The sequence below is a fragment of the Rhodococcus sp. IEGM 1372 genome, assembly GCF_030056835.1.
GTDB lineage: Bacteria > Actinomycetota > Actinomycetes > Mycobacteriales > Mycobacteriaceae > Rhodococcoides.
The window spans coordinates 57,672-114,830 of sequence record NZ_JASHKS010000002.1; the positions used below are offsets into that span (position 1 = coordinate 57,672).

The following is a 57,159-nucleotide window of genomic DNA, read 5'->3' on the forward strand; positions in this document are numbered from 1 at the left end:
GGACGAGCCCGAATCGGCCCTGTCGTTCACCGCGAGCCTGCAGCTCGTTGCATTGATGTCCGAGCTGGGCAATGACGGCGCGCAAATCGTCTGCGCCACCCACTCACCGATTCTGGCGTCGACGCCCGGTGCGGACATCGTGGAAGTCGGCGAACACGGTCTACGCCGAAGCACTTGGGACGAACTCGAATTGGTACAGCACTGGCGTCGCTACCTCGACGACCCGAACAGCTATCTCCGTCACCTGCTCGACTGACCGTCGGCCATCGACACCTCACGACGGCGACGCACACTTCCCGGCGAGACGCCCGTGGCGCGCTTGAACGCCTTCCCGAACGCAGCCTCCGACAGATACCCACTGCGCCGGGCCACTTCGGCCATCACCACGTCCTCGGATCGCAACGTGCCGTACGCGACCTGCATCCGCCACGTCGCGAGATAGCTCATCACGGAATCACCGACCAGCTCGGTGAAACGTGCCGAGAACGCCGAGCGAGACATGTTCACCCTCGATGCCAGACCCGCAACGGTCCACCGCTCGTGCGGGTGTCGATGGATCAGCGCCAACGCCGTTCCGATCCGATCGTCCTGCAATGCACCGAGCCAACCCGACTGCGCACCTGGCGTATTCGCGATCCACGACCGCAGCGCATGGATCACCAGAATGTCGGACAGCCGGGTGATCACCGCTTCTCCCCCGGGCTCGAGCACACGCGCCTCGTCCGCGACCATGGCCAGCACGTTCTGCATCCTCGATTGCCTCGGGCCCGGATCAGCGTCGACCACCACCAGCGCGGGCAACAGGCGAACGAGCTTCTGCGCGGCAGGATGATCCAGCCGCACCGCCCCGCACACGAGAGTCGCAGCACGGCCGGCACCGCCCGCGTCGTGAGTGAGCACCGCGTAGCGATCGCTGATGTACTCGTGCGGGAGATCGTGAACGCTCGTCGCCCGAACCGAAGCGTCGCCGGCTGCAATGAGCACGTGCCCTCGCCCGTGCGGTACCAACGCGAAATCGCCGGGGACCAACTCACGCGTCGGCTCGCCGGGAACCGACAACGCGCAACTGCCGTCGACGACCGTGTGAAACCACAGCGCATCCTCCATGGCGGGCAGTGCGAGACCCCAGGATCCGCTCATCTCGGAGCGCACGTAGAACGATCCGGTCATCCGTAGAAAGTGCAGCGCTTCACCCAGAGGGTCGGACGACTTCCAGGGATCTGCGCCGCGCATGCACCGATCGTCCCACGAAATGGACGATCGGACATCGAATGCGGCTGTGTGCGCATTGCTCATCCCGCCCCTCGGGACGAGGGTGGACAACTGAACGCTCACCTGCCGGAGGGAACCACCGTGTTGGATCGAATGCTCGCAGCCGCCACCGCCGTTGCTGCCGTCGGATGTGGGCTCGTTGCCGGAGTGCTGCTCGCCTTCTCCATCAGCGTGCTCCCCGGCCTGGCAACACTGCCGGTACCCGACGCCATCGCCGCCATGCAGAGATTCAATGCGGCGATTCTCAACCCGATGTTCCTCGGCCTGTTCTTCGGAACGGCCATATCGTGCACTCTCGCAGCGATTATCGCCGTATCGACCGGTCGGGGTTCACCGGTGCTGGTCGTGAGCGGAGCTGTTCTCTACCTTCTCGGATGCCTCGCGATCACGGCTGTTGCGAACGTCCCCCTCAACGACGCGTTGGCCGGGGTGGATCCCGGCAGTGCTGCCGACACCCAGGTGTGGCAGAACTTCACCGAGAAGTGGACGCGATGGAACACCGTCAGAACAGTGGCCGCGACTGCGGCCTGCGCCGTTCTGATCCTCGGTCAGGGTAGATCGGCGCTGGGCTGATCGGACACCGAGTCCTGGTGTCGCTTACGGATTTCTTCCTCGAACCGCGCGATGAGGTGGTCGGTGTCTGCCGTGGACACATCGCGCGCGCCCTCGTCCATCGAGGCGTCACGACCCCGGCGCAATGCAGCAAGTTCGGCTTCGAGTTCGTTGTTGTCGAGTACACGTGGATCCAGCATGACCTCCATTGTGGTCCCCTGTCCGGTGCCCCCGCGGGGAATTGCTTTAATCACGCAATGAACGTCGTGCACAGCTTCGCACCGATTCTCGGCCGCGGCGCGACCACCTTGATTCTGGGCTCGATGCCCGGCGTCGCGTCGCTGGCCGCGCAGCAGTACTACGCGCATCCACGAAATGCGTTCTGGCCGATCATGGGAACGCTGTTCGGTGCAGGCCCCGAACTTCCCTACGATGCGCGCACCGAGCGTCTGCGCAGCCAGGGCGTCGCGATATGGGACGTGCTGAAGCTGTGCACGCGCGAAGGAAGCCTGGACTCGGTGATCGTCGAATCGTCCATCGAGACAAACGATTTCGAGCAATTGTTCGCCGAGAATCCCGGCATCGACAGGGTGTTCTTCAACGGAGCCAAGGCCGCCGAGACCTACCGGCGGTACGTGAAATCGGCAACGCCCCAGGTGGAATTCGAACGACTACCGTCGACCAGTCCGGCGCACGCAGCACTCGATCTGCAGGCGAAAACGCGAATATGGACCGACGCACTCAGTCGCGGACCCGTTTCGGGAAGTGCCGGATGAGACCTTCCTGAACGACGGTGGCGAGTAGCTGCCCGTCCATCGAGAAGAAGCGGCCGGTGGCCAGTCCGCGCGAGCCGGCCGCGACCGGCGATTCGGTGGCGTAGAGAGCCCATTCGTCGAACCGGAACGGCCGGTGAAACCAGATGGAGTGATTCACCGTCGCCGCGACGATGCGGTCGAGTCCCCACGACAGTCCGTGGGTGGTGATGATCGAATCGAGCACGGTGGTGTCCGACGCGTAGCCCATGGTCGCGGCGTGGAAGATCGAGGCGTCGGGCAGATCCCCGTCGGCCTTCATCCACACGCGATTGTGATTGAGCTTCTCCCCGGTGCCGTGCATGATCCACGCGGGATCGTTCGCGTAGCGCATGTCGATCGGCTTGAGGGCGTCGACGAACATCTGCAGACGGTCCTCGTACCCGACGAAATGATCGCCGAGCGGAGGCACTGCGTCGGGATACGGAACCTCGGGAACCTCGACGCTGTGCTCGAGGCCCTTACCGAAATCCTGGAAGGCCGCGAGCATGACGAACAGCTCGTTGCCGTCCTGTACGGCGGTGACCTGCCGGTTGGCGAAGGCTCGGCCGTCGCGCTGACGCGAGACCCGGTACTCGATGGGCTTCTTGACGTCACCCCCGCGAATGAAGTGCGCATTGATCGCGTGCACGTCCCGCGACGTACCGGATACGGTCCGGCCCGCCGCGATCAGGCCCTGAGCAACGAGCTGCCCCCCGAACGTTCGACTGCCCACCTGCTCGGGGTGAACGCCGACGAACACGTCCTCCTCGATCTCCTCGAGTGCGAGGAGATCGAGGAGCGTCTCTAGATCTGTCCTGCGTACAGCTGTACTGCTCGGCGCGCTTTCGCTGACGCCGGTTCCCCCCGCTTCGACCACTTACCGGTCCTCTTCTCCGATTCGGTGCACATGGATCAAGTTGGTCGAGCCTACTGTGCCGGGAGGGGCACCGGCCACGATCACGACCTGATCGCCCTTGTTGTACCGACCGAGTTCGAGCAGCGCCTTGTCGACCTCTTTGACCATCGCGTCCGTCGAGCCCACATCGGGGACCAGGAACGTCTCGGTTCCCCAGCTCAGCGACAGCTGGCTGCGCACCTCGGAGATGGAGGTGAAGGCGAGCAACGGAAGCTTGGTGTGCAGACGAGCCAACCGTCGAACGGTGTCACCCGACTGGGTGAACGCGACGAGTGCCTTCGCGTCCAGGCGCTCACCGATGTCGCGGGCAGCGTAGGAGATGACGCCACGCTTGGTGCGCGGGACGTGCGTCAGCGGGGGAACACTGTCGCCCTCGGTCTCGACCGTCTCGACGATGCGAGCCATGGTCCGCACGGTTTCCATCACGTACTTACCGACCGAGGTCTCACCGGAGAGCATGACCGCGTCGGTACCGTCGAGCACTGCGTTGGCGACGTCGGACGCCTCGGCGCGCGTCGGGCGGGAATTCTCGATCATCGATTCGAGCATCTGGGTCGCGACGATGACGGGCTTGGCGTTGGCGCGGGCGATCTGGATGGCACGCTTCTGCACCAGCGGAACCTGCTCGAGGGGCAACTCGACGCCGAGGTCGCCGCGGGCGACCATGATCGCGTCGAATGCGAGCACGATGGCTTCGAGATTGTCGACGGCCTCGGGCTTCTCGAGCTTGGCGATGACGGGAACTCGACGGCCCACGCGGTCCATCACGGCGTGGACGAGTTCGACGTCCGCGGGAGAACGGACGAACGAGAGCGCGATGAAGTCGACACCGAGGGCAAGGGCGAACTCGAGGTCGGCGATGTCCTTCTCGCTCATGGCGGGAACGGACACGTCCATGCCCGGCAGGGACACGCCCTTGTTGTTGCTGACCGGTCCACCTTCGGTGACACGGCACAGTACGTCGTTGCCTTCGACGCCGGTGACCACGAGGCCCACCTTGCCGTCGTCGACGAGGAGGCGGTCGCCTTCCTTGGCGTCCTGGGCAAGCTCCTTGTACGTGGTCGACACCCGGTCGTGAGTGCCCTCGCACTCCTCGACGGTGATGCGGATCAGCTCACCGGCCGCCCAGGTGGTCGAGCCCTCGGCGAATCGGCCGAGACGAATTTTCGGTCCCTGCAGGTCGGCCAAGATACCCACGGCTTTGCCGGTGGCGTCCGATGCTGCGCGGACCCTCTCGTAGTTGGCCTGATGATCGGGGTGATCACCATGGCTGAAGTTCAGTCGTGCGACATCCATTCCACTCTCGACGAGTTCGCGGATGCGCTCTGTGGTTGCGGTTGCGGGTCCAAGGGTGCAGACAATCTTCGTACGTCGGCTCACGAAGGCGAGCCTAGCCGCTGGACGCCGCGTTCTCTATCGCAGACGCATCCACTAGAATACTACCGACGGGTAGCCGCGCTACCCCGCTGCTGGGACGGTCTGTACCGGTTCAGAGACGGGGGTCACCCGACCGCCAGAGGCAGTGCGGTCGGGTGTACCGGCGACGGCAATTCCGAGTGTCCGGTGAGGAAAGCATCGACTCCGTGAGCCGCGGATCGACCCTCCGCGATGGCCCACACGACCAACGACGCACCGCGATGCGCATCCCCGCACACGAACACGCCCGGTGCCGTGGTCTGCCAGTCGGGACCACACGAGAGCGCACCCCGCTTGGTCAGCGCCAGGCCGTACTCGTCGAGTAGCGGACCGTGCTCGACACCTTCGAAACCGATCGCGAACAACGCCAGATCACAGGGCAATTCGATCTCCTCCCCGATGGGCGTGACGATGCGTCGACCGTCCGCGTCGCGCTGCACCTCCACCTCGGCGAGCACCATCGCACGAACGTGCCCGCGCTCGTCACCGAGGAATCGCTGCACCGCGACCTGATGACGCACGACGCCACCCTCGGCGTGCGCGGGTGAGGTGCGCAGCACCAGCGGCCACGACGGCCACGGCGAGAGACTGTCGTCGCGAGCCCCGGGCAGAGCCGGGTTGTAGTCGAGCTGAGTGACCGATGCTGCACCCTGCCGGTGGGCCGTTCCCAAACAGTCGGCTCCGGTGTCACCGCCGCCGATGATGACCACGTGCTTGTCCGCAGCGGAGATCGACGTGGGACCGTCGCCCTCGCATTCCTTGTTCGACGGCACCAGATGCTCCATGGCCAGGTGGATGCCGTCGAGTTCGCGACCGATGACCTCGGCGTTGTCACGGGCCCGCAGAGCTCCGACTGCGAGAACGACTGCGTCGAAGGATTCACGCAGTTGCTCGACGGTGAAGTCGATCCCGACCTCGCAGTCGGTGACGAAGTGCGTTCCCTCGGCCCGCATCTGCATGAGCCGCTGATCAAGCACGGACTTCTCGAGCTTGAACTCGGGGATGCCGTATCGCAGCAGACCGCCCAGACGATCGTCCCGCTCGTACACGGTGACGTCGTGCCCGGCGCGGGTGAGCTGTTGCGCCGCAGCCAATCCCGCAGGGCCGGATCCGACGACGGCGACCCTCTTGCCGGTGGTGATCGTCGGCGGCTGCGGAACGATGCTGCCGTCTTCCCAGGCCAGATCCGCGATGGTCTGCTCGACCCGCTTGATCGTCACGCTTCCGCCGGTGGCCGCCTCGGAGATCGACAGCACACATGCCGATTCACACGGGGCCGGGCAGACCCGCCCGGTGAACTCCGGAAAATTGTTGGTCGCATGCAGTCGATCGCTGGCCGCATCCCAGCGGCCGCGGCGCACCAGGTCGTTCCATTCGGGGATCAGATTTCCCAGCGGGCAACCCGCAGTCCCCGAGTGGCAGAACGGAATACCGCAGTCCATGCAGCGACGCGCCTGATCGGAGACCTCGGCAGCACGCTCGCTCGTCGGCTGGTGCGAATACACCTCGTTCCAGTCCTTGACGCGCTCGCCGATCGGACGCTTGGCAGCCTCACGCTTGACGACTTTCAGAAATCCCTGTGGATCAGCCACGTGCAGCCTCCATGATCGCAGCATCGACGTCGCGCCCTTCGGCACGCGCCATTCTTGTCGCCTCCAGCACTCGCTGGTAGTCGACGGGCATGACTTTGGTGAACAACGCAGACCGGCGGGGCCAGTCGGCCAGCAGCGAGGTCGCGACGGTGGAACCGGTCCACCGTCGGTGATTCTCGACGGTCTCGCGCAGCCACACCAGATCGTCCGGGTTGGGCACCTGCAGTTCGACCATCGCCATGTTCACGTCCGCCGGATCGAGACCGAGGACGAACGCGATACCGCCGGACATACCCGCAGCCATGTTGCGACCGGTCGGCCCGAGCACCACGACGCGACCGCCGGTCATGTACTCGAACGCGTGGTCGCCCACGCCCTCGTTCACCGCGATCGCTCCCGAGTTACGGACCGCGAACCGCTCCCCCGCCTTACCGCGCAGGTACACCTCACCCGAGGTGGCACCGTAGAGAATCGTGTTTCCTACGATCACGTTGTCCTCTGCGACGAACGGTGCGTCGTCGGCAGGGCGCACGACTATTCGACCGCCCGACAATCCCTTACCGACATAGTCGTTCGCGTCACCGACCAGATCGATGGTGATACCCGGCGGCAGGAAAGCCCCGAGAGACTGGCCGGCCGATCCGGTGAACGCGATGCGAATGGTGTCGTCCGGCAACCCGACTGCGCCGTAGCGCCGGGTGACCTCGGACCCCAGCAGCGTTCCGACGGTGCGATTGACGTTGCGTACCGGCAGCTCGAGCTTGACCGGATGCGCATCCTCCAACGCTCCTTCGGCCAACTGGATCAGAGTCCGATCAAGCGCCAGATCGAGACCGTGGTCCTGCGCGCGGAGGCGTCGACGCTGTGTCATCGGGGCACCGTGGCGGTCGACGGGCATCGCGAAGATCGGGGTCAGATCGAGTCCCTTGCTCTTCCAGTGCGCCACTCCGGCTGCCGTCTCGAGCACGTCGGCGTGACCGACCGCCTCGTCGATACTACGGAAACCGAGCTGCGCCAGGTACTTTCGCACGTCCTCGGCGATGAACTTGAAGAAGTCCTCGAGGAACTCGGGCTTACCGGTGAACCTCTTGCGCAGCTCCGGGTTCTGGGTGGCGACACCGACCGGGCAGGTGTCCAGGTGGCAGACGCGCATCATGATGCAGCCCGCCACGATCAGCGGGGCCGTCGAGAACCCGAACTCCTCCGCGCCGAGCAATGCCGCAACGATGACGTCGCGTCCGGTGCGCATACCGCCGTCGCACTGCACGGTGATGCGATCACGCAGGCCGTTGAGCACCAGCGTCTGCTGGGCGTCGGCGAGGCCGATCTCCCACGGAGCGCCTGCATGCTTGAGCGAGGTCAACGGCGCAGCACCGGTTCCGCCGTCGTATCCGGAGATGAGAACGACGTCCGCGTGTGCCTTGCTGACGCCCGTCGCCACCGTGCCGACGCCGACGGAACTGACGAGCTTGACGTGCACGCGCGCCTTCTCGTTGGCGTTCTTCAGATCGTGGATCAGCTGCGCGAGATCCTCGATCGAGTAGATGTCGTGGTGCGGGGGCGGCGAGATGAGGCCGACACCCGGCGTCGAGTGTCGGGTCTTGGCCACCCACGGATACACCTTGTACCCGGGCAGCTGACCACCCTCGCCCGGCTTGGCACCCTGCGCCATCTTGATCTGAATGTCCGTGGCGTTGACCAGATAGTCGCTGGTGACACCGAACCGACCGCTGGCGACCTGCTTGACGGCACTGCGTCGCGTCGGATCGTAGAGCCGGTCGACGTCCTCGCCGCCCTCCCCCGAGTTGGACCGTCCGCCGAGATTGTTCATCGCGACGGCCATCGTCTCGTGCGCCTCGGCGGAGATGGATCCGTAGCTCATCGCGCCGGTGTTGAACCGCGTGACGATCGACTCGACCGATTCCACCTCGTCGAGCGGAACCGGCGGCCGGACACCGTCCTTGAACTCGAACAGACCGCGCAAGGCACCGCCCTCGCGAGCGAGCCGGTCCACCTCGTCGGTGTACTTCTGGAACACGTCGTATCGGCCGGTACGCGTGGCATGCTGCAGCAGGAACACCGTCTCGGGGGTGAAGAGGTGCAGCTCGCCCTCGCGTCGGAACTGATACTCGCCGCCGATCTCCAGCCGCCGATGGACGCGGTCGGTCGGATTCTCGGGGTAGGCCCTGCGGTGGCGCAGCTTGACCTCCTCGGCGAGCACGTCGAGACCGACGCCACCGAGCTTGCTGACCGTGCCCTTGAAGTACTCGCGCACCACCTCGCGATCGAGACCGACGGCCTCGAAAACCTGTGCGCCGGTGTAGGACCCGACGGTCGAGATGCCCATCTTCGACATCACCTTGAGTACGCCCTTGCCGAGCCCGTACAGATAGTTCCGTACCGCGATCGTCGGTTCGACTCCGGTCAGTTCACCCTCGCCGACCAGATCCTCGATCGACTCCATCGCCAGATACGGATTGACCGCTGCGGCACCGAAGCCGATGAGCAGCGCCAGATGGTGCACCTCGCGCGCGTCACCGGATTCGACGACGAGCGCGATCTTTGTGCGCTCCTTGGTGCGAACCAGGTGATGGTGCACCGCCGAGGTGGCCAGCAGCGACGGGATCGGGGCCCGCGTGTGGTCCGAATCGCGATCGGAGATGATCAGCGTGGTGTAGCCCGCAGCGATCGCTTCCGATGCCCGGGCCCGCAACTCCTCGATGGCCTCCGCGAGACCTTCACCGCCGCGCTCCACCTCGTACAGCCCACGCAACACCGTGGCCGACAGTCCCGGATGGTCTCCGTCGTCGTTGATGTGGATGATCTTGTTCAGCTCGTCGTTGTCGAGCACCGGCCACGGCAACACGATCTGCCTGCACGACGCCGCAGTGGGCTCGAGCAGGTTCTGCTCCGGACCCATCACCCGCGCGAGCGAGGTCACGATCTCCTCGCGGATCGAGTCCAGCGGCGGGTTGGTGACCTGTGCGAACAGTTCGATGAAGTAGTCGTAGAGCTGACGCGACCGCTGAGACATCACCGCGGCCGGGGTATCGGTACCCATCGATCCGAGCGGCTCGCCCCCGGATGCGGCCATCGGCGTCAACACGACGCGCAGGTCTTCCTCGGTGTAGCCGAAGGCGACCTGCCGACGCACCACCGAGTCGTGGTTGTACTGGATGTGAGCGCGCTCGGGCAGGCTCTTGATCTCGAGCAGGCCCGCGTGCAGCCACTCCTGGTACGGATGTTCGGTTGCCAGTTGAAGTTTGATCTCCTCGTCCGGCACGAGACGTCCGGCGACGGTGTCGATCAGGAACATCTTTCCTGGCTCGAGGCGACCTTTGGCGACGACCTCGGATTGGGGAACGTCCAGCACGCCTGCCTCACTGGCGAGGATCACACGGCCGTCCGCCGTCTGCCACCAGCGGCCGGGGCGAAGGCCGTTACGGTCCAGCACAGCTCCGACATAACTGCCGTCGGTGAACGTCACGCAGGCCGGACCGTCCCAGGCCTCCATCATCGACGAGTGGAACTGGTAGAACGCTCGCACCCGCGGATCCATCGTGCGGTGGTTCTCCCACGGCTCGGGCACCATCATCATCACCACGTGCGGCACGCTGCGTCCGCCGAGGTGCAGTAGTTCGAGCACCTCGTCCAAGGACACCGAGTCCGAGGCATCGGGGTTGCAGATCGGGAACAAGCGCTCCAAGTCGCCGGGGATCAGGTCGCTCGACAGCAGCGCTTCGCGAGCCCGCATCCGATTTCGGTTGCCCTTGACGGTGTTGATCTCGCCGTTGTGCGCGACGTAGCGATGCGGGTGCGCCAGCGGCCACGACGGGAACGTGTTGGTCGAGAAGCGACTGTGCACGATGGCAATGGCGCTCTTGCACAACGGGTTACGCAGTTCCGGAAAGTACAGCGGCAGCTGCATCGTGGTGAGCATGCCCTTGTAGACGATGGTGCGCGAGGACAACGACGGAAAGAACAGTCCCGACCCCTCGGCCTCGATCTCGGGGGTGACTCGCTCGGAACGCTTACGCAATCCGTAGACGAGACGGTCGAGAGCCAGACCGGCCGGACGCGTGCCGTCGACCTCGGGAGCGGTGACGTAGAGGTAGCTCATGTACGGCATGCAACCGAGGGCGGTGAGGCCAACATCGGCTCGATCGGGATCGACCTCGACCGGAACCCAGCCCAGGATGTCCAGACCTTCTTCGGCGGCAACGGATTCGACGCGCTCGACGGCGATGGCCCGCTCACGGATGCCCTGCGGCAGAAAACACACTCCGGCCGCGAACGTGTTGTCACCGTCGGCTCCGGGCGCGGGCAGGTCGAACGGCGCGAGGGAGTCGAGGAGTTCGACAGGGAGCTGAATCAGAATGCCCGCGCCGTCACCGCTGTTGGGCTCGGCACCGGCAGCTCCGCGATGTTCCAGGTTCTCCAGTGCCAGAACCCCGTCGGCGACGATCGCGTGGGAACGGCGACCCGCGATGTCGGCGATCATCGCCACGCCACAGGAATCCTTCTCCGAGCTCGGGTCGTACAGACCTTGCTCCGCAGGCATCCGAGAAAACAGCACCACGATCACCTCCACGTAGGCCGGTGGGGTGCGTGCAAGCGGTGCAGTGTCTACGACCCTGCATCGGAAGTCTCGGCAACCCCGTCGGCTGGTCGGCTCGGATCGACCGAAACGGTCGGATGAGCCGAATTGAACTGCCTATCGGGAATTCACCGGGACAGCTCTGGCCCGCGAAAGAATCCGGGATCTCTCCCGGCTGGCGAAATCGTAGCAGCTGGCATTCGCATCGATGCAATCACGAATGTCGGCTGTGACGAATGCGATCGTCAGTCGCGCAACGGTCGACCGTGCTGATCACGCACGCTGCCGGTGAGCATCAAGATGCCGTCGATCAACGGCCAGATTCCGCCGATACCGCAGGTGAGCCACGTGACGGCTATCTGCGCCACCGCGATGCCCGGCTGGTTGAGATAGAAGCGACCCGCTCCGAACGCGCCCAACAAGATGCCGAGCAGACCTGCCGTCAGCTTCTGCTTGTCCGAGAACGGCTCACCGGTGACCGGGTGCCGACCGTACGGAGCCATCGGGTCCATGTATCCGGGCCCGCCCGCGTACGGGGGACCACCGTATTGGGGAGCGCCGTACTGAGGACCGCCGTACTGGGGAGCGCCGTACTGACCGTCCGCATAGTGCGGCGGCGCACCGTACTGGCCGGAACCCTCGGATGGCGGTGGGTAACCGGTGCCGGGCGGAGGTCCGAACTGCTGACCCTGATCACCGGCACCGGCACCAGGGGTGTTCGGGGTGCCGTGGTTCGGGGTCGTGTACTTGGGGTCGGGTGCGCCGTAGACGGGACCCGATCCTGTAGGGGTGTTCTTCTCGAACGAGATCGTCGGCTCCGTCGAACCGGATCCGTCTTCCGGCGAACCGTTGGACGGCCATTTACCTGAGTCACTCACTTCGGGCTCCCTTGTGCGGATGCGGTGCGAACACGGGTTCAGTCTCTCAGTTTTCGCCCCTGAGGGTCCGTCACATTGCCCACCAGTATCAGCACGCCGTCGACGAGGTGCCAGACGAACAGCCCGAACAACACGATCAGTCCGAGGCCGAACACTGCGGTGAGCAGCACCCCGAAGAAGAACAGGAACAGCTGGGCGACACCGATCCCGATACTGCCGAGATAGAAGCGACCCACACCCAACCAGCCGAGAAATATCTGCAGCAGGCCACCGACGATCTTGGACTTGTCCGACAGCGGCTCGCCGGTCATCGGATCACGCCCGTACGGTGCATCGGGGCCTACACCGAACCCGGGTCCGCCCTGGTAGCCAGGGGGTACGCCATAGCCCTGCTGGCCGTAGCTCTGTTGCGGGAAACCCTGCTGGCCGTACCCCTGCTGTGGGTAGCCCTGCTGTTGATAACCCGGCTGTGGGTAACCCTGCTGACCGAAATTCTGTGGCTGGCCGTACCCCTGTTGCGGATAGCCCTGCTGCGGATACCCCTGTTGCGGATAACTCTGCTGGCCGTAACCCTGCTGCTGGTAGCCGGGGGGTGGCGGAAATCCACCCAGCGGATTATCGGTACTGCCGTCCGGACTCGGTGCCGGGTAGCTCGGCGTGCTGGACCAACCCGGCCCGTTTCCGATACCCGAGTACGTGTCCCACCCCGGACCCGTGGGGCCGGTCGGACCGTGCGAGGGCGCGGACTCCGAGGTTCCAGGAGGCTCCGAGAGCGACGCTTCGGCAGTGGCGTCGTAGTCGAACGGCGTGCCGAACGACGCGGTCGGCTCGGTTGCGTTGTCGCTGGAATCGGCAGTGCCGGAACCCGGCTCGGGCTCGGGTCCAGGGGTCTTGTCGAAATCAACCACGCGTACTGCCTTCTTCCTCGGCTTTCTTGTCGGACTTCCCAGCGGGCTGCACGTCGGCGGTGCCCGCGTCCGTGGTGTCGTCGACCGGCGTCGGGCGCGAGCCTGTCGGATCCGACGAGGTGACCTCGGAGACCTCATGATCCTCGTCGTCGTTCGACCTCAGCGTCGCCGGTTCTTCTCGGCCCTTGGTGGCAATCACGAAGTACGCGACCGCCAGAACGAAGATGATGGCGGAGGTGAAGGTGTTGATGCGGATACCGGCGATCGTCGTGGCGAAGTCGTCGCGCATGAGCTCCACCCAGAACCGCCCCGCGCAGTATCCGGCAACGTACAGCGCGAACAGTCGACCGTGGCCGATCGCGTACTTGCGGTCCACGAGAACCAGAAGGACTACGACCGCGACGCTCCACAACAGCTCGTACAGGAACGTCGGATGCACCACTTTTTCCACGAAACCGGTCGAGACTCCGTTGAGTGGATCGAGTCGTCCGTTGGCGTCGACCCGTTCGTAGATCTCCAGACCCCACGGCTGAGTGGTGGCACGGCCGTACAGTTCCTGGTTGAAGTAGTTACCGATGCGGCCGATCGCCTGGGCGAGAAGAATCGGTGGGCCGACAGCGTCACCGAATGCCGGCAACGGAATTCCGCGTCGACGGCAGGCGATCCAGGCACCGACGCCGCCGAGGAACACCGCTCCCCAGATTCCCAATCCGCCGTTCCAGACGTACAACGCTTCGATCGGGTTTCCGCCGGGACCGAAGTAGGTCTTCCAGTCGGTTGCGACGTGGTACAGACGCCCGCCCAGTAACCCGAACGGGACGGCCCAGACTGCGACGTCGAGGACTGTGCCCTTGGTTCCGCCTCGGGCCACCCAGCGCCGATCACCCCACACCACGGAAACGACGATGCCGATGATGATGAACAGGGCGTAGGCCCGCAGAGCCAACGGTCCGACGTGCCACACCCCCTGCGGCGGACTGGGAATGTAGGCCAGGATCGCGGTCGAAGTCACGACGCTACGTTAGCGGAACGGACACCCTCGGCGAGTTCCGTCGTCAGGTCACGCACGGCGTCGAGTCCCTTGTCCACGGCACTGACCAATGCCGAACCGACGATCACGGCGTCGGCATAACGGGCGATCTCGGCAGCCTGCGCACCGGAACGGACACCGAGGCCGACACCGATCGGGATGTCGGAGTGCTCACGAATGCGCGCCGAGAGCGCGGGGGCCATCGAGGACACCGCGTCGCGGGCTCCGGTGACGCCCATCGTCGAGGCCGCGTAGACGAAGCCGCTACTGGCTTCGACGGTGCTGACGAGCCGCTCCTCGGTCGACGACGGCGCGACGAGGAAGATTCGGTCGAGTTCGTAGCGGTTCGAGACCTCGATCCATTCCTGCGCCTCGTCGGGAATGAGATCCGGAGTGATGATTCCGAGCCCACCCGCGCCTGCGAGGTCCCGCGCGAAGTTCTCGATGCCGTACTTGAGCACCAGGTTCCAGTAGGTCATGACGACCGCTTTTCCGCCCGCGGCAGAGACCTGCTCGGTCACTGCGAACACGTCCTTGACCCGAGCACCGGCTCGCAGCGCAACGTCGGCTGCGGCCTGAATCGTGGGGCCGTCCATCACGGGATCGGAATACGGAATACCGACCTCGACGAGGTCGCATCCGGCGTCGACCATGGTCTTGAACACCTCGACCGAGCGCGGCACGGTCGGAAAACCCGCGGGTAGGTATCCGACGAGTGCTGCGCGCCCTTCGGCGCGGCACTGCGCGAAGGTCCCGGAGAGGCGAGAGTCGTTGTTGCTCATGGCTTGATACCCACTTCGTCGTCCACGTTCGCTTCGCCGTCTCCGTCGATCAGCCCGAACCATTCGGCCGCGGTGTCGACGTCCTTGTCGCCACGCCCGGACAGGTTGACCAGGATGATCGCACCTTCGCCCAGCTCCTTGCCGAGTGTCAATGCACCGGCGATGGCATGCGAGGACTCGATCGCCGGAATGATGCCCTCGGTGCGGCACAGCAGCTTGAAGGCGTTCATGGCTTCGGTATCGGTGATGCCGCGGTACTCGGCGCGCCCGATGTCGTGCAGGTACGAATGCTCCGGACCGACGCCCGGGTAGTCCAACCCCGCCGAGATGGAGTGGGAATCGACGGTCTGACCGTCCTCGTCCTGCAGCAGATACGAGTACGCACCGTGCAGCGCTCCGGGGGTTCCACCGCTGATGGTCGCGGCGTGGCGACCCGTCTCGACGCCGTCACCTGCCGCCTCGAAACCGATCAGTCGAACGTCGGCGTCGTCGATGAAGGCATGGAAGATGCCGATCGCGTTGGAGCCACCTCCGACGCAGGCAGCGATGGCGTCGGGCAGCCTGCCCGTGGACGCGAGCACCTGCTGCCGCGCTTCGAGGCCGATGATGCGTTGGAAGTCGCGCACCATGACCGGGAACGGGTGCGGCCCGGCGACAGTGCCGAAGCAGTAATACGTGTTGTCCGCGTGGGTGACCCAGTCGCGCAGCGCCTCGTTGATCGCGTCCTTGAGAGTGCGTGAACCGGACTTCACTGCGACGACTTCCGACCCGAGCAAACGCATTCGTGCGACGTTGAGGGCCTGGCGCTCGGTGTCGACCTCGCCCATGTAGACGACGCAGTCGAGACCCATCAGCGCACAGGCCGTGGCGGTCGCGACGCCGTGTTGACCGGCACCTGTCTCCGCGATGACACGAGTCTTGCTCATCCGCTTGGCGAGCAAAACCTGGCCGAGAACGTTGTTGATCTTGTGAGAACCGGTGTGGTTGAGGTCTTCTCGCTTGAGCAGAATACGAGCGCCGCCTGCGTGCTCGGACAGCCGTGTCGCCTCGAAGACCGGTGACGGGCGACCGGTGTAGTCGCGCTGCAGTCGGTCGAGTTCAGCGAGGAACTCGTTGTCGCTGCGCACCTTCTCGTACTCGGCGGTGACTTCCTCGATCACACCCATCAGAGCCTCGGGCACGAATCTGCCGCCGTAGACGCCGAAGTGGCCACCCACATCGGGCTCGTGCGCGCTGCGATCGGTGAGGCCGATGCTGCTCTGCGGCAGATCAGCGCCCTTGAAACGGACTGCCTGCGGGGCGTCCGTGGTGGAAGAAGAATTGCTGGTGCTCACCGGTCCAGTGTGCCCCAACGGCGGACCGCAGCCGCGCTCGGGTCAGCGTGCGGGCTTGGGGCACGACGGATGCGTTCCCGCCGTCACCAGGTCCGAGACGGCCGTGCGTGGATCCCCTGCCGTGACCAAGCCCTCGCCGACGAGTACCGCGTCGGCACCGGCACCGGCGTAGGCGAGCAGATCTGCAGTGCCCCGCACCCCGGACTCCGCGATACGGATGATCTCGCTGGGCAACCCGGGCGCGATACGGCCGAAGCTGTCACGGTCGATCTCGAGCGTCTTCAGATTGCGGGCGTTGATACCGATGACGCTGGCACCGGCTTCGAGGGCGCGATCCGCTTCGGCCTCGGTGTGCACCTCGACGAGCGCAGTCATACCCAACGACTCGGTGCGGTCGAGCAACGAGGTCAACGCATCCTGTTCCAGTGCCGCGACGATCAGCAGGATGACATCGGCACCGTGGGCCCGAGCCTCGTGGATCTGGTACGGACCGACGATGAAATCCTTGCGCAGCACGGGAATCGAGACGGCGGCACGGACCGCGTCGAGGTCCGCGAGTGAACCGTGGAACCGACGCTCCTCGGTGAGAACGCTGATGATGCGAGCGCCGCCCTGCTCGTATGCGCGAGCGAGAACAGCCGGATCACCGATGTCTGCCAACGCGCCCTTGGACGGGCTCGCCCGCTTCACTTCGGCGATGACGCCGATGCCGTCCTCACGGAGGGCAGCTGCCGCGTCGAGGGGGGCCGGGGCTGCTTTCGCTGCTGCTTTCACGGCGGCGAAATCGACCACCGATTCACGCGCGGCCACGTCGGCTCGCACACCGTCGAGAATCGAGTCGAGAACAGTCATGGTGCCCCCAGTCCTTTCTGAGCGTCGACGTCCGATGTGAGGAATCTCATCGGGGTCGGACCTAGCGTAGAGGTCCGTTTCAATCCGACGAACGCCGGGTACCGGACTCGTCGGTAGGGTCTTCGCCTGCGTCGAGCGCGTCCCACATCATGCGTTCGGTGAGGTCCTCTCCCTCGTCCTCCGCGCCGGCACCGGATGCCGTGGTGCGCGCGCGCCGAGCGACCTCGTCGCGACGCACCGCCGGGGCGTCGTACTTGGACGAGAGTACCTGCGGCGCAAACGTTTTCCGAATCGACACCACAGCAGCAGCGAAGGCGCAGACTGCACCGACGAGGGTGACGATCGCCGGCAGAATCGAGACGTCCGTCATCGAGACCTGGGCGCGTGCAGGAAGCTCAGCCAGCGCCGCGGATTCGGAATTCGAAGCCCCGGCAGTGAGCAGTCGAACTGCCGGAATCGCGGCCGCCACGGCTACAACGGCGATCAACAGGGCCAGCACCCGAGAGGCCCACCCTCGCACGGCGAACGACGCTGCGATCGCTGCCACCAGCACGAGCGCGAGCGGCGTCGTGGCAGCAGCCCAGGTGCTGCCGAGCAGCTCGTCGGTCCGGCTCTCACCGAGGCCGTCGAACGACGTCACCCGAACCCAGGTCATTCTCGACGCGCCCCACAGGCACGCCGCTGCAACGACCAGAAGCGCGACGGGAAGAGCGGCCGACCCGCGGCGACCGGATCGCTCGGTCATCGGCCGCCGACCTCACGGAGCGATTCCGCTGCCGCGACGGCTCCCAGCACCGCCATCGCCTTGTTCCGTGCCTCGTCGTCCTCGTACTCCGCAACCGAGTCGGCCACGACGCCTGCCCCGGCCTGAACGTAGGCGGTGCCGTCCTTGATCAGAGCGGTCCGAATCGAAATGGCCGTGTCGGCGTCCCCCGCGAAATCGAGGTAGCCCACGATGCCGCCGTAGATGCCGCGTCGCGTCGGTTCCAGCTCGTCGATCAGTTCCATCGCGCGCACTTTCGGGGCCCCGGAGAGGGTGCCTGCCGGGAAGCAGGCCTTGACCGCGTCGAGGGCGCGCTTGCCCTCGGACAACCGTCCGGTGACCGTCGACACCAGATGCATGACGTGGCTGTATCGCTCGATGTGGCGGTAGTCGCTCACGCGAACGGTGCCGGGAGCGCAGACGCGTCCGAGATCGTTGCGGCCCAGATCGACGAGCATCAGGTGCTCGGCGTTCTCCTTCTCGTCGGCGAGCAGGTCCTTCTCGAGCAGCACGTCCTCTTCCTCGGACGTGCCGCGCCAACGCGTACCCGCGATCGGATGCGTGGTGGCCAGACCGTCGACCACCGTCACCAACGCCTCGGGGCTCGATCCGACGATGGAGAACGCCGTCTCGTCGTTCTCGCCCGGGACGTGCATCAGATACATGTACGGGCTGGGATTGGAGGCGCGCAGCATTCGGTAGACGTCGAGGGGTGACGCATCGGTGTCCATCTCGAAACGCTGAGAGAGCACAACTTGGAACGCCTCCCCTGCTTCGATCTCCTCGACCAGGCGAGCGACGTCGGCACCGAAGCCCTCGGACGTGCGCTGCCGCCGGAACTGCGGCGTAGGCCTGGACACGGTGGAGACGGTGGAGGCTGCGGGCTTCGACAGGTCCGCACACATGCGATCGAGACGACGCACGGCGTCGTCGTACGCCTCGTCGACGTGCTCGTCGGTGCCGTTCCAGTTCACCGCGTTCGCGATCAGGGTGATCGCACCCTCGTGGTGGTCGACGGCCGCGAGATCGGTGGCGAGCAGCATGACCATCTCCGGGACACCGAGATCGTCCTGCGCGTGCTCGGGCAGTTTTTCGATGCGCCGCACCGAGTCGTATCCGAGGTAACCCACCATGCCGCCGGTCAACGGGGGTAGACCGGGCAGCCGCTCCGAGTGCAACAGCTCCAATGTCCGCGCCAGCACTTCGAGAGGATCACCGCCGCTCGGCACGCCCGCGGGGACGTTGCCGCGCCACGCGGCTTCACCGTCGATGACCGTGAGCGACGCCGGAGCGCCTGCACCGATGAACGACCACCTGGACCACGAGCTGCCGTTCTGCGCGGATTCCAGCAAGAAGGTTCCGGGTCGGTCGGCACCGAGCTTGCGGTATGCAGACAGTGGAGTCTCGGAGTCGGCGAGCACCTTTCGCGTCACGGGCACCACGCGGTGCTCTGCGGCGAGATGCCGGAACACCTCACGTGAGGTGGTCGAGTCCGAGTTCTCGGTATCGGGAGTGGGGCTGGGGTCGGTGGTCGTCTCGCCGTGCATTTCTCCATCCTCCCAGGTGCGGCAGGAAGGTCGGTGCCCGCGGTAACCTGCCGAGCATGAAACCAGGCGAGCTCGTTCCCGATTTTTCCCTGCCGGACCAGACCGGAGAGACCCGAACACTGACCGGATTGCTGGCGAACGGTCCGATCGTGCTGTTCTTCTACCCCGCGGCCTTCACTCCCGGTTGCACCGCCGAGGCGTGCCACTTCCGGGACTTGGCATCGGAGTTCGCCGAAGTCGGAGCAACCCGCGTCGGCATCAGCGCCGATGCCGTCGCCAAGCAGGCCGAGTTCGCCGCCGCCAAGTCCTTCGACTACCCGCTGCTCTCCGACGAGGACGGCAGTGTCGCCACCGCATTCGGCGTCAAGCGCGGTCTGCTGGCAAAGCTCTCCCCGGTCAAACGCGCGACGTTCGTGATCGGCACCGACCGGAAGGTACTCGAGACCTTCTCGAGCGAAGTACGGTTCGAAGCCCATGCGGACAAGGCTCTGGAGTACCTGCGGGCACATCGCAGCTAGAGCACTGTCCGACGCGATGCCTCGGGTGGGGGGAACCTCGAGGCATCATGTGCAGGCGACAACCAACTCGATCGAGAGGTTCCCCGCGATGAACACGTCGGCGACACCGCAACACACGGTGGATCCCCGTTGGCTCACCGAGAGTCAACAGGAGGCCTGGCGATCACTCGTCGCGCTGGTCACTCGGTTGCCGGCAGCGTTGGACGCTCAGCTGCAGCGCGATTCGCAGCTGACCCACTTCGACTACTTCGTCCTCGCGACGGTCAGCGAGAATCCCCAGCGGCGGATCCAACTCCGCGATCTGGCCGAGTACGCGAATGCGTCGCTCTCGCGCCTGTCACACGTGGTGACGAAGCTCGAGAAGGCCGGGTGGGTCGAGCGCGAGAGCATCCCGGGCAGCCGGGGATCCTATGCGGTGCTGACCGACGCAGGTATGGCCAAGGTCGTGGAATCGGCACCCGGGCACGTCGGCACGGTGCAGTCGCTCGTGTTCGAGGGTCTGTCCGACGCGGAGGTCGAGCAGCTCGGGACCCTGAGTTCGACTCTGCTGGCGCAGTTGGACAAGGGAATAGCAGCGGGGACCGGTCACGCCTGAGTGTCGGGTCCCAACAGGACGTCGGCGTCGAAGCAGGTATGTGTGCCGGTGTGGCATGCCGCGCCGACCTGATCGACGACCAGCAGCACGGTGTCACCGTCGCAGTCGAGTCGAACCTCGTGCACGTACTGCGTGTGACCCGACGTCTCACCCTTGACCCAGTACTGCTGCCTGGACCGTGAGTAGTAGGTGCCCTTACGGGTGTCGAGGGTTCGAGCGAGTGCCTCGTCGTCCATCCAGGCAACCATGAGTACCTGACCGGTGGATCTTTCCTGCACGACAGCGCTGAACAGCCCGGCCTCGTTGCGCTTGAGCCGCGCGGACAGCGTCGGGTCGAGTGTCATCGAAAATCCTCTTCGCTATCGAACGACGATGTGCTCGGCGCGCATCGCATCTTTGACCTGGCCGATGGTGAGATCGCCGAAGTGGAAGACACTCGCGGCAAGAACGGCGTCCGCTCCGGCGTGCACTGCCGGCGAGAAGTGCTCGACGCTACCGGCTCCACCGCTGGCGATCACCGGCACGTGCACCGCAGACCGAACGGCGGCGATCATCGGCAGATCGAATCCGGCCTTCGTTCCGTCGGCGTCCATCGAATTGAGCAGGATCTCCCCGACGCCCAGTTCTGCACCGCGTACTGCCCATTCGACGGCGTCGATGCCGGTGCCGCGTTTGCCGCCGTGCGTGGTGACTTCCCAGCCCGACGGGGTGTCCTGCTGCCCCTGAGGGACGGTTCGGGCGTCGACCGAGAGCACGATGCACTGTGAGCCGAACCGTTCGCTGAGCTCGCGCAACAACTCCGGTCGGGCGATCGCAGCGGTATTGACGCTGACCTTGTCCGCCCCGGCTCGCAACAGCCGATCCACATCGGCGACGGTGCGCACTCCCCCGCCGACGGTGAGCGGGATGAAGACCTGCTCGGCGGTGCGGCTGACGACGTCGAGCATCGTGCCCCTGTCCGAGGTCGACGCGGTGACGTCGAGGAAGGTCAGTTCGTCGGCACCCTGCGCGTCGTAGGCGGCCGCGAGCTCCACGGGATCGCCTGCGTCACGGAGGTTTTCGAAGTTGACTCCCTTGACGACCCGTCCGGCGTCGACGTCGAGGCACGGAATCACTCTGACCGCGACGCTCATCGCACCGGTCCTTCCAGATAGTCGACGGGATCACCGAGTTCGGTGATCACCTTCAGCAATTCTTCGTGCACGCCCGGTCCGGCTGCCAGGACCGATGCAGAGTCGACCGTCCACGGTTCACCCGCGAGGTCGGTCACGATTCCACCTGCTGCGCGTACCAGCAGCGCACCGGCCGCGTTGTCCCAGGCACGGTGACCGAAGACGACTGCGCCGCCGAGTACTCCGCTGGCCGTGTAGGCCAGATCGACCCCGGTGGCACCGTGCATCCGCAGTCGCGAGGAATGCATCGACAACTCTTCGAGAATGCGGAATCGGAACCGACCCGGCAGCGAACCGCGGCTGGCGACATTGAACGCACCGAACCCGATCATGGACTCGCGCAACGCTTTCGGCTTCAGCATCGGGAGGGCGACACCGTTGAGCAACAGGGGCCCGCCTGCCACAGCGCCGAAACGCTGATCCACCAACGGCAGCCAGGTGAGCCCGAGCACTGGCTCGCCGTCGTCGAGCAACGCCAACAACGTTCCGGCCGAGGGCAATCCCGACGAGTAGTTGAAGGTGCCGTCGATCGGGTCCAGCACCCAGACGAGTCCCTGGTTCAGGTCCGGTCCCCCGAACTCCTCACCGTGAACGGCGATTCCGGTGGCCTCGTACAATTCCGCACCGAGCCGCCGCTCGAGTTCCAGGTCCACCGCCGTGGCGAAGTCGTCGGGGCCCTTCTGCACCGCGCTCGGTGCGCCGACGCCGGCGACGAACCGATCGTGGATGCCGTCGAGCAGACCGCCGGCGATCTCGAGCAGACGAGTCGGGTCCTCGGGAAGGGTCATTCCTGCGTTACCGAGACACCGCGGCGAGGGCGTCCGGGAGCGTGAAACGTCCGGCGTACAGCGCCTTTCCGACGATGGAACCCTCCACCCCGCGATCGACGAGTCCGGCGATCGCTTCCAGGTCCGCAATCGTGGACACGCCACCCGACGCGATGACCGGCTTGTCGGTCTTGGCACACACATCGGCGAGCAGTTCCAGGTTGGGTCCGGTCAACGTGCCGTCCTTGGTGACGTCGGTGACGACGTAACGCGAGCACCCGTCACGCTCGAGCCGCTCGAGAACCTCCCACAGGTCGCCGCCGTCGCTCACCCAACCGCGACCGCGCAACCGCGGCGCTCCGTCGACGATGAGCACGTCCAGACCGACGGCGACACGATCGCCGAACTCGCCGATCGCGCGGGAGCACCACTGCGGATCTTCTAAGGCTGCGGTGCCGAGATTGACTCGCGCGCAACCGGTCGCCAGCGCCGCGCGCAGCGACTCGTCGTCACGAATTCCGCCGGACAGCTCCACCTTGACGTCGAGCTCGCCGACGACCGACGCCAGCAGCTCGCGGTTGGATCCGCGGCCGAACGCAGCGTCGAGATCGACGAGGTGGACCCACTCGGCACCGTCGTTCTGCCACGCGAGTGCGGCGTCGCGAGGCGACCCGTACTTCGTTTCGCTTCCTGCTTCTCCTTGAACGAGACGGACAGCTTCGCCGCCTGCGACATCGACAGCAGGCAATAAGACCAGGCTCACGTGCGGTTATGCTACGGGCCGAGCGTGTGTGAACTCAAAACGGGTCGACTGTGGTGCTACCGGAGTTCCTTGCGCGTCATGCGGGTGGACACCACGCCCATGGCCGCGATCGCGCCGACCACACCGGCCAACGCGATGACCAGACCCACCCCGGCGCTCGGCTGCAGCACCGCGATCAGTGCCGTCGCGAGGGCGAGCACGATCACGGCCGCACCGAGTGCTCGAAAGGCCAAGCGCCCGAGTGAGAACTCGCGCTCGCTCACACCGATCGGACCCAGTTCTCCAGCAGCGCAGCCCCGGCGTCACCGGACTTCTCCGGGTGGAACTGAGTGGCCGAGAGCGCACCGTTCTCCACTGCAGCGAGAAACCGGCCGCCGTGATCGGCCCAGGTGAGCAACGGGGCAGCGATGGTGTCGCTGGGTTCGAGCTCCCACTGCTGCGCGGCGTAGGAGTGGACGAAGTAGAACCGAGTCTCGGGATCGATGCCGTCGAACAGCACGCTCTTCTCGGGTGCCTCGACGGTGTTCCATCCCATGTGGGGCAGCACCTCGGCCTGCAAACGCTCCACCGTTCCCGGCCACTCCCCGCAACCGTTCGCCTCGACACCGAACTCGACGCCGCGGTCGAACAGGATCTGCATTCCGACGCAGATGCCGAGCACGGGACGTCCGCCGGCCAGGCGACGGCCGATGATGCGGTCGCCCTTCACCGCCAACAGACCTTCCATGCAGGCAGCGAACGCACCGACACCGGGAACGACCAACGCTTCTGCGTTCAGAGCCTCGTCGAAGTCCGAGGTCACGGTCACATCGGCACCGACCCGGGCGAGAGCCCTCTTCGCCGAGTGCAGATTGCCCGAGCCGTAATCGAGCAACACCACAGAAGTCATGTGGGAAGTCTATCGGGGCGTGGTCTCGCGATGAGCGCCACCGCCGCGACGACGACCACCGTGGCAGCGGCGGCGGCGAATCCAGCGGTGTACCCCACACTTGTCGCCAGGACGCCGAGGGCGAGGGCGCCCGCCCCGGTACCCGCGTCGAAGCTGATGTTCCAGACGGCGCTCGCGCTGCTGTACCGGGCGGGGCCGGCTGCGTCGAACGCCATCACGAGACTGTCGTTCTGGCATGCGCCGTACCCGATTCCGAACAGGACGGCTGCGACGAAGAACAGCGCCGCGGGCATGTTGCCGAGCGCGGCGATTGCGAAGAGTGCGATGCCGATCGCCGCGGACACCAGAGCCGGAAACACGGAGCGTCCGATTCCGATTCGGTCCGCCACCGACCCTGCGACGTATCGTCCGACGAGCATCGCGGCGCTGACAACGGCCAGTGCTAGTCCGATCATCGCGGCTCGGTTCGATTCGGCGATCGGCAGCAGACTGGTGATTCCCCCGTATGCCGCGGACACCGAGGCCACGACGAGACACGGCACCAGGAATTGACGTACGTCGAGGCGAACCCGCTCGATCCTCGGCGGCTGCGGTGCGGGCCGGGTCGGCGGCAACAGCGCCACTCCGATCAGGCCGGCTGCGGGCACCAGAGCACCGAGGACGAACACGGCCGTCGGACTCGCCGCGAAAATCACCAGACCCAGTGGCAGCGTGACCATCTGAGACAAGGCGACGGCGATGCCCTGCGCGCCGGTTGCCCGGCCGAGCAACGCGGTCGGAGCGAGCTCGGCGACGATGGCGGCACCGGCGACCGTCAACATTCCGAAACCGGTGCCCCGCAGGGCGGACACCGCCAGCGCCGGTGCGGCCTCGACGGAGACGATGAACAGCAGCGCGGGTAACCCGAGGAGCAGGCATCCGGCCGCGAGAACCGCGCGGTGGCCGACCTTCATCAGCATGCTCGGCACGAACAGTTGAGTGATCACCGTCGTGGCCATGAAGATCGCGGTGCTGGCAGCCGCCACCGCATCCGATGCCCCCGACTGGGACACCGCGAGGGGGACCACCGGGAGCAGCAGTCCCCAGCCACCGAACGACGCCGCACCCATGGCCATCGCGGCCGGAAGACCGCGGATGGAACTCAGGCCGCTCAATGCACGAGCGCCGATCGAACGATCACAGACTTCCCTTGGTGGACAGCACACCGGTGACGCGGGGGTCGTACTCCGTTGCCTGACGCAGCGCCCGAGCCACGGCCTTGAACTCGGCCTCGGTGATGTGATGTTGATCGCGGCCGTAGATCACCCGAACGTGCAGTGCGATCCGGGCATTCGAGGCCAGCGTCTCGAACACGTGCTTGTTGATCACCGTGGAGTACGGAACACCGGGGTAGCCGCCGATCACCGAGTGCACCATGTAGTCCGGCTCGCCGGTGTGTACGCAGTACGGACGACCGGACACGTCGACGGCCGCGTGCACGAGCGTTTCGTCCATCGGAATGAACGAGTCACCGAACCGAGTGATGCCCGCCTTGTCGCCGAGGGCCTGACCGAGGGCCTGGCCGAGCACGATCGCAGTGTCCTCGACGGTGTGGTGCGCCTCGATCTCGATGTCGCCCTTCGCACGCACCGTCAGGTCGAAACGAGCATGGGTGCCGAGCGCGGTGAGCATGTGGTCGTAGAACGGAACGCCGGTGGAGATGTCGACGATGCCGGTGCCGTCGAGGTTCAGCTCGACCGAGATGTCGGATTCCTTGGTGGTGCGCTCGATCTTGGCGATGCGGGGAGCGGGTGTGGTCACTTCGGTGCCTCTGCTGTTTCGGTCGATGCGAGTGCTGCGCTGACGGTGAGGAATCGGTCGTTCTCGTGCGCCAGTCCGATGGTGACGCGAAGATATCCGGGAATTCCGACGTCCCGGATGAGCACGCCTTCGTCCAGGTACCGCTGCCAGGTCGCGGCCGCATCGGAGAACCGGCCGAAGAGCAGGAAGTTGGCGTCGGACGGCACCACGTCGTACCCCTGGCGGCCGAGAGCCGCTGCCACCCGATCTCGTTCGGCGGAGAGTTCGGCCACGCTCCCGAGGGTGTCCGAGGCATGCCGCAGCGCCGCTCGCGCAGCTGCCTGCGTGACGACCGACAGGTGATACGGCAAGCGCACCAACAACATTGCGTCGACCACGGCCGGGGCGGCCACCAGATATCCCAGCCGACCGCCGGCGAACGCGAACGCCTTGCTCATCGTTCGGCTGACCACGATCTTACTGGGGTAGCTCTCGATCAACCCGATCGCGCTCGGCGCAGAGGAGAATTCCGCGTAGGCCTCGTCGACCACCACGATTCCCGGTGCCGCGTCGAGGATTCGGCGCAGATCGGCCTCGTCGATGCTGTGGCCCGTCGGATTGTTGGGGCTGGTGACGAACACGACGTCGGGTCGACGTTCTTCGATCGCCTGCACTGCGTAGTCGACGTCGAGAGAGAAATCTGCCCGACGCTTCGCCGGAATCCATTCGGTCTGCGTCCCGGAGGAGATGATCGGGTGCATCGAGTACGACGGCACGAAGCCCAGCGCGGTGCGATCCGGTCCCCCGAACGCCTGCAGCAACTGCTGCAGAATCTCGTTGGAGCCGTTGGCCGCCCACACGTTGGCGGTGTCGACAGCGAAGCCGGTCTGCTCGGTGAGGTACCGGGCGAGGTCGGCCCGTAATTCGTCGGCATCGCGATCCGGGTAGCGGTGCAACTGCCCGGCGGCGATCCGAACGGAGTCCGCCACATCGTCGATCAAGGCCTGCGTCGGCGGGTGCGGATTTTCGTTGGTGTTCAACTGAACCGGCACGGTGAGCTGCGGCGCACCGTACGGTGACTTGCCGATCAGTGCCTCACGCAGTGGGAGGTCGTCCAGCGAGACCGCTTGTCCCAGAGCATCGGTCATGACGGATCACCGGTACGCAACCCTTCGAACCGCAGCCGCACCGCTTCTCCGTGAGCCGGCAGATCCTCGGCGTTCGCCAGCGCAATGACGTGTGCTGCAACATCTTTCAGCGCGGATTCGCTGTAGTCCACCACGTGGATTCCGCGCAGGAACGTCTGCACACTGAGGCCGGACGAGTGACGCGCGCATCCCGCCGTCGGCAGGACGTGATTGGAGCCGGCGCAGTAGTCACCGAGGCTCACCGGAGACCACGCACCGACGAACACGGCACCGGCGCTGCGCACCCGGGCGGCGACATCGGACGCGTCCTTCGTCTGGATCTCGAGGTGCTCGGCGGCGTAGGCGTTGACCACGGCCAATCCCTGCGTGACGTCGTCGACCAGCACGATGCCGGACTGGCTTCCGTTCAGTGCGGTGGCCACGCGTTCTGCATGCCGGGTGGACGCCATCTGTGCGTTGACGGCCTCGTCCACGGCATCGGCCAGTTCGATACTGTCGGTGACCAACACGCTGGCCGCCATGACGTCGTGTTCGGCCTGGCTGATGAGGTCCGCTGCCACGTGAATCGGGTCCGCGGTGGCGTCGGCGAGAATCGCGATTTCGGTCGGCCCTGCCTCGGAGTCGATTCCGACGAGCGAGCGACACAGTCGCTTGGCGGCCGTGACGTAGATGTTGCCCGGACCGGTGATCAGATCGACCGGTGCCAACTCGCCGCCGTCGGTGTCGACGCCGCCGTAGGTGAGCAGCGCGACACCCTGTCCACCGCCGACGGCCCAGACCTCGTCGACGCCGAGCAGCTGCGCCGCAGCCAGGATCGTCGGGTGCGGCAGGCCGCCGAAGTTCTTCTGCGGCGGCGATGCCACCACCAGAGAGCCGACGCCTGCGATCTGCGCGGGCACCACGTTCATCACGACCGACGACGGATACACGGCGTTGCCGCCGGGCACGTACAGGCCGACGCGATCGACGGGGATCCAGCGTTCGGTCACCGTGCCGCCGGGTACCACCTGGGTGGTGTGGTCGGTTCGACGCTGATCCGAGTGCACCAGTCGGGTTCGTTCGATCGCGACCTCGAGGGCAGCGCGAACATCGGAATCGAGCTCGGCGAGGGCCTTGACCAGTTCTTCCTGCGGGACGCGAATGCGATCCGGCCGGACGCCGTCGAACTTCTCACTGAACTCGAGCGCAGCCTCGGTGCCGCGTTCGCGGACGGCATCGACGACGGGGCGAACCTGATGCAGCACCGAATCGACATCCACTCCGCCTCGGGGAAGTGCGCCGCGTAGTTCGGCGGTGGATGGAGTTCGTCCGCGTAGATCGACGCGGGCGAGCTCGATGCGGGCAGGCATAGTGGGCCCCTTCGTGAAGTCGGTTCGGTGCCGGGGTTCGGTCGAAACAGTGTGGTTCGAACACCCAGGATAGTTCCACCGAATTCCGCTCAGCCCCGCACGTCCCACAGATGATGGATGGGGTCGTGAGTGTAGTAGGCGGCCAGTGATTCGACCGAGAAGTCCGATCCGTCGCTGCGCCGACCGGTCCGATGCCGATTCTCGGGCGGAACAGCGGCGAAATCGTCGGCGAGGGCGCGCGCGGCGTCACCGAGTTCCGACGCCACCTCCGCAGGATCCTGGGAGTTGTAGTCGTCCGCCAGCGCAGTGGCGTCCTGGTCCCAGTTCGCGAACTCGGGATCGTCCTCGGTCAGCACCAGCGCCAGCCGGGTACGGAAGATCCGGTGCGCGTCACGTACGTGCGCGGCGTACTCGAGGGCGGACCACGTCGAGTCGTCGGGTCGCAGAGCAACGTCTTTGCGCCGCAGAACCGCTTCCCAACGCTCGACGTCGGCGCGAATGAATAAGGTCCGGGATGTCGTCGTATACGACGGCACTGGAGTCGAACCCGCAATCCGGGCAGGCTCGTTCGAGTACCCAGGTCCAGTTCTTGGTGTCGGGATCGATCGGCATGCCGGTCAGAATAGATGCAGGTCAGGCGTAGCGGGCGGCCAGGTTGTGCAGCGTGCTCTCGATGCCCTGCGCGTTCTTCTGCGGCATCTTGAACAGTTCCAGCATCTTCGGGGACTTCGCTGTTCCGTACTTGAAGCTCTCGGTGACCGTCGTCAGTCCCGGCTGCTTCTCCTCGAACTCCCAGCGCCAGCTGTGCCCCAGCGGATGCTGCCACTCGACGACCTTCTGCTTGTCTGCGTCGACGAACTCGGTGACGGTGCTGGTGATCTTGTACGGCACGCCGTACTGCTTCATGCCGACCGAGAATTTGGCACCGCTACTGAGACGATCGGGACCTTTGACGGTGTCCTTGACGGTTCCGGAGCCGTCGAGTTCGCCATGGCGGCGCGGATCGGCCACGATCGCGAACAATTCGGCCGCAGGCGCTCGAACCTCGGTCTGCTTGGAAACTTGCTGCGGTCCTGTGTCGATGGATCTGATGTCTGCCATTCGGGAGGTCTACCCCGTCGCGCTGCGTTCGACACCCGCGGCCGGGCGGAATCGGAGTTGACGGGCGTAGTTCAATGAACGCATGTCCTGGTCAGTGTGGCTCGCATTCCTCGGCGCGAGCATCGTCATCAGTCTCTCCCCCGGTGCCGGTGCCATCGCGTCGATGTCCACCGGGCTTCGCTACGGCCTACGCCGCGGATACTGGAACATCTTCGGGTTGCAGATCGGGTTGCTCCTGCAGATCGGCATCGTCGCCGTCGGGCTCGGAGCTGTTCTGGCGAACTCCGCGCTGGCCTTCACCGCCATCAAATGGTTCGGCGTCGCCTACCTGGTCTATCTGGGCGTTCGGCAATGGCGTGCGGCCCCCACCGATGTCGCCGACGCTCCAGCGGTGGCCGACCGCGGAACGACGATGCTCGCCCGCGGGTTCCTCGTCAACGCAAGCAACCCGAAGGCGGTCGTCTTCATGGTCGCAGTGCTCCCCCAGTTCCTCGACCCGACTCGGCCCCTGCTCGCCCAGTACCTCGCGATCGCGGCCACGATGGTGGCAGTCGACATGCTGGTGATGACCGGATACACCTCCCTGGCATCTCGGGTTCTGCGGCTGATGAAATCGCAGCGCCAGCAGAAGACGATGAATCGCACGTTCGCCGGGATGTTCTTCGCCGCTGCGACGTTTCTCGCGACCGTCCGGCGCGTGACTCCGTGAGGAAATATCGCGTGATCATGAAGAACGCACTCGGCGGCGACCCGATCCGGATGGGGCTGTTCGACACGCTTCTCGAGGCCAACACCTGGATCCAGGACGTCGGCAAGCGAGACGAGCACGAACTGGGCACTTACACGGTCGAGGTAGTCGACGAGTGAGTCGGCGGTGTCCGTGTTCGAGCGGTGACACGTTCGACGCATGCTGCGAGCCGTACCTGCTCGGAACGGCGAACGCACCCACGGCTGAGACGCTGATGCGATCGCGATTCACCGCGTTCGCCGTCGCAGACGTGGACTACCTCCGCAGATCGTGGCATCCCGACACCGCACCGGCCGAGCTGGAATTGGACCCCGATCAGCGGTGGTATCGACTCGACATTCTGGCAACCGACGCCGGTGGATTGTTCGACGACGCAGGAACCGTCGAATTCCGAGCTCGGTACAAACATCCCGATGGGGCGGGCTCGATGACCGAGGTGAGCCGCTTCGTCCGAGTGGACGGCCGCTGGCGTTACCTCGACGGGGTGGTCTCCCGCTAGAGGTTGCGGAGCTTGGTCGGCCGATTACCGGCGGTACGACGTGCTTCCTGCTTCTCCTTGATGCGTTCGGCATCCTTGCGCACCTGGATCTGGGTGCGACGCTCCCGGACGAGCCACTGCGGCGGGCTGGCGACGAGCTCGTCGATGGCATCACTGGTCAATGCTTCGGTGACACCGCCGCGGGCCAGCCCTGCGATGGACACGCCGAGCTTCTTCGCGATGACGTCGCGCGGGAAGGGTCCGTTGGTCTGCAAGTCGGTCAACCACTGCGGCGGATCGCTGCGCAACGCGTCCAGTTCGGACCTGCTGATCATCGAGTTCTGGAATTCTTCGGGTGCTGCGGGAAGATAGATGCCGAGCTTGTTCGCCGCGGTCAATGGCTTCATGGTCTGCTGCTTGTTCTCCGGGCTCACCGGAACAGCTTATCCGGCCATGAGCGCTCTCGACGCCACGGTCGCTCGCGGCCCGCGTCGTCCCATAGGGTCGACACCGTGAACATCGATGTGCAGACACTGCGCTGGTACGCGGCCGTGGCGCAGCAACTGCATTTCGCGCGCGCTGCTCAGTCGCTGGGAATCTCGCGAATCCGCTTGAGCAAGACGGTCGTGGAACTCGAGGATCAGCTCGGCGTCGACCTGTTCGTACCGGGTGCCTCGCCCACCGAGCTCACCGCGGACGGCCGCGATCTACTGGAACGGGCGCTGGCGGCGATCGCCGAGGACGACCGGCTGTCGGAACTCGCGCAGGTTGCTGCAGCCGAACCGACGACCTTCACCATCGGGTACGCCGAGGGAGTCACGCTCACCAAGTGGACACGCATCTGGGCCGATCGGTTCCCCGATGTCACTCTCTCCGTGGTGGCGACCACACCGGAGACACAGGTGGCGGCCTTGCACGACGGCACGGTCGATGTGAGCTTCGTTCGTCCGCCGATCGATCGTGAAGGTCTCAACGCGATCGGTCTCTACCAAGAGGTGCAGGTCGTGGTGGTACCGAAGGACCACGCAGTCGCCGCATTCGATTCGGTCACCGCAACCGACCTCGCCGACGAGCATCTGCTCGCCGACCCCGCGACGGTGCCCGAATGGGCAGCTGTGGCAACCGAACTCGTGACCGGCAGCCGCCCGGAACTTCCGCCGATGAATTCCGCCGCGGAGACGTTCGAGTACGTGGCTGCCGGGTTGGGGGTGGCGATCGTGCCGCACTCGGTGGCCCGTTTCAACGCCCGTAAGGACCTCGTCTACCGCCCGGTGACCGACGTCGAGCAGTCGCAGATCGCACTCGCCTGGGTCGCCGCACGCGAGGACGACCGTATCGAGGAATTCATCGGCATCGTCCGCGGCCGCTCGACCCGCAGCTCACGCGGTGCATCGGACGAGACACCGGTCAAGAAGAAGAAGAAAGCGCACCCCTCCAAACCCGCTCGCCCCGTTGCCAAGACGAAAACGAACGCCCGACGCAGCGGGAAGCGTCGCTGAATCTGCACCCTCGCGCCGGCCCGGATCCTGGACGAACCTGTGTTCGAAAGTTTGTCGGTGGGTCGCGGTAGATTCTGTTCATGCTTTCGGGGGACGGCGGATCAGGGGTGGACGGCATCGATACGGTGCCGTCCACCCCTGACGTGTCCGATCCGGACTTGTCGGTGTTGGTGGAGCGGGTCGAGGCCGCGTTTGCCGAGTTGGCGGAACAAGCGTCGGCGTCGTGGACGAACCCGGATCGGCGTGCGGTGATCCAGCGCATGGAGATGCTGACACGGTCGCTGACCGCGTACTCGTACACCTGGCTGAACGAGCTGATCGCGCAGCACGGCCTCGACGTGTATCCGGGCTCGGTCCCGTCCTCGGTGGCGTGGATGCTGCGGATCACCCCTCGAGCAGCAGGAGCACGAGTGCGTCTGGCCGCGGAATTGGGTGACCGGACTGCGTTCTCCGGAGAAGTACTGGCCCCGTTGCTGCCGCGGACAGCGCAAGCACTGCGGGCGGGGTTACTCGATGCCAAGCATGTGCAGATGATCCGCGAATTCTTCCGCCATCTGCCCTCGAGTGTCGATCCGCAGACCCACGATCTCGCCGAACAACAGTTGGTGGAACAGGCAGTGAAATTGCGGCCGGACGATTTCGCGCCGGTGGTGGCGTGCCTGGACGCGATGCTGAACCCGGACGGCGACCACGATGATGATGACGATGACGACGGAAACCCACCGAAGCCGCGGAAGCGACGGGATGCGTTCTTCTACCTCGGCGAGCAAGGGGTCGACGGAATGTCGGAAGGAAAATTCTGCGTCGACCCCGAACTACGCGCCTACCTCGAGGCCCTGTTCTCCAAAGCCGCGAAACCCGGCATGTACAACCCCGCCGACGGCAAACCGATCACCGACAACGACACCGAAGGGGACGGCAGTGCCACTGCGCCGCAGCCCGAGTCGACGTCCAATGATGCAGGGTTGTGGGACAACACCGGCTGTGACGGTGACGGCGAATGCGGCGAGGGTGCCGACTGTGGTTGCGGCACTGAGTCAGGTGACACGCCTGACCCCGACGACACCGGCGACGACGACAGCGACACTGGTGTCGACGATCCCGCCGCGGACAAGACAGCAGCGCGGGACGCTGCCGCCGCACGCGATCTCCGCACCCAGAACGAACGTCGTCACGACGCCCTGAAGCTGGCGCTCCGGCACACCCTCGCCTCCGGGACCCTCGGCACACATCGCGGCCTGCCCGTCACCGCGATCGTCACCATGAGCCTGAAGGATCTGGAAGCCGGCAGCGGCTATGCGAAGACCGCCACCGGATCACGAGTGTCGATCCGCGACGCCATCCGCATGGCCTCCCACGCCCACCACTACCTGACCATCTTCGACGACCACGGCCGAGCGCTGTACCTGGGTCGCTCGAAACGCATCGCCTCCGCCGACCAACGCATCGTGCTCATCGCCCGCGACCGCGGCTGCAGCTTCCCCTCCTGCACCCGCCCCGCAACCTGGTGCCAAGCCCACCACCTCACCGACTGGATCGACGGTGGCACCACCGACATCGACGGGTTGACCTTCGGCTGCGACATGCACCACGCACTCGTCGGCACCGGACCAGGAAAGTGGGCAACCACCAAAACCACAGCAACACATCGCTACCCCGGCCGGACCCTGTGGCATCCACCGGCCGGGATGGACCCGAAGCGCCGCGGGCTGATCAATCACGCACACCACCCCGAGGAAGTGCTGTACCCAACCGACCAGCACGACGACACCGGCGACGAGGAACCGCGACAACCCGCCTGACGACCCACACCAGTCTCAGGGCACAGCCCTGCCTGCACCCGCGCTGACGTGCCTCAGCGAACCGGGTGGCGCTTCCGATTGTGAATCAGAACAGCTACCCCGAGTCCCACCAACGTCAACAGAAGCGGTGCAGCGATGACGAGGGAAGCGTCGATCGCCACGAACAGAATGAGCAGCAACGCTGCTGCCAGGAAATACACGGCGGCGAAACGTGGAGTCCACAGGACGGAGTCCATTCCACACCTCCTTGCGCGTACGAACTACTTGTCGTTACCGAAGGTAACTGAAAAGAGCTGAGCGCACTAGAGGCCCAGGCCCCGCAGGCGGTCGATCTCACGACGATCGCGCTTGGTGGGCCTGCCTGCCCCTCGATCACGCCTCGGTACGGAAGCCAGAACTTCTTTCGGTGGCGGCGGCGGACTGCGATCGATCAAGCACTCCGGTACGACCGCTGCGCCGACGCGTTTGCCGATGGCCCGCACCACGACGACGATCTTCTCGAGCCCATCGACTCGAAGCCTGATCTCGTCGTCGGGGCCGATGCGATGCCCTGGCTTGGCGGGTGTTCCGTTGACGCGAACGTGCCCGCCGCGGCAGGCAGCAGCGGCGGCGGACCGCGTCTTGAACAACCGGACCGCCCAGATCCAACTGTCGAGGCGGACACTCTGAACTTCCATCTTCGAACGAATTCCTCACATTGCGAGGCTCGACTACATGTCCAGGCCGAGATCGAGCACTGTCACCGAGTGTGTCAGACCGCCGACGGCAAGAAAGTCGACCCCCGTGCGCGCATAGTCACGTGCCACGTCGACGGTCAGGCCACCCGAGGATTCCAGCTTCGTCTGCGGCGCGAACTTGTCTCGGCGCTGCACGGCCATCTGCGTCTGCCACAGCGCGAAGTTGTCCAGCAGAACGAGTTCCACGTTCTCCGACAGCACCTGGTCGAGTTGCTCGAGGCTGTCGACCTCGACCTCGCACGCGATGTCGGGAGCCGCAGCCCGCACCGCGTTCAGAGCGGCGACGACCGAACCGGCCGCTGCGACGTGATTGTCCTTGATCAGCGCGGCATCGCCCAGACCCATCCGGTGATTGACGCCACCACCTGCGCGTACCGCGTACTTCTGCAGCGAACGCAACCCCGGCAACGTCTTTCGACTGTCCCGGATCTTGCACTCGGTGTCTGCGACCTCGGCGACCCAGCCGGCCGTCGCGGTGGCGATTCCCGAGAGATGGCAGACGATGTTGAGCATCGTGCGTTCGGCAGTGAGCAGACCCCGCGTCGGTGCCTCGACCGTCAGAACGGCCTGTCCCGGTTCGACCTCGGATCCGTCCTCGATGCGATGCACGACGGAGTATCCGTCGGCTCCGATCACCTCGTCGAGAACCAGGAGGCCGACGTCGATCCCGGCGATCGTGCCGAACTGGCGCGAGACCACCGACGCCGTGGCGACGGCATCCTCGGACACCGTTGCCAGCGTGGTGATGTCGGGCCCGTACCGCAGGTCCTCATCGAGCGCGGTCCGGATCAGTGCGAGTACCTCGGTGCGATCGACGCCCGGGTTCACCTCGTTCGCGGTGTCGGTCATGTCAGCGTGCTCCCGTCATCACGTCGTCGTTGACTATCGCCAGCCGTCCGTCGAGATCTCGTTCGACGAACAGGCTTCGGCGTTGCGCAGGCGCGCTCTCCGGATGATCGCGTCGGGTATGGCACCCTCGGCTCTCACGGCGCTCGGCCGCGGCCAGCACGATCACCTCCGCCGCAGCGGTCAAGGCTGCGTCCTCGACGGCGCGCGCATCCACCGGAGGTTCCGATACCACGCCGTGCGCCAGAACGCGTTGCGCTGCAGCAAGACCCGTCGCATCTCGCACCACTCCGACCTCGGCGGTCATGGTTCGCTGCAGTACCGCACGGTCGATACGGGAATACGTGGGCATTGCGACATCGGAAATGCTGCCGTGTCTACCGACCCGTTCGGCAGCCACGTAGGCCGCACGCTCACCGACGACGAGACCCTCGAGCAGACTGTTCGACGCCAACCTGTTGGCACCGTGCAAGCCGGTGCGCGCCACTTCACCTGCAGCGAGCAAGCCGGGAACCGAGGTGCGCCCGGATGTATCCGTCGCCACGCCCCCGCAGGAGTAATGCGCTGCAGGTGCCACCGGAATCAGGTCTTTCGCCGGATCGATGCCGGCCTCTAGACATGAGGCGGTCACGGTCGGGAACCGTTCGTGGACGCGTTCCACCGTGCGGGCATCCAGTAACACGTGGTCGTCACCGCGTTCGTGCAGCAGCTCGGCGATGGCGCGGGACACCACGTCGCGTGGCGCGAGGTCGCCGAGCGGGTGCACTCCCGCCATGAAGGCACGGCCGGTGACATCGACCAGGCGGGCTCCCTCTCCCCGCACTGCCTCGCTGATCAACGGGCGACGGCCCGTCGACCCCGCGGCGAACAACACCGTCGGATGGAACTGCACGAATTCCAGATCCGCGATCCGAGCACCGGCGTCGAGGGCGAGTGCGATGCCGTCGGCCGTCGCGCCGGACGGGTTGGTGCTGCACGAGAAGAGTTGTCCCAGTCCGCCGGTCGCGAGCAGCACCGTCGGGCAATGAACGACGCCGACACCGCGAGGCCCGCGCACGAGCAGACCGACCACCTCGCCGTGGGTGGTCAGTACCCGCAGCGCGGTGGTGTCGAACTGCACCGTGGGCACGGACGCGTCCAACGTGCGCTGCACCTCTGCCCCGGTGGCGTCTCCCCCGGCATGAACGATGCGACGGACGCTGTGGCCACCCTCGCGGGTCCGCGCAACGGTGCCGTCGGCCGCCAGGTCGAACTGAGCGCCCGCAGCTTCGAGCGAGGTGATCGCCGCCCGCCCGCCGGAGACGATCGAACGCACCGCGTCCTCGTCGCACAGGCCGGCACCGGCGACGCAGGTGTCGGCCACATGCGATTCGATCGAATCCTCGAGTTCGGGGCCGACGACCGCGATCCCGCCCTGGGCGTACTGCGTCGCCGTGTCGGTGGAACGCCCCTTGCTGACGGTCAGCACCCGCAGGCCGCGAGCTGCCGCCGTGCGAGCCGCGGTGAGTCCGGCAATTCCACCGCCGACCACGACGAGATCGGCCGCGGTTTCCCACGCGACCGATGGATTCACTCGCCGCCGCCAGGGGTGCCGATCTCGATCATCCGCTGCACCGACTTGCTCGCGATGTTCGCGGTCTCGAGGTCGACGTGCACCTCGTCGCGGCCCTCGACGAGGCAGCGCAGCAGAGCAGCAGGGGTGATCATCTTCATGTAGCCGCACGAAGCGCGGTCGTTGACGGCGAGGAAGTCGACGTCGGGTGCAGCCATCCGCAGCTGATGCAGCATGCCGATCTCGGTGGCGACCAGAACCTGCTTGGACGCGGTGGTGCGGGCAGCGTCGAGCATGCCGCCGGTGGAGAGGATCTTGACCTTGTCGGCGGGTACGAACCCCTCGCCTGCGAGGTACAGAGCCGATGTGGCGCAGCCGCATTCGGGGTGCACGTACAGCTCGGCATCGGGGTGGGTACGAGACTTCTCGGCCAACTCGTCTCCGTTGATGCCGGCGTGCACATGGCATTCTCCGGCCCAGATGTGCAGGTTCTCGCGCCCGGTCACGCGCTTGACGTGCGCGCCGAGGAACTGATCGGGCAGGAACAGGATGTCGCGGCCCGGATCGATCGACTCGACGACCTCGACGGCGTTCGAGGAGGTGCAGCAGATGTCGGTCAGTGCTTTGATCTCGGCGGTGGTGTTGACGTACGAGACGACGACGGCGTCGGGAGAATCGGCCTTCCATTCGCGGAGCTGGTCTGCGGTGATGGAATCGGCCAGTGAGCAGCCGGCGCGCTGGTCCGGGATGAGGATCGTTTTCTGCGGGCTCAGGATCTTGGCGGTTTCGGCCATGAAATGAACTCCACAGAACACGATCGTGTCCTCGGGCACCTCGGCGGCCATCCGCGAGAGCGCGAGCGAGTCGCCGACATGGTCGGCAACGTCCTGAATCGCGGGCAGCTGGTAGTTGTGCGCGAGCAGCGTCGCGCCGCGCAGATCGGCGAGCCGTCGAACCTCTGCCGCCCACTCGGGAGTTGCCTCCACTCCCCCGTAACCACCTGCTCCGTCGACGATGTCGCGAACTCCGGCGAATGCCGAGTCCAGGATGTTCACCCGGGTAGCGCTGCTGGTCATGACGGTTCTCCTTCACCGATCATCCGGTCGTCGGTGACCGAATTTCCTCCGAGGGAGTTTTCGACCTATGATCGAAAACGTGACCTATCGTAGCACCGTCCACGAAGTACTCATTGCGGTGTTCCAAGTTCGAGCCTTTTCCGACCCCGACGCGCCTGAACTGGCGGTGCTGCTGTGGCAGCGCGCCCTCGACCCCGAGGCCGGCACCTGGTCGCTGCCCGGTGGCACGCTGCGCGACGACGAGAACCTCGCCGCGTCCGCGCGCCGTCAGCTCGCCGAGAAGGTCGACGTGCGCTCGGTGGCGCACCTCGAGCAGCTGTCGGTCTTCAGCGAACCCGAACGCGTACCGGGAGACCGGCGGATCGCGTCGACCTTCCTGGGCCTGGTACCGATCTCGGCCGAGCCGACACTCCCCCCGGACACCGCATGGCACCCGGTTTCGGCACTGCCCGACATGTCGTTCGATCACGGAACCGTCGTCGCGCACGCGAGACATCGACTGGTCGCCAAACTGTCGTACACCAACATCGGATTCGCACTGGCTCCGGTCGATTTCGCGATCTCGTCGCTGCGCGAGATCTACGGTGCCGCACTCGGATATCAGGTCGATGCCACCAACCTGCAGCGGGTGCTGAGCCGGCGCGGTGTCATCGAACCCACCGGACGGCGCGCGCCGTCGGGCAAGGCCGGTGGTAGACCGCCTGCACTGTTCCGCTTTGCCGACAACAGCATTCGAGTCACCGACGAGTTCGCCGCATTGCGGCCGCCCCAGGCGTGAACGGCTGCTGTCAGTCGGCTCGATTCGAGTCGAACGATGGTGGCGGCGGATAGAACTCGACTTCGAGGTCGTCCGGATCGGGATCGGTGTGTTGCAGATTGTCGTTGGGATTCATCGCCGCCAGAAGCATGATCACCAGCGACGCCATCAGTGCCTGAACGATCAGCACCTGCGGAGTCTCGATACTGGGCGCAACGGTGACGATCGACCCGACCTCCGGATCGGTGACCTTCGGAAACCGAAGAGCAGCAATCCCGTTGCCCACCAAAATCGCAGCGACCGAGCCGACGAGTGCGCCGACGAAGACGGCACCGAACAGCCGCGGCCCCCGCTCGGACCTCCACAGCCACCACCCGATCGGGAGAACGAGACCGAGGGCCAAGGAAAGGAACGAGAACATCGCGAGGCCGTCGAAGCTGTGCAGGCTCTCCCCGGTCAGGGCCGCCCCGCGATCCTGCGCCACCACGAGCAGCTGCTGCGCCGGTGCCAGGAATCCCCACAGCATCCCGCCCAGAGCCGACACTGCCACCGAGATTCCGACAACCACCGACAACACCCGAACGGTGCTGCTCCGCGGCGGCACTTCGAGAACGTCCGACGTGACCACCTAGCGCCTACCCGTCGCGGCCGAATCGACGAGGCCGTGACGCGAGCACAGCGACGTCCACCCGTCGGGGACGATCTGCACCACCATGCGGCGACCGCATTCTGCGCAGAACCGCGGCGGCTCCAAACCGAGTCGGACGGCGACCGACAACGAACCCGCACTCACCTCGGCTCCGGCGTCGACAGGCCGACCGGTGTACGGGTCGTAGTGGGTCTCGCTCGTCATTCGACCCACCCTAATACGCCCATCAGATCGTCGAGTTCAGCGCTTTGATCGGCATCTGCAGCTCGCCGAGAAGATCGAGATCCTGCTCTGCCGGGCGGCCGAGTGTCGTCAGGTAGTTGCCGACGATGACGGCATTGATCCCGCCGAGAATTCCTTGCTTGGCACCGAGGTCGCCGAGGGTGATCTCGCGCCCGCCTGCAAATCGCAGAATCGTGCGTGGCAGAGCGAGACGGAACGCGGCGACGGCGCGCAGAGCATCGGATGCCGGCAGCACATCGAGATCTCCGAACGGAGTTCCAGGCCTGGGGTTGAGGAAGTTCAGGGGCACCTCGTCGGGTTCGAGTGCGGTGAGATCGGCCGCGAACTCGGCGCGTTGCTCGAGCGTCTCCCCCATACCGAGAATTCCGCCGCAGCACACCTCCATGCCTGCCTCGCGCACCATGCGCAGGGTGTTCCACCGTTCCTCCCACGTGTGGGTGGTCACCACGTTCGGAAAGTACGAGCGAGAGGTCTCGAGGTTGTGGTTGTAGCGATGTACACCCATCGCCGCGAGCTGATCGACCTGATCCTGGTCGAGCATGCCGAGCGAGCACGCGATATCGATCTCGACCTCGTTCCGGATGGCTTCGATACCGGCGGCGACCTGCGCGAGCAGCCGAGCGTCGGGGCCACGCACCGCCGCGACGATGCAGAATTCCGTTGCTCCGGTCTTCGCGGTCTGCTTCGCAGCTTCCACCAGCGACGGAATGTCGAGCCACGCAGCACGAACCGGGGAAGCGAAAAGACCGGACTGCGAACAGAAGTGACAATCCTCGGGACACCCACCGGTCTTGAGGCTGATGATTCCTTCCACCTCGACCTCGGGCCCGCACCACTTCATCCGCACCTCGTGGGCCAACAGCATCGTCTCCTCGAGACGGTCGTCGCCGAGCTCGAGAACCTCGAGAACCTGAGATCGATCGAGCGCGATGCCGTCACCGAGCACCTGAGTACGCGCCGTGCGCAAAATGTCCATTCCGGGTCCCCTCGTAGTCGAACGGCATCATCATTGAACACCGTTCAAGTTGAACGGCGTTCACGTTAGGCGCCGGGCTCGGCTACTGTCAAAGCGAAGACGCGTCGAACGACTTGGGGGGCAGCAGTGCAACTGAACAGGCAGGACGTCCTGGACGGCGCGATCGCCATTCTCGACGAGTACGGCCTGGCAGACCTGACGATGCGGCGTCTGGCGACGTCCCTGCACGTGCAGCCGGGCGCGCTGTACTGGCACTTCCCCAACAAACAGACGCTGCTCGGTGCCATCGCCGACCACATACTCTCCGGTGCCGATGCACCGTCCACCGAGGATTCGTGGGACGCACAGATCGCACAGATCGCCCACCGACTGCGCGACGCCCTTCTCTCTCGACGCGACGGTGCCGAATTGGTGGCCGCGACCTACGCGTCGAGGCTGACCACCAACCACATTCGCGAACGCATTGCCGCCGTGTGCATTCGAGCAGGACTGCCGCGACGCGACGCGGAACTCACCGCCGACACGTTGCTGTACTACATCCTGGGCCAGACCGTGGACGAGCAGGCGCGCCTACAGATGGACTCCGTCGGAGCCCTCACGCCCGACGCGTCACCGCTGTTCGAAGAACCCGACCCGACGAGCAGATTCGATTTCGGACTGAAGCTCTTCCTCGACGGAGTACGGCATACCGCGGCGGACCGCATCCGCCACTAGTCGATCAGAATTCGGCGAAGACGATCCGCCCGTTCCCGTTGTCCAGGGTCATGGTTCCGTCGTCCCGAGACCACCGCGGGGTGGAGGTCAGGAACTCCGACAGCCACCGGTCCTGCTCCATCAACGCCTCCGGGCAAGCCATCCGCGTCGACCCGAGAGAGTCGATGGTGATCCTGCCCTGCGAGGTGTCCACGGTGCCGAACAACCTGTTGCACCCGGCCTCGGCCGAGATTCGGTCGTCGACGAACTCGAGCCTGACCGTCGTACCGGCGACCGGCGTGTAGGAGTCGGGTGCCTCGACCGACGAGTACGTCTTGCCGGCCGGGAATTCACCGTACGAGTCGGTGCACCCGGAGGCCACCGCACTCGCACCCAACGCGAGAGCGACCAGCGCGCGCCGCGCGTCAGCCACCGAAGATCGGCCCCAGACCGGCCGCACCGGCATTTCCGCGGGACGCGAATGGGTTGTCGTGCACCATGTACGTCCAGGTCGACGTCGGGCGTCGCAAGCCCGCCTCGTCCAGATCGATTCCGTCCGAGGTGATCTCGGCCGACTCGAACGTAGCGTGCGAGAGATCCATCGCCTTGGAGGACACCGTTTTGAACGCCTCGACAGCGATCCGGTGGTACTCGTCCAACGGATTCTCCCGACCCAGTGCGCGCAGGTGAATACTCTCGCGCACGTCGGCGAGGTGCGCGAGATAGTCCGACCACGACCGATCGAGGTGGTACAGAACGATCTGGCGGGCGACATCGACCAGAGTCTTCTCGGACACGTTCTCGCGCAACTCCTTCGAGCGCGCAGGCGCGTGCTGCTCGAGTAGCGTCAACGCCTCGTCGGTGTCGAGCAACGTGGCCCGGCGGCGATCCAGGATCTCACGGTGCTGAGCCGTCAGCTGGTTGTAACGCCAGGTACGCGAATGTATTTCGAGCATCTGCCCCTCGGCGATGCGCTGTGCATGATCGACGCGGTCGGCCGCGGCCGAGGAAGTGAACATTCCGCTCTCGTCGATGTCCTTCGGTGCATCCTTGTCGCCGATGTTGTTCTTGACGACGTCGTCCTCCCAACTGCCGAAGAACAGCGACCGCCCTGGATCTCCCTGCCTGCCCGCGCGTCCGCGGAGCTGATTGTCGAGACGCTCGGTGGTGTGGCGACCGGTACCGAGAACGAACAGTCCGCCGAGCTCGGCGATACGTTCGCGATCGGTGCCGTCGGGACCACCGAGCTTGATGTCGGTTCCGCGCCCGGCGATCTGCGTCGATACCGTCACTGCGCCGTGCACACCCGCCGCGGCGATGACCGCCGCTTCCTCGGCGTCGTTCTTGGCGTTGAGTACCACCACGTCGACGCCCGAGGCGGTGAGCGTCTCGGCCAGCGCCTCGGACTCGGCGACATCGTGGGTACCGATGAGAATCGGCTGACCGGTCTCGTGAATCTCTTTCACCTGCAGAGCAATTGCAGCGTTCTTGTGCTCGATCGTGTCGTACACACGGTCGTCCTCGTCGACGCGCACCGTCGGCACATTGGGGGCGATGACCGAGACACCGAGACTGTAGAACGTGCGAAGCTGCTCCCCCGCCGCCATGGCCGTACCGGTCATACCGCACACCGTTGCGTACCGATTGATCAACGCCTGCACGGTGATCGTGTCGAGAATTTCACCGGTCTCGGTGGGGGCGAGCCCTTCCTTGATCTCGACCGCGGCCTGCAACCCGTCCGGCCAGCGCTGCAGTTCGGCGACTCGGCCACGCGAGGCGTTGATCAGCTGTACACGGCCGTCACGAACGATGTAATCGACGTCGCGCTGGACCAGCACCTGGGCGTGCAGGGCCACGTTGACCGCAACCAACGTCGTCCCGACGTGCTGCTCGGAGTACAGGTCGATTCCGCCCAGTTCCTTCTCCATCCGCAACGCGCCCTCGTCGGTGAGGAACACGTTGCGTCCTTCGGCATCGGTGTCGAAATGAACGCCCTTGTCCAACAACCGGACCGCATCCATGACCGTCGAAGTCGAGACGTCACCGGAGACCGAACCGGCCAACACCAGCGGAACGAGCGCCTCGTCGACCAGCACCGAATCGGCCTCGTCGATCAGGGCAACGCCCGGCACGGGCGCGACCAGATCGTCGCGGTCGTTCACCAGATGATCACGCAGAACATCGAAACCGATCTCGTTGACCGAGGCATAGGTGATGTCGCAGGCATACGCGGTGCGCCGCTCCTGGGCAGTCGAGGACTCACCGATGGAACCGACGGTGATACCGAGGGACTCGAACAGCGGTTGCATCCACTGCGCGTCACGTTGCGCGAGAAAGTCGTTGACCGAGATGACGTGCACCGCGCGTCCGGACAACACGTATCCGACGGCAGCGATGGCACCGGCCAGCGTCTTGCCCTCGCCGGTAGCCATTTCCACCACGTCACCGGCGAGCAACCGCACGGCACCGTGCAGCTGCACGTCGAAGGGCCGTAGCTTCAGCGCACGCTCGCTCGCCTCGCGCGTCAACGCCAGATACCGCGGAACGTCGAGACGCTCGGCGGCGTCGACACGCAGCGCGGCCGCCTCGGTCGCCAATTCACTCTCGCTCAGGGCAGCTGCCCACTCCGCGTGCTCCTGGGCCCGGTCGACGCTTCGACGCGAGGTGCTCTGCGCCTTCTGTGCGGATCGGCCGAGTACACGCCAGAATCGGTCGGAGCCCAAAGCCATCTGTTATCCCTACCTGAGAAAGAAAAACCGTTCTCACCCACAGTACCGATGCGGCTCCGCCCAGCTCTAGGCATCGAGCGGCGTCGTCACCGCGATCCGGCGCGTGCCGTCGTCCAACGTCACCACCTGATAGGCATTGCGCTCGGTTCCCACCGGCGAACCGTCGGAGTCGAGGTTCTCGAGTAGAAGATGCCCGACCCAGATACCCGGCACCTCTGCCTCGGTGACGATGTCGCGGGCCCGCACACCCTCGATTCCGCGCGACCGATAGTAGGTCTGCCCCTCCCGAAAGAACTCTCGAGTCTGCTGCGGATCGGCGATCGCCGCACATCCACGCGCTGTGACCGCCAGAGCCGGATAGTTGTAGATCTCGGCCAGACCGTCGAGATCACCCGAGGTCAGGTACCCCGTATAACGAGCGAAGAAGCTGTCGACCGATTCGTTGTCAGGTGTCATATCGACAACGGTAGGACCCATTCCCGTCAGGGCTGTGTCGGGAATCGGGAAAAATTCGGACGGTGCCGAAGCAGAATGCGCCCCAGTCGCTCGACAGCGTGCTCACCCTGCGCCGCGTCGCGCGTCAGCAGCGGATCGTCGAATGGCTGGGGTCGGCAGCTGCGCCGTTGACCTCGCCTGAACTCGCGCAGCGGCTCGGGGTCTCCGTGCGCACCGTCGAACGCGACCTCGCCCGGTTGCGTGAGTCCGGGGTCCCTGTCGATGCGGTGCCGGGTGTGCACGGCGGATCTCGGCTGGCGAGTGTCGCCTCGCCCCGGCCTGTGCGGTTGACCGCCCCCGAAATAGCAGCACTCATCGCGAGCCTCGCCGCTCTGGGGCCCACCGAAACCGACAGTGCCGCATCGGCAATGAAAGCCTTGATCGAGGCATTGACCACCGAGTGATCCGGGAGTAGGCATCACCGTTTTCACGCCACCAGGGTCAGAGTTGCGCAACCAAGGCAGGCAATCCCGTCGCGGCCGTGGTGCGCCACCGGTGATCGGCCATGTCCGAGACCTCGGTCTCGACCGGGTTGATCTCGACCACCGTCGCTCCGGCGCTGCGGGCGATCGCGGGCAGCCCGGCGAACGGGTACACCACTCCGGACGTGCCGACGACGAGAACGAGGTCGGCCTCACGAACCGCGTGCTCGGCCGCCTCCCACGCGGCCTCGGGCAGAGATTCGCCGAACCACACCGCTCCCGGCCTGATCAACCCACCGCACAGCGGGCATTCCGGCGGCGGAACTCGCTGATCGGCCTCGGCCGGGGCGTCGGCCGCACCGTCGTCGAACGATGCTCGTGTGCCACAGTCGCTGCAGTACGGCTCGAACAGACTGCCGTGCACGTGCGAGAGAACTGTGGCCCCGGCCCTCTCGTGGAGGTCGTCGACATTCTGGGTGGCGATATCGACGTGCGCCCGCTGCTGCCATTGCGCCAGTGCCACGTGACCGGCGTTGGGCTCGGAGCGTCGGACCAATTCGGCTCGCCATCGATACCAGCCCCACACCAGATCGCTGTCGGCCAGCCACCCCTCCGGGCTGGCGAGATCCTTGGGGTCGAAGTCCTTCCACAACCCGCTCTGGGCGTCCCGGAACGTGGCGATCCCCGACTCTGCGGACATACCCGCGCCGGTGAGCACGGTGATCCGCGATGCTCCTCGCGCGGAGTCCACGACGGGCTTCGGAACGGCTACGGGCGACTGGTTCTCGGAAGTGCTCACCCGGTTATTGTGCCGAGCGGTGTGCCGCGTCGCGCTACCGTGGTCGCATGAGCATCGACACCACCGCGCGCACTCTACGACGCCGACCTCTGTGGTTGGCCGCCTGCGCAGCCGTCGTCGTGGTGGTGGTGGCTGTCGTGGTTCTGTGGCTGGCACCGAGCCGGTACCTCCCGTGGGACACCGAAGCGTTCCCCGAGGTGAGCACCGGCGAGCTGACCGCCGATCAGGCTCGGGTGGTCGAACTCCTGCGCACCGAGCACGAACTGCAGCGTCCGGGAACGTTCTACGCCGAGGGCGTCGAGGAAGCGTGGTGCGCCGATTTCGTCAGCTGGATCATGAAGGAGGCCGGCCTGCCGCTGTCGAATCCCCATTCGGGTTCGTGGCGCATTCCCGGCGTCTACACCCTGCAGGAGTACTACCAGGAGCAGGGACGATTCGAGGCCGTCGGCGACTACACGCCATCGGTGGGCGACGTGGTGCTCTACGACAACACGAGCTTCAGCGGCCAACACACCAACGTGATCGTCGCAGTCGACGGCGACGAGGCCGTCACCGTCGGCGGCAACGAAGCCGGCAAGATCAGGGTGCACACGCTGCACTACGGATCCGATTCCGGAGTCGTCGGATTCGGTCGACTCCAGAGCTGACGGTCACTCCGGCGGGATCGCGTCTGCGTCACCGTACGAACGAGCGCCGCCGTCTCGTTTGGCTCGGTAGAGCAACATGTCCGCGCGGTCGAAGCAGTCGTCGACGGACTCCCCGGCACGCAGTGTCGTGTAGCCGGCAGAGAATTTCTGTCCGTCGGGCACGACCGCCGACAACTCGGCCAGCACGGCCGACATGGTCGTCGTACCCGCGCCGGGCATCACCAGAGCGAACTCCTCGCCGCCCCACCTGGCGAGGGACGCGCGGCCACCGAGCAGGCCCTCGGCAGCAGCAGAGAACTGAATCAACAGCCGATCTCCGCGTCCGTGCCCGTACTTGTCGTTGTACGACTTGAACCGGTCGAAATCGAGCATCGCCAGAGCCAATACGACATCGGCACCTCGCGGTGTCGTCAACTGATGCAGCCGATCTCGCCATCCACGCCGGTTGAGCAATCCGGTGAGGGCATCGGTCTGCGCGGCCTGACGGAGGTCGTCCTCGACGCGCCGACGGTCGGTGGTGTCGTGCACGACGGCCATCGTCCATCGAATGCCCGCGGGGCCAGGAACCTCACTGGCCGAGACCCATCCCCACCGGATGGCGCCGTCCGCATGCAGGTAGCGCTTCTCGACGTGCACCGATTCCCCACGCGCCTTGGCGTCGGCCATGATCTGTTCCATGGCGACATGCTGGGCCAGATCGTCGGGATGGGTGAACTCGCGTGAAGACCGGCCGGCCAACAGGTGACGCGGACAACCGACGATGGCCGCGTACGCCTCGTTCGCGAGAACCAACAATCCGTTCTCGTCGGCCAGGGCCAATCCGACCGTGCTGGCCTCGAACATCTCCCGATACCAACGTTCGGTGTCGACCATCTTCAGCCGGTCTCTTCCTCGAACAGTGCAAGCCACGTCGAATCGCACGGACCACCGAGAATACTCGGTGCGTCGCACACGGGCGGCACGTGAGCAGGGCTCTGCCGATCTTGACCTTGACGTAGTGTCACGGTTCACACTGAACACATGAGAATCGGATCCCTGGCCGACGCCGCCGGAACGACACCTCGAACAGTGCGGCACTATCACCGTCTCGGCCTGCTCGGTGAGCCACGCCGTCTGTCCAACGGCTATCGCGAGTACACGATCGACGACGTGGTTCGACTGATGAGAATCCGCTGGCTCGCCGATGCCGGAATGCCCCTCGGCGCGATCGCGGCAGCGCTGGACCAGCGGGCAACGGACGAGAGCGACGTGGTCGCCGATCTACGCGCTCTGCTGGCCGGTATCGAAACGGAGCAGAAAGCATTGGCGCACAAGCACACTCGATTGTCCGCCCTGCTCGACGACGCCGTCGAGCATCGTCCACTGACCGCTCTGCCGCGCGATGCGGCGGACACACTTGCCGTATTGATCGATGCCGCTGCGGAGACCGACCGCGAAGCGCTACTCCGTGAGCGTGACCTGCTCGAGGCGATGGCGATCGCGGGCACCGTCCCCGCGTCGTTCTTCGAGACGACGACAGCGGCGCTGGCCGATCCCGACACCCGGGTGAAGTACCTGGCGCTCCTGCGCAGATTCAGCGCGCTCGAAGGCCGAGACGTCGACGATGCCGCAGACGACATCGATTCGCTCGCAGCAGAATTGGCCTCGATGCTCGATATCGGCGCTCTTCTCTCGGCTGCGCCCGACGACACTGCCGACCAGACCGGCCCGCTGAGTATCGACGACATCGTGCCCGATCCCGCTCAGCGCGCAGTGATCATCGAAGCCACCGCACGCCTGCAGACCACCGAACCGAGCAGACCGGGTGATAGTCGATGACGGTCGTCGCGACGGTGGACCGAGCGAGCATCGTCTCCGCCCGAATTCACCGCCGCTTCGGCGTCGTGTCGCCGACGCTCGACGGCGGCCGACTCGTCCTACCGAATCAGGACGGCACCACCGTCGACATCGATTTGTCCTGCGCAACAGTGGTGTCCGTGCCCGCACCCCTGCAGCGATGGAGGCTCGAGGGTAGTGCCCACTCCTTCGGCCTTCACGTGGACGATCCAGCGGCACTGGTCGCAGCGCTCGGTCGGTCCGCCCCCTCGATCGGATCCCCGTCGGCGCGTCGGAGCAGTCCGGTTGCGAACAACAGCACCATCAAGGCCGCCGCGGTGATACCGGATCCGGCCCAGATGGGCGAGGTGTAGCCGAGACCGGCCGAGATCGTCACACCACCGAGCCACGCGCCCAACGCATTTCCCAGATTGAACGCGGCGATGTTCGCGCCGGACGCCATCGTCGGAGCGTCGGATGCGAACGACATCACCCGCATCTGCAGCCCCGGGACCGTCGCGAAGCCGAACGCACCCATCAGCACGAGGGATGCGATCGTCGCCGGGCGACTCTCCGCGGTGAGCGCGAAGAAGACGAGTACGACGGTCAGTGCACCCAGCAGAATCGTCAGCGTGCCGGTGAGGTTGCGGTCTGCTGCCTTGCCGCCGAGGTAGTTGCCGACGAACAATCCACCGCCGAACAGCACGAGCAGCCACGGCACCGAACTCGACGCGAAGCCACTGACGTCGGTGAGCGTGAACGCGATGTAGGTGAACGCACCGAACATGCCGCCGTACCCGAGCACCGTGACCACGATGGACAGCCACACCTGCACCGACCGGAACGCGCGCAGCTCTCGACGCAGATTGCTCACCTCACCGCTCCCGGTGTCACGAGGAACGAGGGCGGCGATACCGATCAACGCGACGACGCCGATCACCGTGATCGCCCAGAACGTCGAGCGCCAACCGTGGTTCTGACCCAGAAACGTCCCGAACGGAACTCCGAGGACGTTGGCGGCGGTAAGACCGGCGAACATCATGGCGATGGCTCCCGCCTTCTTCGCAGGCTCGACGAGGCTGGCCGCGACGACGGCACCGATACCGAAGAACGCTCCGTGACACAGCGCAGCGACGACGCGGCCGAGCAGCATCATCTCGTAACTGCTCGACAGTGCGGAAACGAGATTGCCGACGATGAACAGGCACATCAGTGCGAGCAGGACACTCTTGCGAGGAAACCGTGTCACGGCGGCGGTGACGAGCAGGGCCCCGACGACGACGGACAGCGCGTAGCCCGTGATGAGCCATCCGGCCGTGGCCTCGCTGACCGCGAAATCGGCCGCGACTTCGGGCAGTAGCCCCATGATGACGAATTCGGTCAAACCGATTCCGAATCCCCCGATGGCGAGGGCGAGCAGGCCGAGTGGCATGTCTGAACTCCTGATTGGAAGATGCGTACGCAATTATCGAGCTACCGCGTGTAGTTGCACGCGCTTGATAAATGCTTGCATGCGCGTCATATATGCGCAAGCCGGGCACTGTTCGATCGGACCGAAACCGTCCCCGAACTGGGCATATCGCGGCAAAGCAGACTCCGAGGGTTACTTCACCTCACGTACACGTATTGTTTGCCCCAGAATCCCGATCTCATCAGGATCGGATACCACCGTCCGCGACCCCCGACCGAGTGGTCGATACACAGCCGGGAAGTCACTTCTCCTCCATGCACGTACCCCACAGCAGCTCCGATACGTCGGCTCCGGTTGTTCCGGCTCAGGGGGACACAGCTCCGCCGCCCAGCGGACCGCGTCGGCCACCGCAACGCCGAGATCTCAACGGCCTTCGCGGTGTCGCGATCGCACTCGTCGTCGTGTTCCACATCTGGATGGGCCGGGTGTCGGGAGGCGTCGATGTATTTCTCACCCTGTCCGGCTTCTTCTTCACCGCATCTCTGCTGAGATCGGCCGAGGCCGGGGCGAGCCTGAATCCGTTCACCCGGATCACTCGGGTGCTGCGCAGGCTCGGGCCTCCCCTGCTGATCACGCTGCTCGCGGTTGCCGTCGCATCGGTATTCCTGCTGCCGCGCACTCGCTGGGCCGACCTGGGCGATCAACTCGTATCCGGCGTCTTCTACTACGTGAACTGGCAGCTGGCGACGACGGCGAACGACTACCTTGCGGCCGACCCCTCGGTGAGCCCACTTCAGCACCTGTGGTCGGTGGCCGTCCAGTTCCAGTTCTATCTCCTGGCCATCGCCGTCGTGTTCGGTCTCGCATGGGTCCGACGCATCGCGCGACCCCAGGGGCCTCGAAGTCTCGATCCGCGCACCTTCGCCGTGATCTTCTCGCTCATCGCCGTGCTGTCCTTCGCCTACGCAGCGGACGGTGTGCAACGCCACCAGGCGTGGAACTACTACGACACCGGGGCGCGGCTGTGGGAAATCATGCTCGGAGCCGCAGTAGCCGCCGTGTTCGCCGCACGCAATGGCGAGCCGTCGTCCGAGCCGTCCTCCGATGAGACCCGAACGCGGTCGCAGCTACGCGCGGCCCTTGCCGGTATCGGAATAGCGGTCATCGTCGCGTGCGGCTTTCTCGTGGACGGTGTAGCTGCATTTCCCGGTCCGCTGGCCCTGATTCCGGTGCTGGCCACCCTCGCGTTGATCGTCGCGGGCTCCGAGACCGCAGTGGCGGCCACGCTCTCCAATCGGTTCTTCGCCTGGCTCGGATCCATTGCGTTTCCGCTGTACCTGTGGCACTGGCCGCTGCTGATCTTCCACCTGTCGGCGACCGGCCGAGCCCACGCCGACATTCTCGGCGGTCTCGGCATCGTCGGAGCCTCGGTTGCACTGGCATGGCTCACCGTGCGCCTCGTCGAGCGACCCACGCAGTCGCCGACGTTCACGCCGGCACGCATCGCGGTGACTGCGACTGCGGCGATCGCTGCCGTCACGGTGACGGCAGGTTCGATCGGATGGAACTTCCACATCGATCGGTCGATCGACGCGGTGCAAGCCGACGGATCGGTCGACGAGCAGACTCACCCGGGAGCGCTCGAACTGACCGACGGTATTCGCGTGGAGCCGGCCGACGTCAGTCCCCCGCTGTACTCCGCCCCCGAGGATCTGCCGGCCACCACCCTCGAGGGCTGCATCGCGGACTTCGAGACGCGCGACGCGGTCTCGTGCACCTACGGCGACGTCGACTCGGACCGGACGATCGTGCTTGCAGGCAGCTCGCACGCCGAACACTGGGTGACCGCCCTCGACACGCTCGGTCTCCGGCACGGCTTCGCGGTCGTCACGTTCTTGAAGATGGGCTGCCCGCTGAGCACGGACACGATGCCGATGCTCGGCCCCAACGAATACCCCGACTGCCTGGACTGGACACAGACCGTGCTGGCTCAGGTGGCCGAGATGCAACCCGACTACGTGTTCACCACCGCCACCCGGCCCAGGGAGGACGCGCCCGGCGACTTCACACCGCCCTGGTACGCCTCGGTGTGGCAGCAACTGACCGCGAACGGCGTCGGAATTCTGGGCATCCGAGACACCCCGTGGCTCGCGTATCGGGCGATCGACTGCCTCGCCGACGGCGGCACGGCCGCCTCCTGCGGTATCCCGAGGGACGAGGCGCTGGACCCCGTCAACCCGGCCCTGGCCTCCTCGTTCCAGCTGCCCGGATTCTCTGCTCTCGACCTGTCCGATGCGGTGTGCGACGACACCGTGTGCCGCGCCGAGCAGGGGAACGTTCTGATCTATCGTGACGAACACCATCTCACCGCCACCTACGTGCGAACGCTCACCACCGAGCTGGGCCGACAGATCGGATCGGCCACCGGCTGGTGGGCCGGACCGTGATCCAGTCGGTCCAAGGCCAGGGGCATGCGGCTCGCGCTCGGTAAGCCCGGGCCCACCCGCCACAGTAGGGTTGATCCATGCTGCACGAAGCCTCCGACGACACGCCTGCCATCGCAGTATGGCCGGGATCCGCTTATCCGCTCGGCGCGACCTACGACGGAGCAGGAACAAATTTCGCACTGTTCTCCGAGGCCGCGGAGGCCGTGGATCTGTGCCTGATCGCCGCTGACGGAACCGAGACCCGCATCCGTTTCGAGGAGTCCGACGGCTACGTCTGGCACGCATATCTGCCCACGGTGGAACCGGGTCAGCGCTACGGCTACCGCGTGCACGGCCCGTGGGATCCAGCAGCCGGGCACCGCTGCGATCCGAGCAAACTGCTCGTCGATCCGTACGGCAAGGCGTTCGAGGGATCGTTCGACGGCGACCGATCGCTCTTCTCGTACAACATGGACGCGCCGGCTCCCGCACCCGAGGCCGCGGTACCGACCGACGACGAATCCGCGGATTCACTCGACTCCGAGGCACCGTTCGAGGACACCACCGATCTCTCCGATCCCGACGACGAGATCATCGAGGACGCTCCCCTCGCACACGACGACGCGCCGAACAACGACTTCCCCCAGCACGATTCGCTCGGACACACGATGACCACCGTCGTCATCAACCCCTTCTTCGACTGGCAGGCCGATCGCGCCCCCAAGCGCCCGTACCACGAGACGGTGATCTACGAGGCCCACGTCAAGGGCATGACGATCAACCATCCCGACATCCCCGAAGCCGAGCGCGGCACCTACGCGGGCCTGGCGCATCCGGTGATCATCGACCACCTCAACCACCTCGGTGTCACGGCCATCGAGCTCATGCCGGTGCACCAGTTCATGCAGGACCAGGTTCTGCTGGACAAGGGATTGCGAAACTACTGGGGCTACAACACTTTCGGCTTCCTGGCCCCGCACGCGGAGTACTCCTCACACAAGTCCCCCGGTGCCGCGGTCACCGAGTTCAAGGCCATGGTTCGTTCGTTCCACGCCGCAGGCATCGAAGTGATCCTCGACGTGGTCTACAACCACACCGCCGAGGGCAACCACATGGGCCCGACCATCAGCTTCCGCGGCATCGACAACGCCGCGTACTACCGGCTCGTCGACGGCGACCTCGAGCACTACATGGACTACACCGGTACCGGCAACAGCCTCAATGCGCGACACCCGCACACGCTGCAGCTCATCATGGACTCACTGCGCTACTGGGTCACCGAGATGCACGTGGACGGATTCCGATTCGATCTCGCGTCCACCCTGGCGCGCGAACTGCACGACGTCGATCGCCTGAGCGCGTTCTTCGATCTGGTGCAACAGGATCCGGTCGTCAGCCAGGTGAAGCTGATCGCCGAGCCCTGGGACGTGGGCGAAGGCGGCTACCAGGTCGGCAACTTCCCCGGCCTGTGGACGGAGTGGAACGGCAAGTACCGCGACACCGTGCGCGACTACTGGCGGGGTGAGCCGGCCACGCTGGGCGAGTTCGCGTCGAGGCTGACCGGATCCTCGGATCTGTACGAGGCCACCGGCCGTCGCCCCGGTGCCAGCATCAACTTCGTCATCGCGCACGACGGGTTCACGCTCAACGATCTGGTGTCGTACAACGACAAGCACAACGACGCCAACGGTGAGGACAACAACGACGGCGAGAGCCACAACCGCTCGTGGAACTGCGGCGTGGAAGGCCCGACGGACGATCCGGAGATCCTGGACCTGCGTGCCCGCCAGATCCGCAACATCATGGCGACGTTGCTGCTCAGCCAGGGCACGCCCATGATCGCCCACGGCGACGAGATGGCGCGTACTCAGCAGGGCAACAACAACGTCTACTGCCAGGACTCCGAACTCGCCTGGATGGACTGGTCGTTGGCCGAGAAGAACGCCGAACTGATCGAGTTCACCCGCAACGCCATCTCGCTGCGCGCCGAACATCCGGTGTTCCGGCGTCGACGGTTCTTCGAGGGCCGTCCCATTCGAACCGGCGAGCAGGCCCGAGACATCGCCTGGCTCACCCCGGCGGGCGAGGAGATGACCCCGGAGGACTGGGACAGCGGATTCGGCAAGTCGCTGACCGTGTTCCTCAACGGTGACGGAATCCCGGAACCGAACCAGCGCGGAGAGCGAGTCGTCGACGACTCGTTTCTGTTGTGCTTCAACGCACATCACGAGACCATCGAGTTCGTGACCCCGGACGGGAACTACGCCAAGGAATGGACGGTGGCGCTGAACACCGCGTCGCGAACCGGGACAAGTGAGAAATCGATCGAAGCGGGTACACCGGTGGAAGTCACCGCTCGTTCCCTGCTCGTTCTACGAAAGACTGCCTGACATATGCCGCTGCCCACCAGTACATACCGGTTACAACTGCGGGGCGATGCCTTCACCCTGGCCGACGCCTCCGACGTGGTCGACTACCTCCACGACCTCGGGGTCACCCACCTGTATCTGTCGCCCATCCTGACTGCGACCGAGGGCTCGACCCACGGCTACGACGTCACCGACACCGCCACGGTCTCGGCCGCACTGGGTGGCCGGGAAGCGTTGACGCAGTTGCATTCTCGTGCAGCAGAGCTGGGCATGGGGATCATCGTCGACATCGTCCCCAACCACGTCGGAGTGGAGGACCCGCGGCAGAACGCATGGTGGTGGGACGTGCTGCGACGCGGCCGTGACTCCGACTACGCGACGTACTTCGACATCGACTTCGGAGCCGACAACGGCGTCGACGGCAAGATCGCCATTCCGGTCCTCGGTAGCGCGAGCGACGTGGGCGAACTGACCGTCGACCGCTCCGAGGACCAGCCTCTGCTCGCGTTCTACGAGCACCGCTTCCCCATCGCCGACGGCACGGACAGCGGCGACGCGCAGGCCGTACACGATCGTCAGGCGTACCGACTGGTGAGCTGGTCCGACGGACTGATCGGGTACCGACGGTTCTTCTCGGTGAACGGTCTGGCAGGAATTCGGCAGGAAGACCTCGACGTCTTCACCGACTCCCACCGCCAGGTGGCCAGTTGGATCGACGACGGTCTGATCGACGGACTTCGCGTCGACCATCCCGATGGCCTGGCCGACCCGGCCGGCTACCTCACCGAACTACGCGGGCTCCTCGGCCCCGACCGGTGGCTGGTCATCGAGAAGATTCTGGCCGACGGCGAACCGCTGGACGAATCGCTCCCCGTCGACGGCACGACCGGATACGACGCGCTGGCCGCGGTCGGCGGAGTCTTCGTCGACCCCGAGGGCGTGCACGCGCTCACCGCACTGTCTCAGGTGCGCTCGGGCATCGCCTACGACAGCGAGACGCTGCACGAGACGGAACTCGACCTCAAGACCGGTGTCGCCCGCGGCGATCTGTCCCCTGAGGTGCGACGCCTCGCCCGGGCGGTCGTTCGCGAGTCCGGCACCACCGTCGAGCTCGAGTCCGTCATCGACGCGATCGTCGCCGTCGTCGCGGCCGTACCCGTGTACAGGACCGACTACGCACCGCTGGCCCGCGTACTGTCCGGCGTGATCGCGGACATCGGCGAGGAGCAGCCCGAATTGGCAGCCGGCCTCGGTGCGTTGACGACAGCTCTCATCGGCGGTGCCGAATCGCCGGTGCGATTCGATCAGGTGTGCGGTGCCGTCACCGCCAAGGGCGTCGAGGACTGCCTGTTCTACCGCGCCAACCGGCTCATCTCGTTGCAGGAGGTCGGCGGCGATCCCGGCCGATTCGGTTGCAGCACAGAGTTCTTCCATCTCACCAATGCGGACCGCGCGAAGCGATGGCCGGCGGCAATGACGACGCTGTCGACTCACGACACCAAGCGAGGCGAGGACGTGCGAGCGCGCATCGGCGTGCTGTCGCAGACTCCCGAGCTCTGGGCCCGATGCATCACGGACTGGGAGGAACTGACCCCGAGCCCCGACGGCACCACCGGAATGTTCCTGTGGCAGAACCTGTTCGGAGTCTGGCCGGCGGACGGAGTGGTCACGTCCTCGCTGCGTGAACGCGTCCACGCCTACGCGGAGAAGGCGATTCGCGAGGCCGCCCTTCGCACCACGTGGACCGATCCGGACGAGGAATTCGAGTCCGCGGTACACAGCTGGCTCGATGCGATCTTCGACGGTGCCGTCGCCCGTTCGATGTCGATGCTCGTCGAGAAGCTCGCTCCGCACGGTCATTCCGACGCTCTGGGTCAGAAACTACTGAACCTGGCCGGGCCCGGCATCCCCGATGTGTACCAGGGCACCGAGCTGTGGGAGGACTCGCTCGTCGACCCCGACAACCGCAGGCCCGTCGACTACTCGGTTCGTCGATCGATGCTCGCCGCGTCGAACCCCGCTGCGCTCTCGGTCGATACGGGTGCCGCCAAGCTCGCCGTCGTTCGCTCCGCCCTGCACGTGCGACGCGAGCGACCCGAGAGTTTCGTCGGCGGAACCTACGCACCCATCGTCGCGGACGGATCCGCAGCCGAGCACCTCGTCGGATTCGCACGTGGCCCGCTGCCCGGCAACGCCGACGTGGTGGCACTGGCCACCCGACTCTCCCTCGGCTTGGCCGAGCAGGGGTGGGGCGAGACGACCGTGACCCTGCCCGACGGTCGCTGGCGAGATCGGCTCACCGACGTCGAACACACCGGCACCGTGTCGGTGGCCGAGGTGTTCGCCTCGCTCCCGGTCGCACTTCTGGTGCGCGACAACGAAGGAACGGTGACACAGTGACCTCTCCCGCAGTGACGTCACCGGCAGTGACATCGGCAGCAGCGACTCGTCGGTTCCAGGTCTGGGCACCGACCCCCGAGACAGTCCGCCTCCAACTCGACGACACGGTGCATCCGATGCAGCGCTCCTCGAGCGGGTGGTGGCATGCGGACGTCTCGTGCAGCCCGACGAGTCGTTACGGCTTCCTGCTCGACGACGCAGACAAGGCGCTCCCGGATCCGCGGTCGCCGCGGCAGCCCGACGGAGTCCACGAGCTGTCCCAGGTCTTCGACGTCG

Annotated in this window: 59 protein-coding genes and 1 pseudogene (2 of these 60 running past the window's edge); 19 read left to right on the plus strand and 41 right to left on the minus strand. The window is 65.6% G+C overall.

From position 1 onward, the window contains the following. Window positions 1-256 carry the end of an AAA family ATPase gene (locus QM590_RS02725; protein ID WP_269593954.1) on the plus strand. The gene continues 476 nt to the left of window position 1, outside the view, so 256 of the gene's 732 nt are visible here — the last part of the coding sequence; the start codon falls outside the window, past its left edge; its stop codon occupies window positions 254-256. Here QM590_RS02725 and QM590_RS02730 read toward each other — a convergent pair. After that, complete coding sequence (locus QM590_RS02730; RefSeq protein WP_269593953.1) at window positions 241-1,233, minus strand: AraC family transcriptional regulator; 993 nt, start codon at window positions 1,231-1,233, stop codon at window positions 241-243. The two genes, QM590_RS02725 and QM590_RS02730, sit on opposite strands and share 16 nt — an antisense overlap. A gap of 48 nt (window positions 1,234-1,281) precedes the next feature. On the opposite strand from QM590_RS02730, the gene QM590_RS02735 reads away from it, so the two are divergent. Continuing rightward, the gene (locus tag QM590_RS02735) at window positions 1,282-1,845 is read left to right on the plus strand and encodes an anthrone oxygenase family protein (protein ID WP_269593952.1); all 564 of its coding nucleotides are present in this window, start codon (window positions 1,282-1,284) and stop codon (window positions 1,843-1,845) included. Here the strand turns inward: QM590_RS02735 and QM590_RS02740 are convergent. Next, on the minus strand, window positions 1,821-2,024 hold the full coding sequence (locus tag QM590_RS02740; protein ID WP_141215240.1) for a hypothetical protein: 204 nt from the start codon (window positions 2,022-2,024) through the stop codon (window positions 1,821-1,823). The genes QM590_RS02735 and QM590_RS02740 overlap by 25 nt on opposite strands. A gap of 57 nt (window positions 2,025-2,081) precedes the next feature. Between QM590_RS02740 and QM590_RS02745 the strand changes: the two genes are divergently transcribed. Beyond that, window positions 2,082-2,600: a DNA-deoxyinosine glycosylase gene (locus QM590_RS02745; RefSeq protein ID WP_269593951.1), complete on the plus strand. Its 519-nt coding sequence runs from the start codon at window positions 2,082-2,084 to the stop codon at window positions 2,598-2,600. Here QM590_RS02745 and QM590_RS02750 read toward each other — a convergent pair. The 12 genes from QM590_RS02750 to QM590_RS02805 form a co-directional block, all read right to left on the minus strand. Further along, entirely contained in the window at window positions 2,566-3,390 is an 825-nt protein-coding gene (locus QM590_RS02750) for an acyl-CoA thioesterase (RefSeq protein ID WP_269594001.1), read from the minus strand. The genes QM590_RS02745 and QM590_RS02750 overlap by 35 nt on opposite strands. 105 nt (window positions 3,391-3,495) lie before the next feature. Then, on the minus strand, window positions 3,496-4,914 hold the full coding sequence (pyk, locus tag QM590_RS02755) for a pyruvate kinase (RefSeq protein WP_082073683.1): 1,419 nt from the start codon (window positions 4,912-4,914) through the stop codon (window positions 3,496-3,498). A gap of 122 nt (window positions 4,915-5,036) precedes the next feature. Beyond that, window positions 5,037-6,542 carry a glutamate synthase subunit beta gene (locus QM590_RS02760; protein ID WP_269593950.1) on the minus strand — a complete coding sequence of 502 codons (1,506 nt, stop codon included), beginning with the start codon at window positions 6,540-6,542 and terminating at the stop codon, window positions 5,037-5,039. Beyond that, window positions 6,535-11,118, minus strand: coding sequence for a glutamate synthase large subunit (gene gltB / locus QM590_RS02765; RefSeq protein WP_269594000.1), 4,584 nt, complete (start codon window positions 11,116-11,118; stop codon window positions 6,535-6,537). Before gltB ends, QM590_RS02760 begins: the two co-directional genes overlap by 8 nt. A 266-nt stretch (window positions 11,119-11,384) precedes the next feature. After that, the gene (locus tag QM590_RS02770; protein ID WP_269593949.1) at window positions 11,385-12,017 is read right to left on the minus strand and encodes a TM2 domain-containing protein; all 633 of its coding nucleotides are present in this window, start codon (window positions 12,015-12,017) and stop codon (window positions 11,385-11,387) included. A gap of 38 nt (window positions 12,018-12,055) precedes the next feature. After that, entirely contained in the window at window positions 12,056-12,925 is an 870-nt protein-coding gene (locus QM590_RS02775) for a TM2 domain-containing protein (protein ID WP_269593948.1), read from the minus strand. Beyond that, window positions 12,918-13,937 carry a prolipoprotein diacylglyceryl transferase gene (lgt, locus tag QM590_RS02780; protein ID WP_269593947.1) on the minus strand — a complete coding sequence of 340 codons (1,020 nt, stop codon included), beginning with the start codon at window positions 13,935-13,937 and terminating at the stop codon, window positions 12,918-12,920. Before lgt ends, QM590_RS02775 begins: the two co-directional genes overlap by 8 nt. After that, window positions 13,934-14,737 carry a tryptophan synthase subunit alpha gene (gene trpA / locus QM590_RS02785; RefSeq protein ID WP_269593946.1) on the minus strand — a complete coding sequence of 268 codons (804 nt, stop codon included), beginning with the start codon at window positions 14,735-14,737 and terminating at the stop codon, window positions 13,934-13,936. The genes lgt and trpA overlap by 4 nt, the downstream gene beginning before the upstream one ends. Continuing rightward, window positions 14,734-16,005, minus strand: a complete 1,272-nt coding sequence (gene trpB, locus QM590_RS02790) for a tryptophan synthase subunit beta (RefSeq protein WP_269593999.1) — start codon at window positions 16,003-16,005, stop codon at window positions 14,734-14,736. The genes trpA and trpB overlap by 4 nt, the downstream gene beginning before the upstream one ends. Window positions 16,006-16,113: 108 nt before the next feature. Continuing rightward, window positions 16,114-16,923, minus strand: a complete 810-nt coding sequence (trpC, locus tag QM590_RS02795; protein ID WP_037192691.1) for an indole-3-glycerol phosphate synthase TrpC — start codon at window positions 16,921-16,923, stop codon at window positions 16,114-16,116. 79 nt (window positions 16,924-17,002) lie between these two features. Continuing rightward, complete coding sequence (locus tag QM590_RS02800; protein ID WP_269593945.1) at window positions 17,003-17,668, minus strand: TIGR02234 family membrane protein; 666 nt, start codon at window positions 17,666-17,668, stop codon at window positions 17,003-17,005. Next, window positions 17,665-19,233 (minus strand): anthranilate synthase component I, encoded by a 1,569-nt coding sequence (locus QM590_RS02805; RefSeq protein ID WP_269593944.1) that lies wholly within the window; start codon window positions 19,231-19,233, stop codon window positions 17,665-17,667. The genes QM590_RS02800 and QM590_RS02805 overlap by 4 nt, the downstream gene beginning before the upstream one ends. A 56-nt stretch (window positions 19,234-19,289) precedes the next feature. Here QM590_RS02805 and QM590_RS02810 point away from each other — a divergent pair, with 56 nt between their 5' ends. After that, a complete protein-coding gene (locus tag QM590_RS02810; protein WP_269593943.1) occupies window positions 19,290-19,751 on the plus strand; it encodes a peroxiredoxin in 462 nt (153 codons plus the stop codon). Window positions 19,752-19,839: 88 nt separating this feature from the next. Beyond that, complete coding sequence (locus QM590_RS02815; RefSeq protein ID WP_068052632.1) at window positions 19,840-20,346, plus strand: MarR family winged helix-turn-helix transcriptional regulator; 507 nt, start codon at window positions 19,840-19,842, stop codon at window positions 20,344-20,346. Here QM590_RS02815 and hisI read toward each other — a convergent pair. The 12 genes and pseudogenes from hisI to QM590_RS02875 form a co-directional block, all read right to left on the minus strand. Further along, window positions 20,337-20,690, minus strand: coding sequence for a phosphoribosyl-AMP cyclohydrolase (gene hisI, locus QM590_RS02820; protein WP_068052616.1), 354 nt, complete (start codon window positions 20,688-20,690; stop codon window positions 20,337-20,339). The two genes, QM590_RS02815 and hisI, sit on opposite strands and share 10 nt — an antisense overlap. Before the next feature lie 15 nt (window positions 20,691-20,705). After that, window positions 20,706-21,479: an imidazole glycerol phosphate synthase subunit HisF gene (hisF, locus tag QM590_RS02825; protein ID WP_068052619.1), complete on the minus strand. Its 774-nt coding sequence runs from the start codon at window positions 21,477-21,479 to the stop codon at window positions 20,706-20,708. After that, window positions 21,476-22,306 carry an inositol monophosphatase family protein gene (locus tag QM590_RS02830; protein WP_269593942.1) on the minus strand — a complete coding sequence of 277 codons (831 nt, stop codon included), beginning with the start codon at window positions 22,304-22,306 and terminating at the stop codon, window positions 21,476-21,478. Before QM590_RS02830 ends, hisF begins: the two co-directional genes overlap by 4 nt. Window positions 22,307-22,313: 7 nt before the next feature. Beyond that, window positions 22,314-23,048, minus strand: coding sequence for a bifunctional 1-(5-phosphoribosyl)-5-((5-phosphoribosylamino)methylideneamino)imidazole-4-carboxamide isomerase/phosphoribosylanthranilate isomerase PriA (gene priA / locus QM590_RS02835; protein ID WP_008715867.1), 735 nt, complete (start codon window positions 23,046-23,048; stop codon window positions 22,314-22,316). A gap of 56 nt (window positions 23,049-23,104) precedes the next feature. After that, the gene (locus tag QM590_RS02840; protein WP_094669887.1) at window positions 23,105-23,311 is read right to left on the minus strand and encodes a hypothetical protein; all 207 of its coding nucleotides are present in this window, start codon (window positions 23,309-23,311) and stop codon (window positions 23,105-23,107) included. Next, on the minus strand, window positions 23,308-23,937 hold the full coding sequence (gene hisH, locus QM590_RS02845; protein WP_037192708.1) for an imidazole glycerol phosphate synthase subunit HisH: 630 nt from the start codon (window positions 23,935-23,937) through the stop codon (window positions 23,308-23,310). The genes QM590_RS02840 and hisH overlap by 4 nt, the downstream gene beginning before the upstream one ends. Continuing rightward, window positions 23,934-25,052 carry an MFS transporter gene (locus tag QM590_RS02850; RefSeq protein ID WP_269593998.1) on the minus strand — a complete coding sequence of 373 codons (1,119 nt, stop codon included), beginning with the start codon at window positions 25,050-25,052 and terminating at the stop codon, window positions 23,934-23,936. Before QM590_RS02850 ends, hisH begins: the two co-directional genes overlap by 4 nt. Before the next feature lie 61 nt (window positions 25,053-25,113). Then, entirely contained in the window at window positions 25,114-25,737 is a 624-nt protein-coding gene (gene hisB, locus QM590_RS02855) for an imidazoleglycerol-phosphate dehydratase HisB (protein ID WP_032394340.1), read from the minus strand. Further along, on the minus strand, window positions 25,734-26,864 hold the full coding sequence (locus QM590_RS02860) for a histidinol-phosphate transaminase (protein ID WP_269593941.1): 1,131 nt from the start codon (window positions 26,862-26,864) through the stop codon (window positions 25,734-25,736). Before QM590_RS02860 ends, hisB begins: the two co-directional genes overlap by 4 nt. Then, entirely contained in the window at window positions 26,861-28,213 is a 1,353-nt protein-coding gene (gene hisD / locus QM590_RS02865) for a histidinol dehydrogenase (protein ID WP_269593940.1), read from the minus strand. The genes QM590_RS02860 and hisD overlap by 4 nt, the downstream gene beginning before the upstream one ends. Before the next feature lie 89 nt (window positions 28,214-28,302). Further along, window positions 28,303-28,825: pseudogene (locus QM590_RS02870) on the minus strand (DinB family protein). A gap of 21 nt (window positions 28,826-28,846) precedes the next feature. After that, on the minus strand, window positions 28,847-29,314 hold the full coding sequence (locus QM590_RS02875) for an SRPBCC family protein (RefSeq protein ID WP_269593938.1): 468 nt from the start codon (window positions 29,312-29,314) through the stop codon (window positions 28,847-28,849). An 82-nt stretch (window positions 29,315-29,396) separates the two neighbouring features. On the opposite strand from QM590_RS02875, the gene rhtB reads away from it, so the two are divergent. Genes rhtB through QM590_RS02890 form a run of 3 tightly spaced genes read left to right on the plus strand, consistent with a single transcriptional unit; the run spans window position 29,397 to window position 30,561 of the window. Further along, window positions 29,397-30,023, plus strand: a complete 627-nt coding sequence (gene rhtB / locus QM590_RS02880) for a homoserine/homoserine lactone efflux protein (protein WP_269593937.1) — start codon at window positions 29,397-29,399, stop codon at window positions 30,021-30,023. Between the two features lie 11 nt (window positions 30,024-30,034). Continuing rightward, the gene (locus QM590_RS02885) at window positions 30,035-30,181 is read left to right on the plus strand and encodes a hypothetical protein (RefSeq protein WP_179272101.1); all 147 of its coding nucleotides are present in this window, start codon (window positions 30,035-30,037) and stop codon (window positions 30,179-30,181) included. Then, window positions 30,178-30,561, plus strand: coding sequence for a YchJ family protein (locus QM590_RS02890; RefSeq protein WP_269593936.1), 384 nt, complete (start codon window positions 30,178-30,180; stop codon window positions 30,559-30,561). Before QM590_RS02885 ends, QM590_RS02890 begins: the two co-directional genes overlap by 4 nt. Here QM590_RS02890 and QM590_RS02895 read toward each other — a convergent pair. After that, window positions 30,558-30,974 carry a DUF5997 family protein gene (locus QM590_RS02895; protein ID WP_394855417.1) on the minus strand — a complete coding sequence of 139 codons (417 nt, stop codon included), beginning with the start codon at window positions 30,972-30,974 and terminating at the stop codon, window positions 30,558-30,560. The two genes, QM590_RS02890 and QM590_RS02895, sit on opposite strands and share 4 nt — an antisense overlap. 78 nt (window positions 30,975-31,052) lie before the next feature. On the opposite strand from QM590_RS02895, the gene QM590_RS02900 reads away from it, so the two are divergent. Together QM590_RS02900 and QM590_RS02905 are read left to right on the plus strand one after the other, a co-directional pair. Further along, entirely contained in the window at window positions 31,053-32,039 is a 987-nt protein-coding gene (locus QM590_RS02900; protein ID WP_269593935.1) for a LysR family transcriptional regulator, read from the plus strand. Window positions 32,040-32,119: 80 nt separating this feature from the next. Further along, a complete protein-coding gene (locus QM590_RS02905; protein ID WP_269593934.1) occupies window positions 32,120-33,841 on the plus strand; it encodes an HNH endonuclease signature motif containing protein in 1,722 nt (573 codons plus the stop codon). 53 nt (window positions 33,842-33,894) lie between these two features. Here QM590_RS02905 and QM590_RS02910 read toward each other — a convergent pair whose 3' ends face one another. The 5 genes from QM590_RS02910 to nadA form a co-directional block, all read right to left on the minus strand. Next, window positions 33,895-34,077 carry a hypothetical protein gene (locus QM590_RS02910; RefSeq protein ID WP_068052666.1) on the minus strand — a complete coding sequence of 61 codons (183 nt, stop codon included), beginning with the start codon at window positions 34,075-34,077 and terminating at the stop codon, window positions 33,895-33,897. Between the two features lie 66 nt (window positions 34,078-34,143). Further along, window positions 34,144-34,518 carry an RNA-binding S4 domain-containing protein gene (locus QM590_RS02915; protein WP_269593933.1) on the minus strand — a complete coding sequence of 125 codons (375 nt, stop codon included), beginning with the start codon at window positions 34,516-34,518 and terminating at the stop codon, window positions 34,144-34,146. A gap of 33 nt (window positions 34,519-34,551) precedes the next feature. Then, a complete protein-coding gene (gene nadC / locus QM590_RS02920; RefSeq protein ID WP_269593932.1) occupies window positions 34,552-35,427 on the minus strand; it encodes a carboxylating nicotinate-nucleotide diphosphorylase in 876 nt (291 codons plus the stop codon). 1 nt (window position 35,428) lies between these two features. Further along, window positions 35,429-36,997, minus strand: coding sequence for an L-aspartate oxidase (locus QM590_RS02925; RefSeq protein ID WP_269593931.1), 1,569 nt, complete (start codon window positions 36,995-36,997; stop codon window positions 35,429-35,431). Continuing rightward, the gene (nadA, locus tag QM590_RS02930) at window positions 36,994-38,052 is read right to left on the minus strand and encodes a quinolinate synthase NadA (protein ID WP_269593930.1); all 1,059 of its coding nucleotides are present in this window, start codon (window positions 38,050-38,052) and stop codon (window positions 36,994-36,996) included. The genes QM590_RS02925 and nadA overlap by 4 nt, the downstream gene beginning before the upstream one ends. A gap of 67 nt (window positions 38,053-38,119) precedes the next feature. Between nadA and QM590_RS02935 the strand changes: the two genes are divergently transcribed. Further along, complete coding sequence (locus QM590_RS02935) at window positions 38,120-38,830, plus strand: NUDIX hydrolase (RefSeq protein ID WP_394855418.1); 711 nt, start codon at window positions 38,120-38,122, stop codon at window positions 38,828-38,830. Window positions 38,831-38,840: 10 nt separating this feature from the next. On the opposite strand, the gene QM590_RS02940 is transcribed toward QM590_RS02935, so the two are convergent. Genes QM590_RS02940 through bioB form a run of 3 tightly spaced genes read right to left on the minus strand, consistent with a single transcriptional unit; the run spans window position 38,841 to window position 40,677 of the window. After that, window positions 38,841-39,437 (minus strand): DUF2567 domain-containing protein, encoded by a 597-nt coding sequence (locus tag QM590_RS02940; RefSeq protein ID WP_269593928.1) that lies wholly within the window; start codon window positions 39,435-39,437, stop codon window positions 38,841-38,843. Continuing rightward, window positions 39,438-39,662, minus strand: a complete 225-nt coding sequence (gene bsaP, locus QM590_RS02945) for a biotin synthase auxiliary protein BsaP (RefSeq protein WP_068283637.1) — start codon at window positions 39,660-39,662, stop codon at window positions 39,438-39,440. Between the two features lie 22 nt (window positions 39,663-39,684). Then, on the minus strand, window positions 39,685-40,677 hold the full coding sequence (gene bioB / locus QM590_RS02950) for a biotin synthase BioB (RefSeq protein ID WP_037192736.1): 993 nt from the start codon (window positions 40,675-40,677) through the stop codon (window positions 39,685-39,687). A 126-nt stretch (window positions 40,678-40,803) separates the two neighbouring features. Here bioB and QM590_RS02955 point away from each other — a divergent pair, with 126 nt between their 5' ends. After that, window positions 40,804-41,391, plus strand: coding sequence for a TetR/AcrR family transcriptional regulator C-terminal domain-containing protein (locus QM590_RS02955; RefSeq protein WP_269593927.1), 588 nt, complete (start codon window positions 40,804-40,806; stop codon window positions 41,389-41,391). A gap of 4 nt (window positions 41,392-41,395) precedes the next feature. Here QM590_RS02955 and QM590_RS02960 read toward each other — a convergent pair whose 3' ends face one another. The 3 genes from QM590_RS02960 to QM590_RS02970 all read right to left on the minus strand — a co-directional run bounded on the left by QM590_RS02960 (window position 41,396) and on the right by QM590_RS02970 (window position 44,555). Continuing rightward, on the minus strand, window positions 41,396-41,803 hold the full coding sequence (locus tag QM590_RS02960; RefSeq protein ID WP_068052689.1) for an META domain-containing protein: 408 nt from the start codon (window positions 41,801-41,803) through the stop codon (window positions 41,396-41,398). Next, window positions 41,796-44,099, minus strand: a complete 2,304-nt coding sequence (gene secA2, locus QM590_RS02965; protein ID WP_269593926.1) for an accessory Sec system translocase SecA2 — start codon at window positions 44,097-44,099, stop codon at window positions 41,796-41,798. Before secA2 ends, QM590_RS02960 begins: the two co-directional genes overlap by 8 nt. A 66-nt stretch (window positions 44,100-44,165) precedes the next feature. Next, window positions 44,166-44,555 (minus strand): DUF6841 family protein, encoded by a 390-nt coding sequence (locus QM590_RS02970; RefSeq protein ID WP_269593925.1) that lies wholly within the window; start codon window positions 44,553-44,555, stop codon window positions 44,166-44,168. A 62-nt stretch (window positions 44,556-44,617) separates the two neighbouring features. On the opposite strand from QM590_RS02970, the gene QM590_RS02975 reads away from it, so the two are divergent. Next, entirely contained in the window at window positions 44,618-44,998 is a 381-nt protein-coding gene (locus QM590_RS02975) for a helix-turn-helix transcriptional regulator (protein WP_269593924.1), read from the plus strand. Window positions 44,999-45,035: 37 nt separating this feature from the next. Here QM590_RS02975 and QM590_RS02980 read toward each other — a convergent pair whose 3' ends face one another. Then, a complete protein-coding gene (locus QM590_RS02980) occupies window positions 45,036-45,815 on the minus strand; it encodes an SIR2 family NAD-dependent protein deacylase (protein ID WP_269593923.1) in 780 nt (259 codons plus the stop codon). Between the two features lie 47 nt (window positions 45,816-45,862). On the opposite strand from QM590_RS02980, the gene QM590_RS02985 reads away from it, so the two are divergent. Continuing rightward, window positions 45,863-46,462, plus strand: coding sequence for a CHAP domain-containing protein (locus QM590_RS02985; RefSeq protein ID WP_269593922.1), 600 nt, complete (start codon window positions 45,863-45,865; stop codon window positions 46,460-46,462). Window positions 46,463-46,465: 3 nt separating this feature from the next. Here the strand turns inward: QM590_RS02985 and QM590_RS02990 are convergent, their stop codons facing one another. Next, window positions 46,466-47,335 (minus strand): GGDEF domain-containing protein, encoded by an 870-nt coding sequence (locus QM590_RS02990; RefSeq protein ID WP_269593921.1) that lies wholly within the window; start codon window positions 47,333-47,335, stop codon window positions 46,466-46,468. A gap of 147 nt (window positions 47,336-47,482) precedes the next feature. On the opposite strand from QM590_RS02990, the gene QM590_RS02995 reads away from it, so the two are divergent. Next, window positions 47,483-48,280 carry a MerR family transcriptional regulator gene (locus QM590_RS02995; protein WP_269593920.1) on the plus strand — a complete coding sequence of 266 codons (798 nt, stop codon included), beginning with the start codon at window positions 47,483-47,485 and terminating at the stop codon, window positions 48,278-48,280. Between the two features lie 214 nt (window positions 48,281-48,494). Here the strand turns inward: QM590_RS02995 and QM590_RS03000 are convergent, their stop codons facing one another. Then, complete coding sequence (locus QM590_RS03000) at window positions 48,495-49,709, minus strand: MFS transporter (protein WP_269593919.1); 1,215 nt, start codon at window positions 49,707-49,709, stop codon at window positions 48,495-48,497. Between the two features lie 293 nt (window positions 49,710-50,002). On the opposite strand from QM590_RS03000, the gene QM590_RS03005 reads away from it, so the two are divergent. From QM590_RS03005 to treZ, 4 genes are all read left to right on the plus strand, one after another. Beyond that, window positions 50,003-52,135 (plus strand): acyltransferase family protein, encoded by a 2,133-nt coding sequence (locus tag QM590_RS03005; protein ID WP_269593918.1) that lies wholly within the window; start codon window positions 50,003-50,005, stop codon window positions 52,133-52,135. A 77-nt stretch (window positions 52,136-52,212) separates the two neighbouring features. After that, window positions 52,213-54,504: a glycogen debranching protein GlgX gene (gene glgX, locus QM590_RS03010; RefSeq protein WP_269593917.1), complete on the plus strand. Its 2,292-nt coding sequence runs from the start codon at window positions 52,213-52,215 to the stop codon at window positions 54,502-54,504. Between the two features lie 3 nt (window positions 54,505-54,507). Then, complete coding sequence (treY, locus tag QM590_RS03015; RefSeq protein WP_269593916.1) at window positions 54,508-56,883, plus strand: malto-oligosyltrehalose synthase; 2,376 nt, start codon at window positions 54,508-54,510, stop codon at window positions 56,881-56,883. A 26-nt stretch (window positions 56,884-56,909) separates the two neighbouring features. Beyond that, window positions 56,910-57,159, plus strand: partial view of a malto-oligosyltrehalose trehalohydrolase gene (treZ, locus tag QM590_RS03020; RefSeq protein ID WP_269593996.1) — the start only. It continues 1,496 nt past the right edge of the window; the window shows 250 of its 1,746 coding nt (coding positions 1-250); it begins with the start codon at window positions 56,910-56,912; its stop codon lies off the right edge, out of view.

Excerpts from the sequence above, each read along its gene's own strand:
- trpC (WP_037192691.1), bottom strand. The coding sequence starts at position 16,923 with ATGACTGTTCTCGACTCGATTCTCGACGGTGTGCGAGCCGACGTGGCC.
- QM590_RS02970 (WP_269593925.1), bottom strand. The coding sequence starts at position 44,555 with ATGACACCTGACAACGAATCGGTCGACAGCTTCTTCGCTCGTTATACG.
- nadC (WP_269593932.1), bottom strand. The coding sequence starts at position 35,427 with ATGACCGACACCGCGAACGAGGTGAACCCGGGCGTCGATCGCACCGAG.
- QM590_RS02730 (WP_269593953.1), bottom strand. The coding sequence starts at position 1,233 with ATGCGCGGCGCAGATCCCTGGAAGTCGTCCGACCCTCTGGGTGAAGCG.
- QM590_RS02810 (WP_269593943.1), top strand. The coding sequence starts at position 19,290 with ATGAAACCAGGCGAGCTCGTTCCCGATTTTTCCCTGCCGGACCAGACC.
- bsaP (WP_068283637.1), bottom strand. The coding sequence starts at position 39,662 with ATGACGAGCGAGACCCACTACGACCCGTACACCGGTCGGCCTGTCGAC.
- bioB (WP_037192736.1), bottom strand. The coding sequence starts at position 40,677 with ATGGACATTTTGCGCACGGCGCGTACTCAGGTGCTCGGTGACGGCATC.
- QM590_RS02935 (WP_394855418.1), top strand. The coding sequence starts at position 38,120 with ATGATCGAAAACGTGACCTATCGTAGCACCGTCCACGAAGTACTCATT.
- QM590_RS02815 (WP_068052632.1), top strand. The coding sequence starts at position 19,840 with ATGAACACGTCGGCGACACCGCAACACACGGTGGATCCCCGTTGGCTC.
- nadA (WP_269593930.1), bottom strand. The coding sequence starts at position 38,052 with ATGACCAGCAGCGCTACCCGGGTGAACATCCTGGACTCGGCATTCGCC.
- QM590_RS02905 (WP_269593934.1), top strand. The coding sequence starts at position 32,120 with ATGCTTTCGGGGGACGGCGGATCAGGGGTGGACGGCATCGATACGGTG.
- glgX (WP_269593917.1), top strand. The coding sequence starts at position 52,213 with ATGCTGCACGAAGCCTCCGACGACACGCCTGCCATCGCAGTATGGCCG.
- QM590_RS02745 (WP_269593951.1), top strand. The coding sequence starts at position 2,082 with ATGAACGTCGTGCACAGCTTCGCACCGATTCTCGGCCGCGGCGCGACC.
- QM590_RS02990 (WP_269593921.1), bottom strand. The coding sequence starts at position 47,335 with ATGGTCGACACCGAACGTTGGTATCGGGAGATGTTCGAGGCCAGCACG.
- QM590_RS02915 (WP_269593933.1), bottom strand. The coding sequence starts at position 34,518 with ATGGAAGTTCAGAGTGTCCGCCTCGACAGTTGGATCTGGGCGGTCCGG.
- QM590_RS02850 (WP_269593998.1), bottom strand. The coding sequence starts at position 25,052 with ATGGCCATGGGTGCGGCGTCGTTCGGTGGCTGGGGACTGCTGCTCCCG.
- hisD (WP_269593940.1), bottom strand. The coding sequence starts at position 28,213 with ATGCCTGCCCGCATCGAGCTCGCCCGCGTCGATCTACGCGGACGAACT.
- QM590_RS02800 (WP_269593945.1), bottom strand. The coding sequence starts at position 17,668 with ATGACCGAGCGATCCGGTCGCCGCGGGTCGGCCGCTCTTCCCGTCGCG.
- QM590_RS02830 (WP_269593942.1), bottom strand. The coding sequence starts at position 22,306 with ATGACCCTTCCCGAGGACCCGACTCGTCTGCTCGAGATCGCCGGCGGT.
- QM590_RS02995 (WP_269593920.1), top strand. The coding sequence starts at position 47,483 with ATGAGAATCGGATCCCTGGCCGACGCCGCCGGAACGACACCTCGAACA.
- rhtB (WP_269593937.1), top strand. The coding sequence starts at position 29,397 with ATGTCCTGGTCAGTGTGGCTCGCATTCCTCGGCGCGAGCATCGTCATC.
- hisH (WP_037192708.1), bottom strand. The coding sequence starts at position 23,937 with ATGACTTCTGTGGTGTTGCTCGATTACGGCTCGGGCAATCTGCACTCG.
- secA2 (WP_269593926.1), bottom strand. The coding sequence starts at position 44,099 with ATGGCTTTGGGCTCCGACCGATTCTGGCGTGTACTCGGCCGATCCGCA.
- QM590_RS02985 (WP_269593922.1), top strand. The coding sequence starts at position 45,863 with ATGAGCATCGACACCACCGCGCGCACTCTACGACGCCGACCTCTGTGG.
- hisF (WP_068052619.1), bottom strand. The coding sequence starts at position 21,479 with ATGAGCGTCGCGGTCAGAGTGATTCCGTGCCTCGACGTCGACGCCGGA.
- hisI (WP_068052616.1), bottom strand. The coding sequence starts at position 20,690 with ATGACACTCGACCCGACGCTGTCCGCGCGGCTCAAGCGCAACGAGGCC.
- QM590_RS02860 (WP_269593941.1), bottom strand. The coding sequence starts at position 26,864 with ATGACCGATGCTCTGGGACAAGCGGTCTCGCTGGACGACCTCCCACTG.
- QM590_RS02740 (WP_141215240.1), bottom strand. The coding sequence starts at position 2,024 with ATGCTGGATCCACGTGTACTCGACAACAACGAACTCGAAGCCGAACTT.
- trpA (WP_269593946.1), bottom strand. The coding sequence starts at position 14,737 with ATGAGCAACAACGACTCTCGCCTCTCCGGGACCTTCGCGCAGTGCCGC.
- QM590_RS02805 (WP_269593944.1), bottom strand. The coding sequence starts at position 19,233 with ATGCACGGCGAGACGACCACCGACCCCAGCCCCACTCCCGATACCGAG.
- QM590_RS03005 (WP_269593918.1), top strand. The coding sequence starts at position 50,003 with ATGCACGTACCCCACAGCAGCTCCGATACGTCGGCTCCGGTTGTTCCG.
- treY (WP_269593916.1), top strand. The coding sequence starts at position 54,508 with ATGCCGCTGCCCACCAGTACATACCGGTTACAACTGCGGGGCGATGCC.
- QM590_RS03000 (WP_269593919.1), bottom strand. The coding sequence starts at position 49,709 with ATGCCACTCGGCCTGCTCGCCCTCGCCATCGGGGGATTCGGAATCGGT.
- QM590_RS02875 (WP_269593938.1), bottom strand. The coding sequence starts at position 29,314 with ATGGCAGACATCAGATCCATCGACACAGGACCGCAGCAAGTTTCCAAG.
- QM590_RS02910 (WP_068052666.1), bottom strand. The coding sequence starts at position 34,077 with ATGGACTCCGTCCTGTGGACTCCACGTTTCGCCGCCGTGTATTTCCTG.